Raw genomic sequence first — 56,847 nt, 5'->3', positions numbered from 1 at the left:
GTCAGCTTCATCGTGCAGTACCTGGTCGGGCTGATCGGCCTGGGCGTGGCGATCGACTACTCGCTGCTGGTGGTCATGCGCTGGCGCGAGGAGCGCGCCGCCGGCGCCGACGACCTGGTCGCGGTGCGCACCGCGATGACCACCGCCGGGCGGGCGGTCGTGTTCAGCGGGGTCACCGTCGCCATCTCGCTGCTGTCCCTGGTGGTGCTGCCGCTGCCCTTCCTGCGCACGGTCGGCTTCGGCGGGCTGTTCATCCCGCTGGTCAGCGTGCTCGTCGCGCTCACCCTGCTGCCGGTCGTGCTGGCCTCGGTCGGGCCCCGGCTGGAGTGGCCGCGGCGCCGGCTGCACGGCACGGAGAGCCGCGCCTGGCACCGGATCGGGACGACGGTGGTGCGGCACCGCTGGGTCGCAGCAGCGCTGGCCACCGCGCTCCTGCTGCTGCTCGCCTCGCCCGTCCTGGGCATCAAGCTGGGCACCCCGCAGGTCTCGGCCATCGCCACCGGGTCGTCCCCGGCGGCGACCGCCTTCCAGCAGCTCACCGGCGACGGCCTGCCGGAGGGGCTGGCCCGGCCCGTGGAGGTGCTCACCGAGGACCGCGCGGCGGCCGTCGAGCGGCTGTCCGAGGTCGCGGGCGTGGCCGGGGTGCTGGCGCCGGTGCGGGAGTCGTGGGAGCAGGGCGGGACGGGGCTGGTGGACGTCGTCCTCGCCGACGACCCGTCGTCCACGGCCGGCCGGGAGGCGCTCACCGCCGTCCGGGCCGCCGCCGACGAGCTCCCCGGCGCCCGGGTCGGGGGCACCGCGGCCGGCGACGCCGACTCGGTCGAGGCGATCTACGGCAACGCCTGGTGGGTGCTGCCGCTGGTCGTCGTCATCACCTTCGCGCTGCTCGCCCCGGCGCTGCGGTCGATCTGGCTGCCGGTCAAGGCGCTGCTGCTCAACGTCGTCTCGATCGCAGCCGCCTACGGGATGACCGTGTGGATCTGGCAGGAGGGGAACCTGACCGACCTGCTCTTCGGCGCCTCCGCGACCGGCACGCTCACCTTCTGGGTGCCGGTGGCCGCGTTCTCGTTTCTGTTCGGGCTGTCGATGGACTACGAGGTGTTCATCCTGTCCCGGATCCGCGAGGGCCGGGACGCGGGGATGAGCACCGACGAGGCGACCGTGCACGGCGTGGCGTACACCGGCCGGCTGGTCACCTCGGCGGCGCTGATCCTCTTCCTGGCCTTCATCGCGCTCTCCACGGTGCCGGTGGTCGACGTGAAGATCTTCGCGACCACGCTGGCGCTGGGCATCCTGCTCGACGCCACCGTCGTGCGCGGGGTGCTCACACCTGCGCTGGTCGCGCTGTTCGGCGACGTCAACTGGTGGTGGCCGTTCCGGTCCCGGCGGCGACCGGCGCATGCGAGCCCGCGGCACGCTCCCGCGCAGTCAACTCGCGCTTGAGCACCTTGCCGGCCGGCGACACCGGCAGGGCGTCGACGAAGACGACGTCCCGCAGTCGCTTGTACGGCGTCACCTGCTCGTTGACCACCGCCATCACCCCCTCCGCGGTCAGCGCCGCACCGGCGTCGTCGGCCCGGCGCACCACGTAGGCGACCGGCAGCTCGCCGGCCTCCGGGTCGGGCCGGCCGACCACCGCGGCGGCCGCCACCCCGGCGGTGCCGAAGAGGATCTCCTCCAGCTCGCGCGGGAAGACGTTGTAGCCCTTGTAGAGCAGCATGTCCTTGGTGCGGTCGACGATCGCCAGGTACCCGTCGGCGTCGAGCACCCCGACGTCGCCGGTGTGGAACCAGCCGTCGGGGTCGATCGACTCCGCCGTCGCATCCGGGCGCCCGGCGTACCCGCGCATCACCTGCGGGCCGCGGATGCACACCTCGCCGCGCTCCCCGGCCGGCAGCGGGTCGCCGCCCCCGAGCGGGCGGATGCTGATCTCGGTGTCCGGCAGCGGGACGCCGACCGTGCCGGCCTTGCGGATCCCCGAGGTGTGCGGCGGGTTGCCGGTCGCCATCATCGTCACCTCGGTCAGCCCGTAGCCCTCGGCGATCACCACCCCGGGCACCAGCGCCGCCATCCGCTCGATCAGCGGCACCGGCAGCGGCGCCGCACCGCTGGCGAAGTCGCGCACGCTGGACAGGTCGGCCTCGGCGATCCCGGGGACCTGCAGCAGCGCGACGAACACCGGCGGCGCCCCGCCGATGCTGGTCACCCGGTACCGGACGGCGTCGGCCAGGTAGTGCGCCGGGTCGAACCGGTCGTGGACCACCACGGTCGCACCGGTCAGCACCCGCCCGTTGAGGTAGCCGATCACCCCCATCGCGTGGAACCACGGCGTCAGGTTGATGATCGTGGCGGTGCCCAGCCGGGTGGGGTGCTCGGCCGGGCTGCCGAACTGGTCGAGCGTGACGTCGCCCTCGGCGTCCAGTGCCGGCACCGAGCCGGTGCTGAAGCAGGCCGACTGCAGCACGTTGGTGACCACGGCCCGGTGCGGCAGCTCCACGCCCTTGCTCACCCCGGTGGTGCCGCCGGTGTAGGCCAGGTGCGCCAGGTCGGTGACCGGGTCGAGGTCCGCGTCGCGGTGGGCGTCGGTCGGGTCGGCGGCCAGCAGGTCGCCGAGGGAGACGGCGTCCGGCAGGTCGGCGAGGTCGACGGCGGCGGACGGGTCGGCGACCTGCTGCGGGCCGGTGACCACCACGGTCTCCACCCCGGTGTCGGGCAGCGCCTGCCGGACGACGGGCAGCACCGGCTCCCAGGTGACCAGTGCCCGGGCGCCGGCGTCGGCCAGCTGGTGCGCCAGCCCGGCCGGCGGCAGCAGCGGGTTGGTGGGGGAGAAGGTCGCCCCGGCCAGCAGCACGCCGTAGTAGACGGCCGGGTACTGCAGGCAGTTCGGCAGGTGCACGGCCACCACGTCGCCCCGGCCGATGCCGCGGGCCGCGAGCCCGGCGGCCACCGCGTGCGCCCGGCGGCCCAGCTCGGTGAACGACAGCGCCACGTCGTGGTGGACGAAGGCCGTCCGGTCACCCCACCGGCGCACCGCGGCCCGCAGCACCGAGCCGACCGGGAGGAGCGGGTACTCCAGCGAGCAGGGCAGCCCTCGGGGCCAGGGAGAGCGCTCGGCAGACGGCTCGGTCGGTGTCGTGGTGGTGCCGTGGGCCTGCGTCGTCGTCATCCGTCGTCCTCCCGCGCAGCGTCGTTGCTGGGGCCTCAGGGTGGCTTACGTCACCCTCTGCGTCGAGACCGACCGCGTGCGTCAGGATGGCCCGATGAGCTCCCAGCGCACGGCCCTGGTCCTCGGTGGCGGCGGCATCACCGGCATCGCCTGGGAGATCGGGGTCGTCGCCGGGCTCGCCGAGGCCGGCGTCGACCTGACCTCGGCCGACCTCGTCGTCGGCACCTCGGCCGGCTCGGTGGTCGGGGCCCTGCTCACCACCGGCGCCGACGTCGAGTCGTTGCACGCGCGACAGCTGGAGCCGGTCGGCCCGGACGAGCGGGCATCCCGACTCGGTCGCGGCACGCTGGCCCGCTACGGGCTGGCGATGCTGCTGGCCCGCCGCGACGACGCGGCCTTCCGCCGCCGGATCGGGCAGCTGGCGCGCACCGCCGCCGACACCGGCCGGACGCCGTCGGAGGAGGAGCGCCGGACGGCGATCGAGGCCCGGCTGGCCGGGGCGCAGTGGCCCGACCGGCCGCTGGTGGTCACCGCCATCGACACGGCCGACGGTGAGTTCACCACCTTCACCCGGAAGTCCGGGGTCGACCTGGTCACCGCGGTGGGCGCCAGCTGCGCGGTCCCGGGCGTCTACCCGCCGGTGACCGTGGGCGACAAGCGGTACATGGACGGCGGGATGCGCTCCACGGCCAACGCCGACCTGGCCGCCGCCTACGACCGGATCGTGGTGATCGCGCCGCTGCCGCGCGGCACCGGCCCGATGGCCAGCGTCGACGCCCAGGTCACCGGCCTGGTCAGCCGGGTCGCCGTCGTCTCCCCGGACGCGGCGAGCCGGGCCGCCATCGGCAAGAACGTGCTCGACCCCGCCGCCCGCGCGCCCTCGGCCCGGGCCGGGCGCACCCAGGCGGCGAGCGTCGCCGCCCGGGTCGCCGACGTGTGGCAGGGCTGACCCGCACCCTCCAGCCGGACCCGACGAGAGGACAGGCCATGACCGCACCAGTGCTCACCGAGGTGATCGACGGGGTCGGGGTGCTGACCCTGAACCGGCCGGCGGCGAAGAACGCCGTCGACCTGGCGACGACCGAGGCGCTGGCGGCCGCGATCGACGAGTTCGAGGCCCGCGACGACGTCGCCGTCCTGGTGCTGACCGGCGCCGGCGGGACCTTCTGCGCGGGCATGGACCTCAAGGCCTTCGCCCGCGGCGAGCGCCCCCGGATCGAGGGCCGCGGGTTCGCCGGGCTCACCGAGGCGCCGCCGGCCAAGCCGCTGATCGCCGCGGTCGAGGGCTGGGCGCTGGCCGGCGGCTGCGAGCTGGCGCTCTCCGCCGACCTGGTGGTGGCCGCCCGGGACGCCCGGTTCGGCATCCCGGAGGTCAAGCGCGGGCTGTTCGCCGCCGGCGGTGGGGTGCTCCGGCTGGCCAAGGCGCTGCCCTACCAGCGCGCGATGGAGATGGCGCTGACCGGTGACCCGCTGCCCGCCGAGGAGGCGCACCGGTTCGGGCTGGTCAACGTCCTCACCGAGCCCGGCGGTGCGCTGGCCGGGGCGCGGGAGCTGGCCGCGCGGATCGTGGTCAACGGCCCGCTCGGGGTCCGGGCCAGCAAGCAGCTGATCGCCGGGTCGGTCGGCTGGACCGACAAGGCCGCGCTCGAGGCCCAGCGGGAGCTGGCCGACCGGGTGTTCAGCTCGGCCGACGCACTGGAGGGCGCTCGCGCCTTCGCCGAGAAGCGCGCCCCGGTGTGGCGCGGGGAGTGAGTCCTCGGGCGCGGCGGTGACCCGCTGACGCGACCCGCCGGGCGACTCGCCGTCGGAGGGGGTCGGCTTCACCCGTTGTTCGCCGGGCATTGCCTGTGCGGCGGCTGAGGACCCACTGTGCTGGGGAGGCGGGCCGCCGGCGAGGGTCGCCGTCCGAGCCCGTGGGGGTCCCGATGAGCCGTACGTCCCGGCTGTCCGCTGCTGCGCTGACAGCCCTGCTCGCCGTTCCGCTGTCCCTGGCCGTCGCCCCGGCGTCGTCCGCCTCCCCGGCGCACGGCTCCGACCACGGTGCCGACGAGGCCGAGGAGCTCCTGGTGATCGGCCACCGGGGAGCCTCCGGCTACCGGCCGGAGCACACGCTCGCCTCCTACGAGCTGGCCGCCCGGATGGGCGCGGACTACATCGAGTGCGACGTGGTCAGCACCGCCGACGCCGTGCTGGTCTGCCGGCACGAGAACGAGATCTCCGGCACCACCGACGTCGCCGACCGCCCGGAGTTCGCCGACCGGCAGACGACCAAGACGGTTGACGGCGTGGAGCTGACCGGCTGGTTCACCGAGGACTTCACGCTGGCGGAGCTGCAGACGCTGCGCGCGGTCGAGCGGCTGCCCGAGCTGCGGGAGGAGAACACCCTCTACGACGGCCTGTTCGAGGTCCCGACCCTGGACGAGTTCTTCGAGCTCCGCGCGGACCTCACCCGGGAGCTGGACCGGGAGATCGGGGCCTACATCGAGACCAAGCACCCGACCTACTTCGACTCGATCGGGCTCTCGCTGGAGGAGCCGCTGCTCGCCGACCTGCGTGAGGCGCACGTCGACCGCCGCCACTCCCCGGTGTTCCTGCAGTCGTTCGAGACGACGAACCTCCGTGAGCTGGACGCCGCCGGGGTGAAGGTGCCGCTGGTGCAGCTGCTGTCGGCCAGCGGCGCTCCGGCCGACCTGGTCGCCGCGGGTCTCCCGTTCACCTACGCCGACCTGTCCACCGCCGCCGGTCTGGCCGTGATCGCCCGGTACGCCGACGGGGTGGGCCCGTCGAAGGACCAGGTGATCCCGCTGCTGGAGGACGGCACGCTGGGTGAGCCGACGTCCTTCGTCGCCGACGCCCACGCGGTCGACCTGCTCGTGCACCCGTACACGTTCCGCAACGAGAACGCCTTCCTGCCGGCCGAGCTCGACGAGGGCACCGACCCGGCGGCGTACGGCCAGGCGATCGCCGAGCAGCTGGCGTTCTGGGAGGCCGGCGTGGACGGCATCTTCACCGACAACCCGGACACCGGCGTGCTCACCCGCGACCTGTTCCTGGACGCGGACGTCGAGCTGGCCCCGGCCGCCTGACCCAGCCGCGGGCGGGCCACCCGGCCCGCCCGCGGTCAGGGCGGCCCGCCCGCGGTCAGGGCGCGCCGAGTGACAGCCCAGCGGGCTTCCCCGGCCCGGGAAGCCCGCTGAGCTGTCACTCGCCGAGTGCGGCGGCGATCCTCGCGAGCAGGTCGGCGGGGGAGTAGAGGTCGGCGGCGGTGACGAACAGGACCCGCCAGCCTGCGGCCTGGAGGGCCTCGATCCGCCGGCGGTCCGCGGCGACGCGGGTGGTGTGCCACGCGCCCTCGTACTCCAGCGCGACGCGGCGCTCCGGCCAGGCGAAGTCGACCCGGGCGAGGAACACCCCGCCGTGCCGGACCACGTGCTGGGCCACCGGTGGTGGCAGCGAGGACCGGGAGAGCAGCAGCCGGAGCCGGGTCTCCGGGGGCGAGGCGGCCAGCCCGTCGGCGAGTGAGCACGCCGTCCGGGCCTGGCGGCACCCGCGGCCGGTCAGCTCGGCGGCCGTCAGTCGCAGGGTCGCCAGCGTGGTGGTCCGCGCCGCCACGAACCGGTCCAGCAGGACGACGCCGTCGTCGAGGGGGAGCCGTCCGGCGAGCTCCAGCGCGGTCGTCTCCGGCGCGGTCGCGCGGACCCCCTCGACGGGACGCACCCGCTCTCCGGGGAGGACCCGGCGGCGCACCGCCACCCCGGGAGCGGCGCCACGGGGCGTCCCCGGCGCGACGGTCACCTCCACGTCGTCCTCCGGCCGGGCGAGGTCGGTCAGCCCCCAGAGCACCGCGGCGCTGACCCCGGAGACGACGGCGTGCGGGAGCAGCAGCCGGCCCACCGCCTGGGCGCGGACGGCGTGCGTGACGTCGAGGGTGGCGTCGGCGTAGACGTCGGGGAACAGCCGCACCCAGGCACCGCTGCGCAGGTCGTCGCGGGTCAGCAGGCCGCCGCGGACGGCTGCCGTGCCGTGGAAGACGCGGCCGCGGAGTCGCTCGGGACGGCGGGTCGGGCGGGGCGCCGCCGCACCCTGCCGCAGCAGGGCAGGTCGCCGCTGCCGCCGTCCACAGCCGGTGAGTGACAGCCCAGCGGGCTTCCCCGGCCCGGGAAGCCCGCTGAGCTGTCACTCGGTGCAGGTGGCTACGCCTCGTCGTTCAGGTGGCGCAGCAGGGTCTCGCCGATGTCCTGCATCGCGGCTACCTGCTCCGGGCTGAGCTGGTCGAACAGGTGGCTGCGCACGCTCTCCACGTGCACCGGGGCCGCGCCCTCCAGGGCTGCGAACCCCTCGTCGGTGAGGACGGCGAGCTGCCCGCGCCCGTCCTCGGGGCAGACCTGCCGACGGACCCACCCGCGTTCCTCGAGCCGGGAGACCGCGTGGGACAGTCGGCTGCGGGAGGACAGGCAGCGTTCGGCGAGCTGGCTCATCCGCAGCTGCCGGCCCTCGGTCTCCGACAGCTGGACGAGGATCTCGTAGTACGCGTGCGAGATGCCCGTCTCGCGGGTCAACTCGCGGTCGAGCCGGTCGTCGAGCAACATCCAGCTGTACAGCCAGGCGCGCCAGGCGCGCTGTTCCTCGGCGTCCAGCCAGCGCGTCGCGGCGGGCGGGGCCGGGGCAGGCGCACCCGCTGCCCGCGCCGCGGGGGACACGTCACTCGTCATGGTGCGAGGGTACTGGCGGAATACTCAAGCATTCAACTACGCTACCGCCGGACGCAGACAGTCAAACGCTCAACCACTCGGAGGTCACCATGGCCAGCACCACCCAGATCCCCGGCTACGTCGTCGGCACGTGGGACATCGACGCCTCCCACTCCACGGTGGGCTTCTCGGTCCGCCACATGATGGTCAGCAAGGTCCGCGGCTACTTCCGCGAGTTCTCCGGCGAGATCGTCACCGCCGAGGACCCGTCGCAGTCCACGGTGCACGCCACGATCGACATGGACTCGATCGACACCCGCCAGGAGCAGCGCGACGCGCACATCAAGTCCGCGGACTTCTTCGACGTCGGCAACCACACGGTCATGGAGTTCCGCTCCACCGGCGTGCGCAACAAGGGCGAGGACTGGGTCGTCGAGGGCGACCTGACGATCAAGGGCATCACCAAGCCGGTCACCCTGGCCCTGGAGCTCAACGGCTTCGGCCCGGACGCCTACGGCGGCACGCGCGCCGGCTTCTCCGGCAAGACCTCCATCTCCCGCAAGGAGTTCGGCGTGGACATCGACATGCCGATGGACGGCGGCGGCGTCGTCGTCGGCGACAAGATCGAGGTCGAGCTCGAGATCGAGGGCGTGCTCCGCACCGCCTGAGGAAGGACCCCGTCCTCCTCACCCCTCGCGAGCTCGGGGTGAGCCTCGGGACGGGGCCGACGGCGGGCCCCTGCAGAGGGGCCGTGCAGCAGAGCTCCCACCCGGCCGGGTGGGAGCTCTGCTGCGTCTCAGGGGTGGGCGGGCAGGCGCTGGTGCCCGGTCTGCCGCCGGCCCTCGGTGAGCAGCGCACCCAGCCGCTCGCCGGTCACCGGCGCGCAGAGGTGGTGGCCCTGGGCGTAGGTGCACCCCACCCGGCGGGCCAGCTCCAGCTGCTCGGCGGTCTCCACCCCCTCGGCGAGCACCGCCATGTCCAGCGCCGCACCCAGGGCGGCGACCGCGCCGAGGAGCGCCTCGGGAGCCGTGGCGGCGGCCGGCAGGGGGCCGGCGACGAGCGCGCGGTCCACCTTGAGCACGTCCGCGGGCAGCGAGGCCACCGCCGCCAGGGAGCTGTACCCGGCTCCGAAGTCGTCGATGGCGATCCGGACGCCGTGGGCGCGCAGTGCACGGAACTGGGCCACCGCGTGCTCGGGATCGCGTGCCAGCGCCGTCTCGGTCAGCTCCAGCACGAGGCTCCCCGGGTCCAGGTCGCGCTCGGCCAGCGCCTCGAGGACGTCGTCGACCAGTGTCCCGGCGGAGAGGTGGACGGCGCTCACGTTGACCGCCACGGCCAGCTGGTGGCCCTGGGCCCGCCACACCTCGGCCTGGTCGATCGCCGTCCGCAGCAGCCAGCGGGTGATCGGCACGATCACCCCGGTCTCCTCGGCGATCGGGACGAACCCGGCGGGCTCGAGTCGGCCGCGGTGCGGGTGGTCCCATCGCAGGAGCGCCTCGCACCCGGTCACCTCGCCGCTGGACAGGTGCACCACCGGCTGCCAGCACACGGTCAGCTGGTCCAGCGCTGCCGCGTTCCGCAGGTGGCTGACCACCTGCCACCGGTCCTCCAGGCTCGCGCGCAGGGCCGGGGTGAAGTGCAGGTGCTGGTCCCGGCCGTCGGACTTCGCTGCGTACATCGCAGCGTCGGCGTCCCGGAGCAGGTCCTCGGGCCCGGTGTGCGCCGGGTCGGAGGTGGCCGTCCCGATGCTGGCGGTCAACGACAGCCGGGTCCCGGCCAGCTCGAAGGGGTCGTCGAAGACGGCGCGGAACCGCCGGGCCAGCAGCTCCCCGGCTCCGGCGTCGCAGTCGCGGGCGACGACGACGAACTCGTCGCCGCCGAGCCGGCCGACCACGTCCGTGGCGCGGGTCCGCCGGGACAGTCGCGCCGCCAGCTCCTGCAGCAGCAGGTCCCCGACCGAGTGCCCGAGCGAGTCGTTGACCTGCTTGAACCCGTCGACGTCCAGGTACAGGACGGTCACCGGGCCGCCGTCCTCGGCCAGCGCCCCGGCGATCGTCTCGTGCAGTGCGGCCCGGTTGGGCAGCTCGGTGAGGTGGTCGTGGCGGGCCTGCCAGGCGGCCTGCTGTTCGGCGCGCACCCGGTCGGTGATGTCGGTGTGGGTGACGACGAGGCCCGGTCCGCCGTCCACCGGGAAGGCCTGCAGGTGCCACCAGCTGCCGGGCGGTTCGGTGCCGGCGGCGTGCGGCGGGCAGTAGTCGAAGGAGAAGGACGGCGCCCGCCGCTCCAGCACCGACTCCAGGCCCTCGACGGCGATCCGGGCGTCGGGGTCGCCCGTGGCGGCCAGCGCCCGGCAGGCGGCCAGGTAGTCGTCGCCGGTCTGGCACGCGGCCGGCCGCCCCGCCGTCGTCGTCCCCAGGGCCCAGGCCGCGTTGGTGGTCAGGATCGTCCCGTCGCCGTCGAGGATGGCCGTGCGGGCCGGCAGTGCGTTGAGCACCGCCCGGACGAGCGAGGACTCCGCGGCGCGCTCCTCGTCCAGGGTGCGGCGTTCGTGCACGTCGCGGAAGAACAGGACCAGGTCGTCGAGGACGGGGTAGGTGCGCACCTCGAACCACCGGTCCAGCGGTTCGTAGAAGAACTCCAGCTGCTGGCTCTCACCCGTCGCCCGGGCCAGGCGGACCGACTCCTGCCATGCGGCGCCGGGCCGGTCCGGGAACTGGGTCCACAGCACCTGGCCGACGAGCTCGGCGGCCGTCCGCTCCAACAGCCGCTCGGCGGCGGCGTTGACCCAGGTGTAGCGGTACTCGGCGTCGAGGAAGCAGACCGCCTCGCTGATCGAGGTCAGCGCCTCCGTCGTCCGCGCGCGCCAGGACCCGTCGGCCACCCACGGTGGTGGCTCGGCGTGCTGGGCCATCGGCGACTCCTCGCACCGTCCGACTGACTCGGACGGCGAACCGTACCGCCCAGGACCACCGATCAGGCTGCGCTGCGCTCGGCCGCTCGCAGGGAAGGCGCAGGTCGACGACGGACCTCCGCTGCCGCGGACGCCGTCGCCCGGGACCGACCCCATCGGTCCGCGGACGCTGGGACACTGGGCGACATGTCGACCTCGACCCTCAGTCGCGTGCAGACCCGCTTCCCGTCGGCCGTCGCGGTGGCCGTCGGGCTGGCCGCCGGGTTCGGCGTGGCCCAGGGCACCGGCGTGCGGGCGCTCGGCGGCGTCGTGTTCGCCGCGGGGGGCCTGGCCGCCGGCTGGCTCTGGTACCGCCGTCGCGGGGCGGCGATCGCCGCCGCGCTGGCGGCCGGCTACGTGGCCGCCTTCGTCCTGGCGCACGTGCTGGCGATCGGCGTCGGCTGGCCGGCCTGGCTGGCGGTCGGGCTGGTCACGGTGGTCGCCGCCGCGGTGTCCTGGGTGGTGGCAGACCGCCCGTCGTCGTGAGGCCTCGGTCCAGAGGCTCGTCCCGAGCTTGCGAGGGATGAGGGGGACCAAGGTCCTTCGAGAGTGGTAGACCGGTCACAGCCGCTCGGCGGGGGGCCGTCGTCCCCTACCATGGGAAGGTCTCGGCCGCCCGTGCCGTTGCACTTGTCGCGCGCCGCTGCGCGCAGACCCCCACGCGATCCCCCGAGGTGCCTCTCCGCATGCCCACCCGCAACGACCTGCGCAACGTGGCGATCATCGCCCACGTCGACCACGGCAAGACCACCCTGGTCGACGCCCTGCTCCGGCAGGCCGGTGCCCTCGGGCGCTCGAAGGGCGAGGGGACGGACAACGACTCGACGCAGGACCGGGTCATGGACTCCGGCGAGCTCGAGCGCGAGCGCGGGATCACCATCCTCGCCAAGAACACCGCGATCCGCCTCGCCGACGAGGACGGCAACCCCGTCGTCGTGAACATCGTCGACACCCCGGGCCACGCCGACTTCGGTGGCGAGGTGGAGCGTGCGCTGTCGATGGTGGACGGTGTCGTGCTGCTCGTCGACGCCTCCGAGGGCCCGCTGCCGCAGACCCGGTTCGTGCTCCGCAAGGCGCTGGCGAAGGGGATGCCGGTCATCCTCGCGGTCAACAAGACCGACCGGCAGGACGCCCGCATCGAGGAGGTCGTCGACGAGACCTACGAGCTGTTCATGGAGCTGCTCGAGGACGCCGGCCTGCCCGCGGAGACCCTCGAGTTCCCGATCGTCTACTGCAACGGCCGTACCGGCCAGGCGTCGCTGAACAAGCCCGAGAACGGCACCGTCCCGGATAGTCCGGACCTCGGCCCGCTGGTCAAGACGCTGTTGGACACCGTGCCGGCGCCGGTCTACGACGCCGAGGAGCCGCTGCGCGCGCAGGTCACCAACCTCGACGCCTCGCCGTTCCTGGGCCGGCTGGCGCTGCTGCGCATCCACTCCGGTGAGATGAAGCGGGGCCAGCAGGTGGCCTGGTGCAAGGCCGACGGCACCATCACCCGCACCAAGATCACCGAGCTGCTGGTCACCGAGGGCCTCACCCGCACCCCGGCCGACAGCGCCGGCCCCGGCGACTTGATCGCCATCGCCGGCATCGAGGACATCATGATCGGCGACACCCTCGCCGACCCGAACGACCCGCGCCCGCTGCCGGCGATCACCGTCGACGAGCCGTCGATCTCGATCACCATCGGCATCAACACCAGCCCCATCTCGGGCAAGTCGGGCAAGAAGCTCACCGCCCGGCTGATCAAGAACCGGCTCGACCAGGAGCTCGTCGGCAACGTCTCGGTGCGGATGCTGCCCACCGAGCGCCCCGACACCTGGGAGATGCAGGGCCGCGGCGAGCTGGCGCTGGCGATCCTGGTCGAGCAGCTGCGCCGCGAGGAGTTCGAGCTCACCGTCGGCCGTCCGCAGGTGGTCACCAAGGAGATCGACGGCAAGCTGCACGAGCCGGTCGAGCGGGTCACCATCGACACCCCGGGTGAGTACGTCGGCACCCTGACCCAGGCCCTGGCCGTCCGGCGCGGGCGGCTGGAGAACCTCGTGCACCACGACACCGGCTGGGCGCGGATGGAGTACATCGTCCCCTCGCGTGGCCTGATCGGGTTCCGCACCGAGTTCCTCACCGAGACCCGCGGCACCGGCGTGCTGAACCACAACCTCGAGGGCTACGAGCCGTGGCTGGGCGACATGCGCGCGCGCCCGACCGGCTCGCTGGTGGCCGACCGCACCGGCGTGGCGACGACGTACTCGATGTTCTCGCTGCAGGAGCGCGGCCAGATGATGGTCGAGCCGGGCACGGCGGTCTACGAGGGCATGGTCATCGGTGAGAACTCGCGTCCGGACGACATGGACGTGAACATCACCAAGGAGAAGAAGCTCACCAACATGCGCAAGGCCACCTCCGAGGAGCTGGAGCGGCTCATCCCGCCGAGGCTGCTCAACCTGGAGCAGGCGCTGGAGTTCTGTGCCGAGGACGAGTGCGTGGAGGTCACGCCGGGCGCCGTCCGGGTGCGCAAGGTGGAGCTGGACCAGACGATCCGCGGTCGGTCCCGGAACCGGAAGCCCAAGCCCTGACGAAGGGCCCCCTCGCCCCCCACCGCTCGCAGGCTCGCGGCGGGGGCGAGGGGGTCGGGCGAGCTGACCGACGCCGTCGTCCCCCTCGGGGGGCGGCGACGTTCGTCGTCCCGGGGGCGGCGCGCCGACGAGGTCTGCTGAGACGGGTGGGGTCTCTGTGTCGAGAGTTGCCGCTCGATCACGGTTCGTGATGGCCCGCCGAGCGACGCGGCAGGGTTCGACGGCTCTCCTCGTGGCGCGCCGGGGTGTCGCGGCGGCAGTCGTACGTTCCGGTCCGGAGAGGTTGTGCGCGGCAGGGGGAGGCCGGGCGCACCTGGGGGAACGGTGTGAGAGGTGGTCGGGGAGCCGATGACGGTCCAGCGGGCAGCAGGTTTCCGGAACGGGATCGACGTGCGGGTGCGGCTGCGCCCGGCGACGGCAGCGACCGACGGGACGTTCGACGGCGCGTGGTGGCCACGCAGCCGGCTGCTCTCCGTCGAGCTGCCCGAGCTGGCGGCGGCGCTGCAGAGCCTGGGCGTGCGGATCGACCGCTTCACCTACGCCGTGGGCGCCTGGGACGAGCCGCCGGCCCGCAAGATGCTGATCGGCGACCGCACCGTGCGCACCGGCGGGTTCGCGAGCATGGACCACCAGCTGGTCTCCCTCACCGTCGACGGCGAGCGTCGGGTCGACCTGCTCGTGGTGCCGCCGGAGGCCGACGCGCTCACCGGCGTCCGGGCGCTCCGGCTGGCCGGCCTGCGCGAGGACACCGGCAACCCGCAGCGCGGGCTGCTCACCGCCCCGTCCCGGTCACAGGTCGTCCCGCTGACCGGCGTCCGCGCCGGCTGACGAGGTCGCGCCCGGCGCCCTGAGCCGGGTTGCCGACCGTCCGGCCGTGCCGCGACCCGGCTCCCCGGACGGTGCGGCGGCTCCACCCGGACCGGCAGTGCGCCGAGAGCGAACCGGCTGGACGGCGGCCGGACGGCTGCGCTGAGGTCGGGGCATGCGACTCCTCGTCCTCGGCGGCACGCACTTCCTCGGCCGGCACGTCGTCTCCGCGGCGCTGGACCGGGGTCACGAGGTGGCCACGTTCACCCGCGGCGTCTCCGGCGCCCCGCCGGCCGGCGCCCGGGCACTCACCGGTGACCGGGACGACCTCGCCGCCCTGCCGACGGCGCTGGACGGCTGGCGCCCCGAGCTGGTCGTCGACACCTCCTGCCAGACCCGCGCGGCGGCGGGACACGCAGCGGCCGCGCTCGCCGACGTCGCCGGCTACGCGTTCGTCAGCAGCCTGAACGCCTACCGGGACTGGCCGCCGGGGCCGATCGCCGGCGAGCAGGAGCCGACCTGGGGCTCCGACGAGGACACCTACGGGCCGGTGAAGGCGCACGCCGAGCGGGTGCTGGGCGCGGTGCTGGGGGAGCGGTTCCTGACCGCCAGGGCCGGGCTGATCGTCGGGCCGCACGATCCCCTCCACCGGCTGGGCTGGTGGCTGGACCGGATCGCCGCCGGTGGGCGGGTCGTCGTCCCGGCCGAGGGGCTGGACCAGCCGATCGCCCTGGTCGACGCCCGCGACCTGGCCGGATGGCTGGTCGAGCTGGCCGAGCGCGGGCAGGGCGGCCCGGTCAACGCCACCGGTCCGGCCGGGATGACGACGTTCGGCGGGCTGCTGGACACCTGTCGCGAGGTCACCGGCGGCGAGGCGGAGTGGGTGCCGGTGCCCGAGGCGGACCTGCTGTCGGCCGGCGTCCAGGAGTGGACGCACCTGCCGCTGTGGCTGGCCGCCGGCACCGCCCGCACCGCCTGGGACGTCGACACCACCCGGGCCCGGGAACTCGGCCTGCCCACCCGCCCGGTGCGCGACTCGGTCGCCGACACCTGGGCCTGGATGCAGGCCGGTGACCGCCCGCAGCCCCCGGCCGGCCGGGAGCTGCCGGGCCTGCCTCCCGACCTGGAGCAGCGGCTGCTGCTGGCGTCTGCGGGTTGACCCATCCCCAGGTGGCTCGACCCGTCGGCTCAGCTCCGGCGGCGGACCCGCACCACCTCGTCGGCGTGATGGTGGCCGTTCTCGCCGGCCGGCCGCGTCTGGGCGCCGGCCAGGACGACGTCCCACTCCTGCAGGTCCAGGTCGGCGAGGACGTCGGCGGCCGCGGCGAAGCGGTCCGCGCCCCACAGGGCGGCGCGCTCCTCGTCGTACCCGTGACCGACCCACAGCAGCGTGCCGCCCGGGGCGACGGCCGCAGCCAGCCGGGGCACCAGCACGCGGCGTACCGCGGCCTCCGGGTGCAGGAAGTGGGCGGTGACCAGGTCGAACGCCGCGGCGGCGGGCTCCCAGGTGGCGACGTCGCCCTGCACCCAGGTCGTCCGGTCGCCGAGCCCGGCGGCGGAGGCCTGGGCGGCGCCGCGGTCGAGGGCGGTCTGCGACCAGTCCAGGCCGGTCACCTGCCAGCCGCGGGAGGCCAGCCACAGGGTGTCGCCGCCCTCGCCGCAGCCGACGTCCAGGGCCCGCCCCGGGGGCAGGTCGGCCGCCTGGGCGGCGAGCGTGGGGTTGACCCGGCCGCTCCAGAGCGCCGCCGCAGCGGCGTAGCGCTCCTCCCACGAGGCGTGGTCGGATCCGGTGTTCGCCGGCTGCTGCTGGTGGTCGTGCACCGTTCCTCCTCAGATCCCGTGCCGGCGGTCGCCGAGCACCTGGTCGCACAGCTCCCGCTCGACGGCGGGGGAGAAGACCCGGCGTCCGGCCACGGCCCGGCGGGTGTCCTCCATGATCAGGTCGGCGTTGACCGCCGCCCCGGCGGTGAGCCCGGCCGCGGCCGAGCTGATCACCTGGGCCTTGATGTCGGTGACGTTCCCGGCCGCCCACACCCCGGGGACGGCGGTCGCACCGGTCCCGTCCACCGGCACCCCGCTGCCCATCACCAGCTCGCCCATCCGCTGCTCGACCGCCTCGAGCCCCAGCGACTCCAGGACGCCGGCCCGTGCGGTGAACCGCGGGGCCACCACCACCGCGTCGCGGGCGAAGACCGTGCCGTCGTCGAGCCGGACGCCGGTCAGCCGCCCGTCGGCGGACTCCAGGCCGGCGACCTCACCGACGACCACGCTGATGCCCCGCGCGGCCAGTTGCTCCCACTCCTCCTCGGTGGGCTGCGGGCCGGTGTGCAGGAAGAGGGTGACGTCGGCGCTCCACTGCCGCCACATCAGCGCCTGGTGCACGCCGGCTGAACTGGTGGCCAGCACGCCGATCGCCTGGTCGCGCACCTCCCAGCCGTGGCAGTACGGGCAGTGCAGGACGGCGCTGCCCCAGAGCTCGTGAACCCCCGGGACGTCGGGCAGCTCGTCGACCAGCCCGGTGGTCACCAGCAGCCGGCGGCTGCGCACCGACCGCCCGTCGGCCAGCCGCACCTCGAAGCCGCCGTCGACCGGGGCGGCGGAGGTGACCTCGCCGTCGGTGAACTCCCCGCCGTAGCCGGCCACCTCGCCGCGGCCGATCGCCAGCAGCTCGCGCGGCGGCGTGCCCTCGCGGCCCAGGTAGTTGTGTGCGTGCGCGGCGGGGGCGTTGCGGGGAGCCCCGCCGTCCACCACCAGCACCGATCGGCGGGCGCGGCTGAGCGCCAGCGCACCGCTGAGGCCGGCGGCTCCACCGCCGACCACCACCACGTCGTACTCCGTCTCCACCGTGCGCTCCTCTGCTCGGACGGCGGGTCACCGGGGTGGTGACCCGCCAGGTCCGACAGTGCGCCGGGGGAGACGAGAGCGGCAAGGATCCTTGCCGCTATGGCAAAGGGGTCAGCGGTGCGTGCGGCACACCGGGAGGTCGTCGGAGTCGACCGGCGCCACCTGGTTGGGGTGCGCCCGGCGCTCGGCCCGGGCCGCCCGCTCCTGCTCGGCCAGCTGCTCCGCCTCGGCGACCAGCGCCTCGGCCGCCTCCTGCGCACGCTCCCGGCGGTACTCGCGGAACGACCAGACCACCGCCGCCGCCCAGGTCACGTAGACGACCGCGAGCACCGCGTACCGGACTGGGTCGCTGGCGCCGACCCAGTCGCTGCTGAGCAGGCTCGTCGCGTTGGTGGAGACGATCATGCCCCCGACCCCGGCGCCCAGCAGGCGCGGCGGGACGAAGCGGACCAGCCAGGCGGCCAGCGGTGCGGCGACCAGGCCACCGGCCAGCAGGCCGAGCACCCAGTAGGGGTTGATGCCCTGGCTGCCGAGGGCGAAGAGGAAGCCCGCGCTCGCGGCGAGGGAGACCAGGAACTCCGAGGTGTCGATCGAGCCGATCGTCTTGCGCGGCTCCATCCGGCCACTGGCCAGGATGGCCGGGGTGCTGACCGGGCCCCAGCCGCCTCCGCCGGTGGCGTCGATGAAGCCGGCGGTCAGGCCGAGGGGGGCGAGGAACCGGGCGCGCATCGGCTTGCCCAGCTGGCGCTTGTCGATGCCGCGCAGGGTGAAGCGGGCCAGCAGGTAGAGGCCCAGGCCCAGCAGGATCAGCGACATCACCGGCGTGGCGACGGCGGTGGAGATGTTCGACAGCACGGTCGCACCGGCGAAGGCACCGATCGCGCCCGGGACGCCGATCTTGGCGACGACCTTCCAGTCGACGTTGCCGAACTTCCAGTGCGACAGACCCGAGGCGAGGTTGGTGCCGATCTCGGCGAGGTGCACCGTGGCCGAGGCGGTGGCCGGGTTGGTGCCGATGGCGAGCAGCAGCGTCGTCGAGGTGACGCCGTAGCCCATGCCCAGGCTGCCGTCGACGAGCTGGGCGCCGAGGCCCGCGAGGGCGAGCAGGATCAGGGTCTTCACGAGGGAGGTGCTCCGGGTTCCAGGGTGCGGGCGCGCCGGGTGAGGGCGCAGCGGACCGCGGTGGACGAGGGGCGCCGGGCGGCGCGGGAGGTCAGCGGGCCGGACAGGCGGCGGTGCTGACCCGGAGCAGGTCGACGTGCAGGCGGCTCACCAGGAAGGCGCCGGGGAGGGCGGACGGGAGGCGGGTGGGGAGCCCACCGGTGCTCGCCGTCGTCGTCACGGCGACATTCCTACCATGTTGGTAGAGATTGTGGGCAAGGGGACCGGGAGGCCCCCGTCACGTCCGCAGGACGTCGTTGCGCACGGTCGCCCAGGAGACCGCGGCGCCCAGCACCATCACCCCCGCACAGAGCCCCATGGCCAGCGAGTAGCCGGAGCTGAACGACGCGGCGTCGGTGTGGTCGTCGCCGGAGAGCCCGACCGCCACCGGCAGTGCCGCGATCGCGAGCAGGTTCGCCGCCCGGGCGACCGCGTTGTTCACCCCGCTGGCCACCCCGGCCAGGTGGTCGGGGGCGGCGCCGAGCACGGTCGCGGTCAGCGGGGCCACCACCAGCGACATGCCCAGCCCCAGGCCGAGCGAGCCGGGCAGCACGTCGACCCAGTAGGAGCTGCCGGGCCCGACCCGGGTGAGCCACAGCAGGCCACCGGCGGACACCAGCGGGCCGACGGTCATCTGCAGCCGCGGCCCGATCCGCTGGGCGAGCGCGCCGGCCCGGGCCGACAGCAGCGTGATCACCAGGATCGTGGGCAGCAACGCGGCGCCGGCCGCGGTGGCGTCGTAGCCGAGCACGGTCTGCAACTGCAGGACGAGGAAGAACATGACCCCGCCCAGTGCCCCGTACACCGCCAGGGTGCTCAGGTTGGCGCCGGTGAACTGGCGGTCGGCGAAGATCCCCAGCGGCAGCATCGGCTGGGCCGCCCGGCGCTCCCGGACGACGAACGCCGCCCCGGCCAGCACGCCGACCGCCGCGGCGACCACCACCTCCGGGCTCCCGGGGTCGCTGCCCGCCGCGATCAACGCGTCGGTGACCCCGGCCAGCGCCAGCGCGCCGAGGACGGCGCCGAGCACGTCGAAGCGCCCGGTGCGCGCGGGATCCCGGCTCTCCGGCAGGTGCCGGGCGGCCACCAGGACGACGACCACCGCGAACGGCACGTTGATCCCGAACACCCAGCGCCAGCCCACCGTGTCGACCAGGAAGCCGGCCAGGAACGGGCCGACCAGCCCGGCCAGCCCACCCAGCGCCGACCACAGGCCGATCGCCCGCGGCCGGTCCTGGTGCCGGAAGGAGGCCTGGATGATCGCCAGGCTCCCGGGGGTCAGCAGGGCGCCGCCGATGCCCTGCAGCACCCGCGCGGTGACGAGCTGGCCGGTGGTCTGCGCCAGCCCGCAGGCCAGCGAGGCGGCGGCGAACCAGACGACCCCGAGCACGAAGACCCGGCGGCGTCCGTACCGGTCGCCCAGGGAACCGCCGAGCAGGACGAGCGAGGCCAGCGCCAGCGTGTACCCGGTCACCGTCCACTGCAGGCCGGACAGGGACGAGCCGAGGTCCCGGCTGATCGAGGGGAGCGCGACGGTGACCGCGGTGGCGTCGAGCAGTGCCATGGCGGAGGCGAGCACGGTGGCCAGCAGCACCCAGCGGCCCGGGGCGGTGCCCAGCGCGACCGGCTGACCGGCGACCGGTGGTGGCGTCCCGGCCGCGGCGGGCGGGGTCGCGGTCACCGGGCCATCCTGGTGGACGGCGGCGGATGCGCGCCTCTGGTGTGGGCCGGCTCTCGTCCCCGGCCGCGCACGGCCGGGAACTGGACGGCGGGCCCGGACGACTGTGCAACCGTGCAGCAGCAGGAGCGGACCCGGCGAGCAGCCCACCGCCGTACCGGGGTGGGGGTGCGCCGGCTGTCCGGCGCCGTCCTGCTGCTGGGGGTGCTGCTCGGCGTGCTCGTCGACGTGGGCACCGCGCGGCCGGCGGCCGCGCACGCCACCGTGACGACGACGACGCCGGCCGACAGTGCCCGGCTGGACTTCGCGCCGGCCGAGGTGGTCATCGAGTTCGACGAGCCGGTCTCCCTGGGCGCCGGCTACGCGCGGGTGCTCGACGGCGACGGCGAGCGGGTCGACACCGGGGCCGCCGAGGTGCGCGGCAGCACCCTCACCGTGCCGCTGCGCGAGGGGCTGCCCGACGCCGGCTACGTGGTGACCTACCGGGTGGTCTCGGCGGACTCCCACCCCGTCTCCGGTGCGTTCTCCTTCGCAGTGGGGAACGGGGAGCTGGTGGCGGCGGGCTCCGTCGGCGAGGGGGACGGCGCGGACCCGGGCGTGGCCGTGGCGCTGCCGGTCGCCCGGTGGCTGAGCTACCTCGGCCTGACCCTCGGGCTCGGCGTGCCGCTGGTGCTGGCCACCTGCTGGCCGGGGGGCTGGGCGGTGTCGCGGCTGCGGCGGCTGGCCGGTGCCGGGCTGGCCGCGGTCGTGGTCGGCGGGGTGCTCTCGCTGCTGTTGCAGGGGCCCTACGCCGCCGGGAGCGGACTCGGGTCGCTGGTGGACCCGCAGCTGCTGGGCACCACGCTGGACTCGACCTTCGGCCGGACGCTGCTGCTGCGGGTGGTGCTCGCCGCGCTGCTGGCCGCCGTCCTGCTGCGGAGCTGGCGGCGGGGGAGTGCCCCGGGGACGGGCTGGCTGATCGCCGCCGGGGTGCTCGCCGCCGCGCTGGTCGTCGCGGTCGCCGCGGTGGGTCACCCGGTCGCCGGGCCGCTGCCGGTGCTGGCCGTGGCGGTGGCCGCCGTGCACGTCGCGGCGATGAGCGCCTGGCTGGGCGGCCTGGTCGCGCTGTTCGCCGGCGCCCTCCGCGGGCCGACGCCGGCAGGAGAGCTGGTCGCCGCGCTGCCCCGGTGGTCGTCGCTGGCGGCCGGCTGCATCGGCGCGCTGGTCGTCACCGGGGTGCTGCAGTCGGTCCGCGAGGTCGGGTCGGTGTCCGCGCTCTTCGCCACCACCTACGGCTGGGTGCTGGTGGCCAAGGTCGCACTGGTGCTGCTGGTGCTGGTCGCCGCGCTGGTGGGCCGGGACTGGGTGCAGCAGCGGGTGGGCACCCGCCGCCGTCCCTCGCGCCGGGTCGTCGCGCAGGCGTTCGCCGCCGGGGAGGCCCCCGCCACCGACGGCCCCGCCACCGACGGCCCTGTCACCGGAGACCCCGCCACCGAGGACCCTGCCGCCGAGCCGCCGGCGACGATCGGCGTGCTGCGCCGCGCGGTGCTGCTCGAGCTCGTCGGGGCGGCCGTCGTCCTCGCGTTGTCCGCGGTGCTGGTCGGCACGCCGCCGGCGAAGGCCGCCGTCGCCCAGCCGGTCGAGGTGACCCTGCCGCTCCAGTCGGCCGGTGGCACGACCGGCGCCGGCACGGTGCAGGTCCTCCTCGACCCGGCCACCCCCGGGCCGACCACGCTGCACGTCTACCTCTTCGACGCCGACGGGCGGCTGACCCAGCCGCAGCAGATCGGGGTCACCCTCACCGAGGTGGAGCAGGAGATCGGCCCGCTGGACGTCGACCTCGCCCCCGCCGGGCCGGGCCACTACGTCGGAGACCCGACGCTGCCCACCACCGGCACCTGGACCCTGACGGCGACCGTCCGGCTGGACGAGTTCACCGCGGCCACCGCCAGCACCGTCTTCCCGGTGCGCTGACACCCCCTGCACGACACCGATCCGAGGAGAACCGTTGTCCCTGTCCCTGCTCCGTCCCGCGCGCCGTCCGGCCGTCGTCCTGCTGACCGCGCTGCTCGCCTCGACGGGGCTGCTCGTCGCCGGCACCGGGGTCGCGTCCGCACACGTCACCGTCTCCTCCGGTGACGCCGCGCCGGGTGGCTACGGCAAGCTCACCTTCCGGGTGCCGAACGAGAGCGACACCGCCAGCACGGTCGGGCTGCGCGTCCAGGTGCCCACCGACACCCCGCTCACCTCCCTGCGGGCGCAGCCGGTGCCCGGCTGGACCGTCTCGATGACCGAGGCGCAGCTCCCCGAGCCGGTCGAGGTGCACGGCGAGCCGGTCGAGCAGGCCGTCTCGGTCGTGGAGTTCCGGGCCGAGGAGGGACAGGGCATCGCCCCGGGTGAGTTCCAGGAGTTCGCCCTCTCCGGCGGGCCGTTCCCGGAGACCGACGAGCTGACCTTCAACGCCGTGCAGACCTACAGCGACGGCACCGAGGCCGCCTGGATCGAGCCCACCGTCGACGGCCAGCCGGAGCCGCGGTACCCGTCACCGGTGCTGTCGCTGGCGGCGGAGGACGCCGACACCCCGACCGACACGGCGGCGACGGCCGACCCGGCAGCGGACGACGAGGGGAGCGACGGCACGGCGGTCACCGCGCTGGTGCTGGCGGTGCTCGGGCTGCTCGCCGGGCTGGGCGGTCTGTTCCTCGGTCTGTCCGCTCGCCGTCGTACCGTGTCCTCGTGAGCTCTGCTTCCCGTCCGACCCGTACCGGGCTGACCGCGCTGGCCCTCTCGACCGGTCTGCTGCTGGCCGGCTGTGGCGGGGACGCCGACGCCGACGCCGGTGCCGAGGCCGCCGGGCACGACCACGAGTCGACCGAGGCCCCGGCCACGCTGGAGGGCGGTGTGCGGGAGGGCGGCATGCAGCTGGTCGACCCGTACCAGAAGCCGGACTTCACGCTCACCGACACCAGCGGTGCGCCGTTCGACTTCGGCGAGCAGACCGCGGACGGCCCGACCCTGCTGTTCTTCGGCTTCACCCACTGCCCGGACATCTGCCCGACCACGATGGCCGACGTCATGCTGGCGCTGGGCGAGGTCGACCCGGCGGTGGCCGAGAAGACGTCGGTGGTGTTCGTGACCACCGACCCGGCGCGGGACACCCCCGAGGTGCTGGGGGAGTACCTGGACCGGTTCGACGCCGGGCTGCCGACCCAGTTCATCGGGCTCACCGGCGACCAGGGGCAGATCGACCAGGCGCAGCTGGCCGCCGGGGTGCCGCAGGCGCAGAACGGCGGCGAGAGCCACTCGGCGCTGCTGCTGCTCTACGGCACCGACGGGGAGGCCGACGTCGCGTTCGACTCGGCCAACACCGCCCGCGACATCGCCACCGAGCTGGCTGCCGTCGCCGGGTGAGTCCCGGCCGGCACGTCTGGACGACCGGCGTGGGCCGGGTCCTCGTCGTCCTGCTCGGGGTGCTGGCCGTCCTCGCCGTCGCGGCACCCGCGTCGGCGCACGTGGGCGGGGGAGCGGCGGGCAGCGACTTCGACGCCGCCGTCCGGACGGTGTCCCCGCAGCTGCCGGGCGTGAGCGTGCGGGTGCTGCAGTTCGGTGACGAGCTCGAGGTGGTCAACGAGACCGACACCGAGCTGACGGTGCCGGGGTACTCGGGCGAGCCCTACCTGCGGATCGGTCCGGACGGCGTCTGGCGCAACGCCGCGAGCCCGGCGACCTACCTGAACCTGGACCGGTACGGGCGCACGCCGATGCCGGACGGCGTCGACATCACCGCGGCGCCGCGCTGGGAGCAGGTCTCCACCCAGTCGCAGTACGTGTGGCACGACCACCGGACGCACTGGATGACCCAGGACCTGCTCCCCCCGGTGGTGGCCGCGGACTCGTCCCGGCCGCACACGGTCATCGAGTGGACCGTGCCGATGGCCCACGGCGGCACCGACGTCGTCGTCCAGGGGGTGCTCACCTGGAGCCCGCCGCCACCGGCCTGGCTGGTCTGGCCCGGCTACGTGCTGTTGCTGGCCGGCACGGTCGCGGCCGGCTGGCTCGCCCGCGGTCCCCGGCCGCTGGCCGCCGTGCTCGCCCTGGGTGCGCTGGCCGCGATCTACCACGCGCTGGCCACCCCCGAGCCGCCGAGCAGCGTCTCCTCGCACGTCGGGGCGATCGTGTCGGCCCTGCTCCCGGCGCTGCTGGTGCTACTGGCGGCGGCGATCGGTGTGCGGGCGGCCGGGCGTGGGCGCGGCGTGCTGACCGGCCTGATGGCGGTGGTGGTCGGCTGGCTGCTGCTGGTGCAGGGCCTGCCCGACGTCGACGTGCTGTGGACGGCGAACGCGCTGACCGCCGGGCCGCAGGTGCTGGCCCGGGTGGCGGTCGCGGTGCTCGTCGCCGGCGGGCTGGGGCTGGTCGTCGGCGGGGTCGGCGCGGTCCGGCGGTTCCGGGACGACGCCCGCGCCCTTGGGGACCCGGTCGGCGAGCCCGCCCTGCACTGACGCAGTCGACATGTCGACTGGTCGACGAGTCGGTTCCTGGGACCACTGTGACAGTGACTCCGCGTGTCCCCTCGAACACGCCGGGCAGCGAATTACAAGGCTGTCACTTGATGTTTGGATGTCTCGGACCGGGCCGGAGCCGTAGGGGGTTGCCGGAGGTCCCAGGAGAGGCAGGCGCATGGGTTCGAGGCACGCCGGCACCACGGTCCGCACCCGCGGACGTGAGGTCGCACCGTCCTCGGGTTCCCAGCCCTCGGTCTCGCCCTACTCCGGGGCCTCGTCGTCCGGGGCCTCGTCGTCCGGGTCCTCGTCATCCGGGTTCCCGTCGTTCGGGTCCCCGACATCCGGGTCCTGGCCGGTCGCGCTCCCGGCTGCCCCGCGGGCGGTCGCCCGCCGGCGTCCGGCCGCGCTGCTCGCGGCGCTGGTCGTGGGGGCGACGGTCGCCCTCGTCGGCACCCAGGCGCTGCCCGCCGCCGACGCCCGCGAGTCGGTCGCGGTGGAGGAGCTGCTCGGCTCGGACGCCGAGGGGCTGCTGGAGACCGAGCTGACCCCGCAGCTGGCGATCACCGAGGTCGAGGCGCGCGCCCGGCTGGAGGAGGTCGCTGCCTCCCGCCAGGCACGGGACGAACGGGTGGCGCAGGAGCAGGCCGAGGCCGCCGAGGCCGCCGAGGCGGCTGCGGAGGCGGCCCGGCCGAAGGCCTCACCGCCGGTCAAGGGCGCTCGGCTGACCAGCTGCTTCTGCCCGCGTTGGGGGACCATGCACTGGGGCATCGACCTGGCGGCGCCGATGCTGACCCCGGAGTACGCGGTCGAGGACGGCGTCGTCCTCCGGGCCGGTGCGGCCAGCGGCTACGGCCTGGTGGTCTACATCCTGGGCGTGAGCGGCGACGTGACCGTCTACGGGCACATGGAGAAGATCACGGTCTCGGCCGGTGACGTGGTGAGCGCCGGCGACCAGATCGCCCTGCTGGGCAGCCGAGGCCAGTCGACCGGGCCGCACCTGCACTTCGAGGTCCACTCCGGCGGCGTGGACGGCAAGCGCGTCGACCCGGTCGCCTGGCTCCGCGACCGCGGCGTCGAGCTGTAGGAGGACCCCGTCCCCTGACAGGGGACGGGGTCCTTTCCTCAGACCTGGCGGGACCAGGCGGTGACGAGGGTCGGCAACACGAGCCCGATGTGGAACGGCAGCAGGACCGCGCCCAGCAGCACCCCGCTGTCCGGGGTGGGCCAGTCGGCGGCCAGCCAGACGCCGACGGTGATGAGCTGCGCGGTCAGCAGGCCGAACCCGATCCGGTAGGCGCGTGCGTACGCCTCGCCGCGCAGCTGCCACTGGCGCTCGTCGAGCGCCTCCGCCGGCAGCTCCTCCACTCCTCGGGTGCTGCCCTTGAGGGCGCCGAGGCACAGGACGAACGCCACCAGCAGCGCCGACAGGCCGATGGCGAAGAGGACCGGCGCCTGTTCGGCGAGGAAGAACAGGCCCGCTTCGGCCACGAGCAGGCCGCACATGGCCACCACCAGCCGGCGGCGGACGCGCGGGGTGCGGAGGGACTCGAAGCGCGGGTCGTCGAGGCGGGCGGCGCGACGCTGGACACGGGTGGGGGTGCTCATGAGGGCTCCTTGGTGCCGTAGACCTGCTCGGACAGGGTGCGGAACGGGGTGAGGGAGAAGACCGCCTCCATCGGGAGGCCGAAGACCGCGGCCAGCCGCAGCGCGAGGGTGGCGCTGGGGCTGTACTCGCCGCGCTCGAGGTAGCCGATCGTCTGGTAGTGCACGCCGACGGCGTCGGCCAGCTCGTGGCGGGACATGCCGCGCTCGGTGCGCAGCAGGGTGAGCCGGTTGTACAGCTCTACCTCGTCGGACTGTTTGCGCGGTGCCATGTAGCAAAAGTACTACACGGAAGGGCATCTGCACTACTTCGCTAGCTCGCGCGGGCTGGCGGGTCCTTCAGGAAGCGGTAGCCCATGCCGGGCTCGGTGTGCAGGTAGCGGGGGTGGGCGGGGTCCGGTTCGAGCTTGCGGCGCAGCTGGGCCAGGTAGACCCGCAGGTAGTTGGTCTCCCGCTCGTAGGCCGGCCCCCACACCGCCTGCAGCAGCTCCCGCTGGCCGACCAGCCGGCCGGGGTTGCGTACCAGCTCCGACAGCAGCGCCCACTCCGTCGGGGTCAGCCGCACCGGGACGCCGTCCACCGTCACCTGCTTGGCCGCCAGGTCGACGGTGAAGTGGTCGGTGACCACCTGCGCCTGCCCCGGCTCGGCGGTGCCCCGGCGCAGGGCCGCGCGCAGCCGGGCCAGCAGCTCGGCCATGTCGAAGGGCTTGGTTACGTAGTCGTCGGCGCCGGCGTCCAGCGCGGCCACCTTGTCGTGGCTGTCGGCGCGGGCGGAGAGCACCAGCACCGGCCCGGTGAACCAGGGCCGCAGCCCGGCGAGCACCTCGGTGCCGTCCAGGTCGGGCAGTCCCAGGTCGAGGACGACGACGTCCGGGTGCGCCGCGGCGGCCTCGCGCAGCGCGGTCGTGCCGTCGGGCGCGGTGACCACGTCGTAGCCGGCCGCGCGCAGGCTGATCCGCAGCGCGCGCAGCAGGTGTGGATCGTCGTCCACGACCAGGACCCGGCTCACGGTGCCGACACCGCCTCTGGAGCGCAGGAGGGGACGGCGGCCACCGGCAGCGACACCACCATGGTGAGCCCTCCGCCGGGGGTGTCCTCCGCGGTCAGCGTGCCGCCCATCGCCTCGGTCAGCCCGCGGGCGACGGCCAGCCCCAGGCCGACCCCCTGCCCGGCGGGGGCGTCGCCGAGCCGCTGGAACGGGGCGAACACCCGTTCCCGGTCCGCCGGCCGGACACCGGGACCCCGGTCGACGACCCGCAGCTCCACCCGGCCGGCGGCGGCACCGGCGCGCAGGTCGACCGGCCCGGACGACGCGTGCCGGGTGGCGTTGTCGGCGAGGTTGGCCACCACCCGCTCCAGCAGGCCGGGGTCGGCGAGCACCGGCGGCAGGTCGGCGGGGGAGTGCACCACCACCCGGGCGCGCTGTGGCTCGTCCAGCCAGCTGAGCGCGGCGCCGAGCACCCCGGTCAGGTCGGCGGGGGCGACCACCGGGGTGAGCGCCCCGGACTGCAGCCGGCTCATGTCCAGCAGGTTGTCGACCAGCCCGGTCAGCCGGTCGGCGGACTCGTCCACGGTGGCGACCAGCTCGTCCCGGTCCTCGTCGGTGAGCGCCAGGTCGGTCGATCGCAGCGCGGACGAGGCGGCCTTGATCCCGGCCAGCGGGGTGCGCAGGTCGTGGCTGACCGCGGCCAGCAGGGCGGTGCGCATGCTGTTGCCGGCGGCGAGCCGGTCGGCCTCGGCGGCCTGGGCCGACAGCCGGCCCTGCTGCAGGGCGACCGCGGCCTGCTCGGCGAAGGAGAGCAGCACCCTGCGGTCGCCAGCCGGGAGGGCGCGGCCGCGCAGCCGGAGGGTGAGCGTGTCGGTGACCGCGACGTCGTCGATCTGCTCGTCGTCGGCGTGCTCCCCGCAGGCGCCCACGGTGTGCTCGCGGCCCCCTTCCCGCTCGACCATGGTCACCGCGCGGAGGCCGAACGCCTCCCGGATCTGCTCCAGCAGGCTGGGCAGCCCGCGGTCACCGGCGAGCACGGCACGGGACAGCGAGGCGAGCATCGCCGTCTCCGCGCGGGAGCGGGCGGCCGAGGTGGCGCGGCGCGCGGACCGGTCCACGACGGCGGCCACCGCCACCGCCACGACGACCCCGCCGAACAGTGAGACGACGTCGTCGACCTGGCTGACGGTGAGCCGTCCGGTGGGGGCGGTGAAGAACCAGTTGGCCACCAGCCCGCCGGCGATCGCGGCGGCCAGCGCCGGCCACAGCCCGCCGACGATCGCGACCGCCATCACCAGCAGGATGAAGAGCAGGAGCACGCTGGCCAGGGACAGCGCCGCCTGGGCCGCGACGCAGGTGACGGCGAGGACCGGGACGCCGACCACGGCCAGCAGCAGCCCCAGCCAGCGGCGCCGTGCGGTGAGCGCGCCCTGGCTGCGGGGCAGCCGCCACCCCTGGGAGCCGGCGGCGGAGTGGGTGACGATGTGCACGTCGATCTCGCCGGAGCCGGCGATCACCCGCCCGCCGATGCCACCGCGCAGCGCCCGGGCCCACCGGGTGCGTCGGCTGGTGCCGATCAGGAGCTGGGTGGCGTCGACCCCGCGGGCGAACTCCAGCAACGCCTCGGCGACGTCGTCCCCGACCACCTGGTGCCAGCTGCCGCCCAGGCTCTCCAACAGGGCGCGCTGCGTGCGCAGCGCCTCGGGGGAGGCGCCGGTCAGGCCGTCGGGGCTGAGCACGTGCACGGCCAGCAGCACACCGTTGCCGGTGCGGCGGGCGACCCGGGCCGCCCGGCGGATCAGCGTCTCGCCCTCGGGGCCACCGGTCAGCGCGACGACGACCCGCTCGCGGGCCTCCCAGACGTGGTCGATGGCGTGGTCGGAGCGGTAGCGGCGCAGCCCCTCGTCGACCCGGTCGGCCAGCCAGAGCAGGGCGAGCTCGCGCAGCGCGGTCAGGTTGCCGACCCGGAAGTAGTTCCCCATCGCCGCGTCGACCCGCTCGGCGGGGTAGACGTTGCCGTGCGCCATCCGGCGGCGCAGCGCCTCGGGCGACATGTCGACCAGCTCGACCTGGTCCGCCCGGCGCACCACCTCGTCGGGCACCGTCTCCTGCTGCTCGACGCCGGTGATCTGCTCGACGACGTCGGTGAGGCTCTCCAGGTGCTGCACGTTGACCGTGCTGAGCACGCTGATCCCGGCGGCGAGCAGCTCCTCGACGTCCTGCCAGCGCTTGGTGTTCCGGGAGCCGGGGGCGTTGGTGTGCGCCAGCTCGTCGACGACGACGACCTCCGGGCGGCGGGCGAGGACGCCGTCCAGGTCGAGCTCGGTGAGGGTGACCCCGCGGTGGGTGACCTCCGCGCGCGGCAGCACCTCCAGGCCGTCGAGGGCGGCGGCGGTGCGCGGCCGGCCGTGCGTCTCCACCAGCCCGACGACGACGTCGCAGCCCCGCTCGGCCCGGCGGCGCGCCTCGCCGAGGACGGCGAAGGTCTTCCCGACGCCGGGGGCGGCGCCCAGGTAGATGCGCAGCGTGCCGCGGGCCATGCCCCCATGATCGGCCCGCGCCGCCGCCGATCGCCGCCACCGGGCGTCAGGATCGCGTCAAGACCACCCGGAGTGGGTGCCATGATCGCGGTCGTGAGCCGGGCGAGCGAGGACTCGAACCGGCGGATGCTGCGCGCCCGGGACGCGATGGACCGTTCGTACGCCGAGCCGCTCGACGTCCCGACCCTGGCCCGGGTCGCCTGCGTCTCCGAGGCGCACTTCATTCGCACCTTCCGGGCCACCTTCGGGGAGACGCCGCACCGCTACCTGCAGCGGCGCCGGGTGGAGCGGGCGATGTGGCTGCTGCGCAGCACCGAGGAGACCGTCACCGACATCTGCATGGCCGTCGGCTTCTCCAGTCTCGGCACGTTCAGCCGGGTGTTCGCCGAGATCGTCGGGGAGCCGCCGAGCGTCTACCGCCGGCGCGGGCCGCTCGCGCCGGTGCCCAGCTGCTTCGGCATGCGCTGGCTGCGGCCGAGCACGGACAGCGCAGTTTCGGAGAAGCCCGGGGACGACGCCCGCCCCTAGCGTCCTGACCATGTTGAACACCATCACGATCAGCCAGGTCTTCGTCCCCGACCAGGACGCCGCGCTCGACTTCTACGTCGGCAAGCTCGGCTTCGAGGTGCAGACGGACATGCAGTTCGGTCCGATGCGCTTCCTCACCGTGGCGCTGCCCACCGACCCTGGGCACGCCGTCCTGCTGGAGCGGCCGGGCCCGCCCGGCTACAGCGAGGAGATCGCCGCCCAGGTGCGCGACCTCATCTCCAAGGGTGCCGCCGGCGGGCACCTGTTCTTCAGCACCGACGACGCGCACAAGACCCACGCCGAGCTCAAGGAGCGGGGCGTGGAGATCAACGAGGAGCCGGTCGTGCAGCCCTACGGCATCGACTTCGGCTTCCGCGACCCGTTCGGCAACCACGTCCGCGTCGCCCAGCTCACCCCACCGCCGTCCGCCTGACGGGCTCCCGGCCGGCCCGCTCCCTCAGGACCCCGTCACGGGGCGGGAGCGGGTCAGCCGGGCGCGCAGCAGCAGTCCGGCGAGCACGGCGAGGAGGACGAGGACCGGCGCCAGCCCGGCGTCGGTCGCCACCCGCTCGCCGAGTTCGCGGGCGAGCAGGACGACGGTGCACGCCCAGGCCGTGCCGCTGACCAGGAGCACCGGGGCGACCAGCCGCAGCGGCACGCCGGCGCCACCGGCCACCCGCGGCGTCAGGGTGCGGCTGACCGCGGCCCACTGGGCGACGGCGAGGACGACGGCGCTGCCGGCCGGCCCCTGGGTGGTCAGCCAGTCGCGGGCCCAGCGCACCACGGGGTCGACCCGTGCGCGCAGCCGGCCGGGCCGGGCACCGGTGCCGCGCCGCCGGTGTCCCTGCTGCCAACCGAACAGCGCGCCGCCAATGCTGGCCGTGGCGGCCACCGCGATCGGCAGCGCCGGGTGGGTGTCCGAGATCGCCGACCACAGCCCCAGCACGACGAGGGTGGTCGACCCGGGCAGCAGCACGCCGAGCACGACGCCGCTCTCCAGGACCAGCAGCAGAGCGGCGACGCTCAGCACGAGCACGGCCGGCCAGCTGCCGACCCGCTCCAGCGCCGCGCTCACCACCGCCGTCCACCGGCCGATCTCGTCGTCCCCACGCTGCTCCTGACCCTGCCCGCCGCCCAGACTGATCGGCCCCGCTGACAGTTCCTGGTGCGAGCCTGGCGGGGGCCGGGCGCCGGGACCATCGGGGAACCCCCTGACCCGACCCGGACACGTCGGCGTCAGCAGCGCGTCAAGGTCGGCGCCCCGCACCGTCAAGAGCCCGTCAAGACGGCCGACGGTGGCTCGTTCCGCTCCTAGCGTCCCCGCTCGGACGTGGACGACGACCGGTCGTCCGCCGGGATCGGGATGAAGGTGCTCACGACGTGACCGACGTGGTCTACGTGCTGCTCACGCTGGCGGTCTTCGCGCTGCTGGCCCTCGCGGTGCGGGGGGTGGAACGGCTGTGACCTGGGTTGCGCTCGCCGTCGCCGCCGGCCTGGTGCTCTACCTGCTGGGCAGCCTGCTGTTCCCGGAGCGGTTCTGATGAGCGCCGCTGCTGCCGGCTGGCTGCAGGCCGGGCTGCTGGTGCTCGCCCTGGCCCTGGTGCACCGCCCGCTGGGCGACTGGATGGCCCGCGCCTTCACCACCGACCCCGACGCGGGGCCAAGATCGCGACTTTGGCCCCGGCAGGGGCACTGGCAGGTGGAGCGGCTGGTCTACCGGGCGGTGGGGGTGGACGCCGACGTCGAGCAGCGTTGGCCGACGTACCTGCGCAGCGTGCTGGCGTTCTCGCTGGTGTCGGTGCTGTTCCTCTACGGCCTGCAGCGGCTGCAGTCGCTGTTGCCGCTGGACAACGGCATGGCGGCGGTGGAGCCGGGCTCGGCCTGGAACACCGCGGTCAGCTTCGTGACCAACACGAACTGGCAGGGCTACAGCGGCGAGTCGACGATGGGCCACCTGGTCCAGATGGCCGGGCTCGCGGTGCAGAACTTCGTGTCGGCCGCCGTCGGCATCGCGGTGGCGATCGCACTGGTGCGCGGCTTCGCCCGCAGCGGCACCGACCGGCTGGGCAACTTCTGGGTCGACGTGACCCGCGCGATCACCCGGGTGCTGCTGCCGCTGGCAACGGTCGCCGCCGTCGTCCTGGTGCTCGGTGGCGTGGTGCAGAACCTGTCGTCCGGCACCGAGGCGACGACGCTGGCCGGGGCGACCCAATTCCTGCCCGGCGGGCCGGTCGCCTCGCAGGAGGCGATCAAGGAGCTGGGCACCAACGGCGGTGGCTTCTACAACGCCAACTCCGCGCACCCGTTCGAGGGTCCGACCGCCTGGATCTCGCTGTTCCAGGTGTTCCTGCTGCTGGTCATCCCGTTCTCGCTGCCGCGCACCTTCGGCCGGATGGTCGGTGACCGCCGGCAGGGTCTGGCGATCGTGGGCGTGATGGCCGGCCTGGCCACCGCGTCGCTGGCGCTCACCAGCTGGGCGCAGGCCCGGGCCGGGGGAGCGGCGCTGCAGCTGGCGGGCGCGGCGACCGAGGGTCAGGAGGTCCGCTTCGGCGGGCCGCTGTCGGCCCTGTTCGGGACGGCGACGACGCTGACCTCGACCGGCGCCGTCAACTCGATGCACGACAGCTACACGCCCACCGGCGGGCTGCTGGTGATGGCGAACATGATGCTCGGCGAGGTCGCGCCCGGCGGGGTCGGTTCCGGGCTCTACGGAATGCTCGTGCTCGCCGTCGTCGCGGTGTTCGTCGCCGGGCTGATGGTCGGGCGCACCCCGGAGTACCTGGGCAAGAAGCTCGGCCGCCGGGAGATGACGCTGGCGTCGCTGTACGTGCTGGTCACCCCGGTGCTCGTGCTCACCGGGACGGCGGTCGCCGTCGCCACCGACACCGGGCTCGGCTCGCTGCTGAACAGCGGCTCGCACGGGCTGAGCGAGGTGCTCTACGCCTTCACGTCGGCGTCGAACAACAACGGCTCGGCGTTCGCCGGGCTGAGCGCGAACACGCCCTTCTACAACACCGCCCTGGGCCTGGCGATGGCCTTCGCCCGCTTCCTGCCCATCGTGCTGGTGGTCGCGCTCGCCGGCCGGCTCGCTGCACAAGGCAAGGCGCCGGTGACCGCTGGGACGCTGCCCACCCACCAGCCGCTGTTCGTCGGCCTGCTGGGCGCCGTGGTCCTGGTCGTCGTCGGCCTCACGTACTTCCCGGCGCTCGCACTGGGCCCCCTCGCCGAGGCCCTCGCATGACCCCCACCTCCCCGACAGAAATGGCCATTTCTGTCGTTCTCACGACTGAAGGACTGTCATGACAACGGCGCTCGATCGTCGTCCCGTCTCCAACCCCGAGCCCCGGCCCCAGCAGCGCGCGGCGATCGAGTGGGGCCCGGCGCTGGCCGGCGCCATCCGCAAGCTCGATCCGCGCGGCCTGGTGCGCCAGCCGGTGGTGTTCGTGGTGTGGGTCGGCTCGGTGTTCTCCACCGTGCTGGCGGTCACCGACCCGTCGGTGTTCGGCTGGCTGATCGCCGGCTGGCTGTGGCTGACCGTGCTGTTCGCCAACGCCGCCGAGGCCGTCGCCGAGGGCCGCGGCAAGGCGCAGGCCGACACCCTGCGCAGGGCCCGGCAGACCACCGTGGCGTACCTGCTCGACGGCACCGAGGTGCCCGCGGCCGACCTGCGGCCGGGCATGCGGGTGGTCGTCGTGGCCGGGCAGGTGATCCCGGGGGACGGCGACGCCGTCGAGGGGATCGCCAGCGTCGACGAGTCGGCGATCACCGGGGAGTCGGCACCGGTGATCCGCGAGTCCGGCGGTGACCGCTCGGCGGTGACCGGCGGGACGACGGTGCTCAGCGACCGGATCGTCGTGGAGATCACCAGCAAGCCGGGGGAGACGTTCGTCGACCGGATGATCGCGCTGGTCGAGGGCGCCTCTCGGCAGCGGACGCCGAACGAGATCGCGCTGAACATCCTGCTCAGCTCGCTGACCATCGTGTTCCTGGTCGTGGTCATCACGCTGCAGCCGTTGGCGGTCTACTCGGGTGCGGAGCAGTCGCTGACCACGCTGATCGCCCTGGTGGTCTGCTTGATCCCGACCACGATCGGCGCGCTGCTGTCGGCGATCGGCATCGCCGGGATGGACCGGCTGGTGCAGCGCAACGTGCTGGCGATGAGCGGCCGCGCGGTCGAGGCGGCCGGCGACGTGAACACCCTGCTGCTGGACAAGACCGGCACCATCACCCTCGGCAACCGGCAGGCGTCTTCCTTCGTGCCGGTCGGGGACGCGGCGGAGGCCGAGGTCGCCGACGCCGCACAGCTGGCCTCGCTGGCCGACGAGACGCCGGAGGGCCGCAGCATCGTCGTCCTGGCCAAGGAGCGCTACGGCCTGCGCGGCCGCGAGCTCGAGTCGGCGGTGTTCGTCCCCTTCACCGCGCAGACCCGGATGAGCGGGGTCGACCTGCCCGACGGCCGGCAGCTGCGCAAGGGCGCCGCGGGTGCGGTGCTGGCGTGGGTGCGGGCGCAGGACGGCCCGGTGCCGCCGGAGGTCGCGGACGTCGTCGACGGCATCTCCGCCGCTGGCGGGACGCCGCTGCTGCTGGCCTCGGCGTCGTCCGACGGCGCGCGGGTGCTCGGCGTCATCCACCTGAAGGACGTCGTCAAGGCGGGGATGGTCGAGCGGTTCGCGGAGCTGCGCCGGATGGGGATCCGTGCGGTGATGATCACCGGCGACAACGAGCGGACCGCCCGGGCGATCGCCACGGAGGCCGGGATCGACGACGTGCTGGCCGAGGCGACGCCGGAGGACAAGCTGGCGCTGATCGTCAGGGAGCAGGCCGGCGGCCGGCTGGTGGCGATGACCGGCGACGGGACCAACGACGCCCCGGCGCTGGCGCAGGCCGACGTCGGGGTGGCGATGAACACCGGGACGACCGCTGCCAAGGAGGCCGGGAACATGGTCGACCTGGACTCCGACCCGACGAAGCTGATCGAGATCGTGGAGATCGGCAAGCAGCTGCTGATCACCCGCGGGTCGCTGACCACCTTCTCCATCGCCAACGACCTGGCGAAGTACTTCGCGATCCTGCCGGCCATGTTCGCTGGCGTCTTCCCGGGGCTGTCCACCCTGAACGTCATGGGGTTGGCCTCCTCGGAGTCGGCCATCCTGTCGGCGGTCATCTTCAACGCGCTGATCATTGTGGCGCTGGTGCCGCTGGCGCTGCGCGGCGTGAAGTACCGGCCGGCGTCCGCGTCGGCGATGTTGCGCCGCAACTTGGCTGTCTACGGCGTCGGCGGCGTGGTGCTGCCGTTCGTCGGGATCAAGCTCATCGACCTGCTGGTCTCTCTCATCCCCGGGATCGCGTGATGTCCGCTCTGCGTTCGGGCCGCCAGCTGGTGGCCGCCGTCCGTGCCCTGCTCGTCGCCACCGTGGTGCTCGGGCTGGCCTACCCACTGGTGATCACGGGCGTCGCCCAGCTGATCGCACCGGCTCGCGCCGACGGGTCGCTGGTGTCGGTGGACGGGTCGTCGCTGATCGGCCAGTCGTTCACCGACGAGGACGGCGACCCGCTGCCGGAGTACTTCCAGACTCGGCCCTCGGTGTCGGACTACGACGGCGCGGCGTCGGGCGGGTCGAACCTGGGGCCGAACTCCGAGGAGCTGGTCGCCGCGGTGGGGGAGCGGCGCGAGTCTGTCGCCGACTTCAACGGGGCGTCTGAGTCCGAGGTGCCGGCCGACGCGGTGACGGCGTCGGGATCCGGGCTCGACCCGGACATCTCGCCGGAGTACGCGGCTCTGCAGGTGGCCCGCGTCGCCGAGGCGCGCGGTGTGCCGGTGGACGACGTCGAGGCGCTGGTGGAGGAGCACACGGCCGGGCGGGACCTCGGCTTCATCGGGGCGCCGCACGTGCGGGTGCTGGAGCTCAACCTGGCGCTCGACCACCGCTTCGGCGCAGGGGCTGACGACACGATGCCCGGCGGGGACCCCTCCGCCGGGCATCGTTCACCCTGATGTAGTCTTCTCCACGGCTCGGACACACCAGACCGGGTCGGCAAGGGGCTGTGGCGCAGCTGGTAGCGCACCACACTGGCAGTGTGGGGGTCAGGGGTTCGAGTCCCCTCAGCTCCACCCCAATGACCAGGCCGTTCTCCTTCTGGAGAGCGGCCTGAGTCGTCTCTGGTTGCAGTTCTGGTTGCAGTTTGCCCACCCTTACCTGGCAGCAGCAGGGTGTCCATCCGGTCGGCGGCTTCGCGGGCCAGGGCCGGCATGACGTGGCTGTAGATGTCCATCGTGGTGCGCATCTGGCTGTGGCCGAGCAGCTCCATGACCACCCGCGGGTGCACGTTCTCGCTGAGGAGCAAGGTGGCGGCGGTGTGCCGGCCGTCGTGCAGCCGCACGTGCCGGACGCCGGCGGACTGAAGCAGACGGGTCCAGTCGTCGTAGTCGGACTTCTTGTCGATCGGCCGCCCGTTGGGCTGGGCGAAGACCAGGTCCTCGTCGTGCCACTCCGAGCCGGCCAACATCCGCTCGCCGAGCTGCGCGGCCTTGTGCCGGTGCAGCTCGGCGACCAGCGGTAACGGAAGCGCCAGGGTGCGCTGGCTGCGCTTGCTTTTGGGCTCCTCGTAGATCAGCCCACCGCCGCGGATGCGGTGGATGCTGCGCCGGACCGTGAGCGTGTTGCTGAGAAGGTCGACGTCCTTCCACTGCAGCGCGAGGGCCTCGGACTGGCGCAGGCCGAGGGCCAGGGCGACGGTCCAGCGGGCGGAGTTGCGGACGCCGGCCGCGGCGTGCAGCACGGCGCGGGCCTCGCCGAGGTCGAGGGCGGTGGCGATATCGCTCGGGCGCTGGGCGGGTGGGTCGACGAGGGCGGCGACGTTGCGGGGCACGTGTCCGCGCTGGACGGCGACGGTGAGCGCCCGCGACAGGATGCGGTGATGGCGCAGCACGGTGGCGGGGGAGTAGCCGGCGTCGAGGAGCGCGGTAGAGCTGGTCGAGGTGCTCCGGCCGCAGCCGGTCGAGGCGGTGCCGGCCGATGCCAGGGATCAGGTGCTTGCGGACGGCGGACTCGTAGCTCTCCAGCGTCCGCTGGCGCACGCGGCGCGGGGCGATGGAGGTCAGCCAGTGCTCGAGCCACTCGGCGACGGTCGGCGTCGACGTCTCGGTGATCGTCCCGGAGTCGCGCTTGCGCTCGAGCTCACGGACCTTCGCGACCACGACACCGCGGCTCTTGCTGCTGACGTGCCGGCGGTCGAGCTTGCCGTCGAGCGCGAACCCGACCGAGACGTAGCCATGCCATCGCCCGTCGGCGCCCTTGTAGATCGTCGACTCGCCGTTCGAAGCCCGTCCCGCCATCCGCTACTCCTTGGCGCGCTTCAGGAGGATCAGTCTCGCGGAGCCCTCGGGGGAGAGGCAGGCGGGCTTTGGATTCACGCGGCGTCCGGTGAAGGATGTGGACGAGTCGGGGAAGCCTCGAGCCGGCGGACGTAGCGGTCGAGCTCTGCCTGAGAAATCCGGCGGCTGCGGCCGATGTGTACGGCACGCAGATCCCCGCACTTCATGAGCGCGTACACCGTCGTACGGCCGATGCGGAGGACCCGCGCGGCCTCTTCGGGCGTGAGGAGGAGACGGTCGGCGGCCATGAGGTCCAGAAGCGGCTGCGGATCATCCATATCGACCTCTCCCGGATCAGTCGCGTGCCAAGTGGCGGCTTGAGCACGACGGTGCGGGAGCGGCCTGCCGAACATCTCCAGTGCCTCATCAGTCAGACCATCTCGATGGTGACCGTCACCCACTCGGAGACCGGAGCCGCTGCTTCCTACTACTGCAGAAGTACTGGAGCTCGGGCTCAGTACAGATCGGGAGCGCCGGTGAAGTGCGCACGTCGCCGGTAGTTCTCCAGTACGGGGTGCAGGTCCCGCCCCAGAGCGGGCAAGTCGCCCTCGTAGACCCGCCCGTCGTTCAGCTGGCCTGCGAGGTCGCCGAGCAGTCTGGGCCAGTCCCGGCGGGTGGGGCACAAGAGGCACCTGGACCTCGACGAGGCCCTCGACGAGCTCGACCGCGGACAGTCCCGAGGCAGCCGCCCTGGCCTGCTCCCAGGCGCGGTGCCGGCAGGCTGCCGAACACCACTTCGGGATCGGCCCGCGGCTTCCCGGAGTGATCGGCCCACCGGACAACCCGCAGGCCGTGGCCGCGGTCTAATGCTCGAGACCCGGCACGTCGACTGCGGCCGCGCCGTGCGGGCGCGTGGATTAGTGGTCACAGCATGATTCGGTGCTCGGTGAAAGGACGCCGGACCTCGTGCGTCGCGAGGGACCCATTCACGACCGATCCATCTGCCGAACCAGGCTGAGAAGCCGGACCGGTGGACGCCCCGCCTCCACGATCCGCCAACCCCGCAGGTCCGGACGGCGGCCGTAAAGGATGTAGACCACCCCGTCCCGGTCACCTGCCGGCACGAGGCCGCCTCCCTCCGTCCGTTCACCTCGCGCCGCGCCGGGCAATAGCGCGGCCGATGGCGCGCGGAGAGTGGTGGCTCCAGACGCCGCCCGCGCCTGCCGAGCGAGCTCCTGACAGGTCGGATACGTCTCCTCGCCGCCCGACAAGCCTTCGCCCGCCAATCGCAATGCGCCGGCCAGTTCGCCGTCGTCTATCTCGAACGCCCAGAGGCTGCGAGCCACTCCAGCAAGGTCCTCCGGCTCCGTGATTTCTTCATGCCGCAGGAACTCCGCCCACGCTCCATCGGGGGTATCGGCGACGTACTGGGCGGGCCCTTCGCCGGACCCGTGCCACCGGGCGGCTGGTTGAGCATCGGTTTCCCACAGCGGCGGAAAGCGTGAGTCGGCGTTGCGGAAGACCGTCGTCATGCGGCGCGCAGGCTCTCGGCCAGCCGCCGGATTCGCTCGCCGTCTGGGCCGTCAGGATCGAAGTCCTTGCCCATAAAGTCCGCCGGCGACCGTCCGTCGAGCGCTGATCGTGGGCGGGTGAACCAGCGCCGCATCCCGTAATCGTTGTAGGAGCCGGCGAGCTCGGCGAGGACGAGGGCTATGAAGTGCAGGCGTTCCGCGACCGCTTGGGGGGTTTCCCGACCACCAGCGCTGTAGCGGCGGATCGACGACAGCGAGGCGCCCACCAGCCGGGCAACGAGATCCTCGTCCAACGTTGACAGCACTGGCTGCCATTCTCCGGCAGGCCGAGGGGAGCCCTCGGCTTCCTGGAGCAAGCGTTCGAGCAGCTTTCGCACGTCGGTGATCTGCTCGGCACTCTCGCGGCTCCAAGACCGCGTGCTTGCTTCTTTGACCTGAATGCCCATCAGCGTGGTCTTCCCTGAACCGAGCGAGTCGCTCACTGCCAGAAGGGCGTCCCAACCCAGGACTAGGTGTGCTCGATCAGGAGCAGCCCCAACGAACGCTGCGGTGTAGAGCGCACGAAGAGCAGCTTGCGCCAGGTCAGGATGGGAGCGAAACGGCTCCTCAACAGACTCGAATTGGAGCGCGGTCATGCTCCAGTCATACTCCGAGCGGCGTCCGAAGGCAACTGCATTGCCGGCCTGCTGCGGCGCCCTGGCGCCCCGTAGGACCACGCAGGCATGTCTTCGTCTCGATGCTGGGCCTGCCGCGGCTGCCCGATGCGGCGTCCAGCATGTCGTCGAGGGCGCGGGCGATTGCGGCGTCGCGGTCGCCCGCGTCGTGTTAGTGCAGAACGGCCGCCACGGGCGAGGAGTGCCCGAGCCAGTGGACGGCCGGAAGGCGCCAGTCACTGGCCGACCCGGGCGTCGGGCAGCAAGACGTAGAGCCCTCCCGACGGTGGCGCGGGCCCCTGCGCTGCCGGGCCGGGGTCTCCTCACCTGAAATGCAAGACGTGTGACGCTCGTGATCCTGGAAGCTCCAGTAGAGCCATGTCGCCTGGCGCGCTGCCGCGGGCGATACGGCACGGTTCGAAGCCGTTGCTGCTTGGACCGTGGCTTTGGGCGCTGCCAGGCGCGGGGCAATGCAACATATGACTCGTGGGGACGGTGCGGGACGTCAGCTGGGCGATGGGCGAGCTTGAGCACTTCATCGAGTTGGTGCGACGGCGGTCGGCCGCGTCAGCAGTACCGGCCGACACCGCTGCCCGGCACCTGGCTGACGTAATGATCCCTGAGGACCGCATCGTCAACCAGGTGCCAGTCGTGGAACGCATCCTCGACCGGGTCACGCCCGACTGGCGAACAACCCTGTCGAGCGACCTGCGGGATAGGTGGGCTCAGCCCAAAGAGGCGGCTCAGCGGGCCTACACCCTTCTGGCGAGAGAGGTCGAAATCCGCGACCGGCTCGGCGAGGGCGCTCCCACCATCGACGCCGATCGGTTACACCGATGGGCGTGGCAGGGTGCCTCCTCCATGTGGGCCAGCCGCCACTTCCGACAGTCCGTCGTTGATGCGCTGAAGAGAGTCAACGCCGAAACTCAGAACAAGACTGGGCGGCACGACCTGTCCGAGACCGACCTGTTCAAGCAACTCTTCTCGACCGATCCCCCCAAGGCGGGCGTGCCTCGCTTGCGGCTCAGGCATGACGACGGCAGCGATACCTTCCGAAGCATGCACCGCGGCGCGGCCGCGCTGGCCGAGGGGCTATTCGCCGGCATCCGCAACGTGGTGTCTCATACGGTGGCAGAGACCGAAATCGACGAGCAACTCGCCCTCGAGCAGCTTGCCGCAGTGAGCGTGCTCGCGCGCTGGGTCGACGAGGCGAGCGTTTCGGGCGTGTCGTAGAGGTGCTCACGCTGTGCGGCCGGTGGCCTGACCGTTCGAGGTCTGCCTACCGGATCCTCATCGTGTGCGGTCGTCCCTAGCCGGTGGCCTCCGGCTACTCGTCACCACGGGTTGGCGAACCGCAGCTGCAAGGACGTCTGATGGCTCGCGATCTGGAATGCTCCAGTACAGCCGGAGGAGGTGCTGGTCGGTCAGATGCGGGGCCTTCTCGGCTAACCGAGCGCACTTCAGGATGTCGGATACTGCGGAGGTTGCTTGGGGTGAGCGCTAACGCCGTTGGTCGTAGGGGCCGGGGGCCACGCCAGTGTGCTGAGCGGGTAGGCCGGAGGGGTGACGCGCGGTTCGGGCTCGGTTCCATGCGCCGGTTCTTGGGACCCAACGCCCGCTTCCTACCGCCCGCGGGCCACGCACCGCCGCCGACGGTCGACGAGGCTCAGGGTCGTGTCGGTGGTCGCCCATACCGTCGGGCGGAAGTATTCCGTCGGTCGTGTCAGGAGATGACGATGCTTGACGCTCCACTTCCCCGCGCTGCGGCGTGGGCGCCCTTCCTCGAGGGTGAACGCAGCTGGCTGGTCAGGCGAGACGCCACCGCGGCCACGTGGTTGGTTCAGCGGGCCGCCTCTGAGGGCAGTCGGCTGGTGATTCAGGGGGTGTCTCATGCCCACAGCTATCGCCATGGCGACGGACCACTAGCGGCACTGGCCAGACGTGGCGACGTTGCTACGTACAAGTCGCCAGCTGGGCCAGGCGCCACTTTCGTGCATAACGCGGACATACGGCTGCTGGCGACGGGGATGAGCACCGCTGGCGGATTCAGCCTCGTGGCCACGGAGACCAAGACCTTGCCCCTCCATGGCTGGGCCATGGCCACGGGTGCGGTCGACCTAACGACTAACGAGGTCACGGAAGACGAGCGTTCGACGGAGCAGATAGAGATGCTGGAGGGTTTGGTGAATCAGCTCTACAACGGCTGGTCCCACAAGCAGGTCGGGCGCCGGGCGTCGGCCTACTACATGCCCAGGCTGGCGGATTCCGGGATGAGTTACGCGGTGTTCGTGGGCTCGCTCATCGCCTTGGCTCCCAGGCGCCTGGACTCGAACTCGGACATAGAGGAGATGCGGAAGGCGCTGCCACCAGCCTGGGCTTCAGAGCGAGAGACGCTGTCTAGGAGTTGGCGCTAGGTGCTCGTCTCCCTTGCTGGAGGCACGAACCGTCGCCAGTTTCTAGGTGTCAGCTCACCGTGACGTCGAGCGAGTCAGGTCGCCAATCAGGGTCGGAAGGAAGTCGTCCAGCCCTTCCGGTCGCGTCGGTGCGGAGGGCAACGCGATTGGTTCCGTAATGCCGGCGTACCGCAGGGTCACTCGGCCGTACTGCGGAAAACTCCAGTCGCCTCCTGCGGCCCCCTCCTGCCACACGTCTCCCCCATTCACCCACGGCTCCTCGTCGGGCTCGAGGCTGACCTGCTGCAGCGCGGAACGAGGTAGGACCGTGATCGATACCTTGGCGTCGCGGTGTCCGTCGTCGAACCGGTGGTGAGCCGAGGTCTTCACGTCCTGGAGAACAGCCAGCAACAGGAGACTGTCTGTCCAGACCCGCACATGACCGCTGAGGCGCATCCGCTCGCCGAAGGCGAGGTTCACGTCAACGTGTCGCGGCTCAGCGGGGTACAGCAGTGTCGTCATGCGTGCCAGGACGTGGACTGGCAGGCGAATGCCACCGTCTGTACGGGACGCGATCTGGCCCCCAAGGGCCTGAGACCACTGCAGGCGCGGGTCCTGCTCGCCCTCAACGCTCACAGTCGGGCCCTCCAGACAGTCGAGAATCAAGACGGGGGAGTATCTCAACCTCCTCGGCTGGTGAGGCTGGCGGTGACGTCCCGATGACCTTCGTGACCGCTGTTGGCCCGTGACTCCGCGGTCACCCCCGTTCGCCGGCGTTCCTGATCCACGGAAGCCGGCACCTCAATTCTGGCGGCCCGGCGACATTGATGGCGACAACGGCGGAGCCTATGACGCGATTCGGCACATGGCGCTAACCGACGGGGACGGTAGAATGGGACCATGCCAGAGAAGCCTTACGACCTAGCCGTGTCTTTTGCGGGAGAGCAGCGAGATTACGTATCTGTCACTGTGGAGGAATGCAAGGCGCTAGGTCTCAAGGTCTTCTACGACAGAGATAAGAACAATGAATGGTGGGGAACGAGCTTTATCCGCGAACAGCGGAACGTATATAGCTCTCAAGCTCAATTTTTTGTGCCGTTCATTTCGGCGGAGTACTTGAACAAGCCGATCCCGATGGACGAGTTCTCGGCGGCGATGATGACAGCCGTCAAGCAAGGCGACGGGTACATCTTGCCCGTCTTGATGGACAACGCCCGTGTGCCGGCTGACCTGCTGCATCCGCACATTCACTACCTACGCGCGAGCGACTACACCCCGCGGCAGCTGGCTCACGAGTTCGCCGCCAAGGTCGGCAAGTCCCGTGGCGCCGGCACTCCTCCAGCTGAGATCGGCTCGGTAGTCGAGCATGCCCTGATGCTGCGACTGCCGCGTGTTGCCCATTCGGACTGGAGCAAGTACGAGGAACTCGACCGGATCTTTGACTACCTCGCCGAGCAGTTCACTGCTGGCGTGCCTCAACTGCGTCCGAAAGGCCTCGTATGCACGACCAAGCGACAGGGGGACCGCTTCACCGTCCGCGTCGAACGCGCCGGCGAGACCGTCTTCGCGCTCGACGTCTCCAAGGGCGGTGGTGGGCTCGGTGACGATCAGCTGACATGGAGCGTCGGGCAACGCTCCCACTCGCTCGGCGGCATCAACGGCTGGGCGCGGCCGGAGTGGGATCGCCAGCGTGACGCAGCGGTCGTCAAGGTAAACGACTTGTCCGCTTATGTGCAGCGCGACTTGAACCTCGGTAGCGGTCTAACTGCCAGAGAGTTCTTCATGTATATGTGGGACAAGATGATCGATCAGATTGAGCGGACCTCGAGATGACTTGCGCCGCCAGTGATGTTTCCATCGGCACGGAACTCTTTAGGAGAACTGGCCGTGTCTGACGACGAGCAGTCGTCGGGTGATGGACTGATCACCGACGCGGAGGGCAGGATCGCAGCCTTTGACCAACTAACCTTTGCGATTGCCGCTCATGCCGCAGCAGATCCGGCCACAGCGCTCGAAATGATCGGCGGCGTGAGTCTCGACTTTCGTAGCAAAGATTGACTCACCCGATGCGCCACTGGTGCTCCTCAACATGACAAGCGTGCTCATCAATCTCGCGGGTGAGCTGAGTGACGAGGAGGCTCTGGGCTACGCCATCCAGCTTCTTGACGAGTTGATCGATTCTGCCCCAGTGTCCAGCAGTTGGATCAGTCATGCTCGGTACAACCGCGCGAACGCCAAGGAGAATCTACTGGAATCAGTTGGCAGGCGGGTATGGGAGGAGGCTGAGGAAGATGAGCGCCGAGCCGAGTATTACAAATTCAGAGCGCTCAGGCGGCTTGATCTGCGGGCAGCCAGGCGAGACTTCCTGGCGGCGGCCCAGGATGTCGATCCTGTTCATCGAACTCAGGCACGGACCAATCTCGGCAATATACTGTCAACGTCGGGACGTTGGCTCGAGGCCTTCGAGCAGTATGTCGAGGCGGTGGCACTCGATCCAACAAATGGGAATGCCGCCGGAAATGCGGCACTTAGCTTGTACCGCGTGCTGCAGTCCGACCTCGGACCAGCAGGTCACCTCGCAGCCGTCTATTCGAAGTATCGGGCCATCGCGCACGCAAATCGGGCGAGGACCGTGGAGCTGGCGGGTGAAGAAGCGGCAGCTAAGTGGGATGCGCTGCCGGAAATCGAATCACATGGACACCTGGCGCACGCGCACTCGGATGACCCTTACCTCCAGTGGGTCGCTCGGGAGCGGCTGGCGCTCACGCCCGTCATGGATGGACTAGGGAGCGACAATCCGCGCTTCGATGATGTCTCCATCCATTCAGTGTTCAGCCGGCGCGATGAGGAGGGCATGCCGCAGGTGTTCGCCGCGGCCAATGTCCTCAAAAGCGACTACCTGGCTGCTCGCCGGACGGTCTACCAGGGCCTTGCCACGCTCGATGAAGGGGGTGGGGGCTGGGCACTGCACCCGAGAGACACGGGGACCTACGCCGACACACTCGACTACGCCGTCTACGGCGAGCCTATTTCCTTCCTGACGTTGGGTGCGCGCGCTGCTCTCGACGTACTCGACAAGATCGCGGTCGCGACCAACGAGTACCTCGGGACTTCGGACAACCCGGGGAGCGTGAACTTCCGCAAGTACTGGTTCGACAAGAAGACCAGAGACGTGGATTGGCCAGGCTTGCACTGCAAGTTGACTGATCAGAATCTGGATATGTCGCGGATCTTAGCGCTGGCCGAACTTGCAGATGACCTCGAAGATGGAGGGCTATACGAGGACGCGCAGGCAATGCGCAATCGAAGTACCCACCGCCTCGTCCGAGGCAAGCTCTTCGATGCGGAGGGGATCACCAATACGGCGCTAACAACGCTGGATATTGAGAACCTGAAGGGTGCTAGCGTTGAGTCTTTGCGGGTTGCCCGCGCTGGAATATTGTACTTCCATGCCCTAGTGAGCGTCAGGGAACTGCGCAATGGAAGTCAGAGTGACGGTTTCATGCTGCCCGTGTTCGACTTGGACTAGCACAGCCGCTGGCAACAGCGCTGGGGTCGAAACGGATGCAGCGGCGGCGGTTCCGGCCCCGCTCCGACCCGCTGGCGAACCCCGACCGTGCCGGGGGAAGAGCGCAAGTGCGTGTGCGACGTCGGGGTCGAAGAAGAACGTGCTGCTCTTCATGTCTTGGAGCGTCATCTGCAGCGCTATAGGTGAGGCGGCCTCGACACTGGTCTGATGGCTCGACGTCCAGATCGACGACAGACCAGCGTTCTGGTGTCCGAACGTGCCCGCGGCATGCTGCTATGGATCGCCAAGGAGCGTGGGGTATCCCGCGAGCAGGCATTGCGTGACCTGCTCGATGCCCACGTGGCTGAGCAGTCCGGATGCGCGGAGGGGGACCGGCTCAGTCACATCTCGACCGTGCTGCACTACCCGCCGAGGCCACCCGGTCGTCAGTCTGACGGCCGGGTTCGCCTGAGTCTGCGATTGGACGAGGGCGTGGCCGAGCTTGCGAGCTCCATGTCGCTGCGTCTACCGGGTCAGGCCCTGCGGCGGGCCTTCGAGGACTACGCATCCCGGCCGCTAACCGACGCCGTGGTGACGGCTATCGCGCGGGCACGCCCGTTCGTCGACGAGGGCTTGGAGGGCCTTCCACCGTTGCTGAGGCAACGGGAGACACAAGGGCTGTGGCGACTCACGGTCGCAGCAACACTGACGCTCGCGGAGCAGCAGGTTGTGCTCAGTCGCCCAACGGATCCGACCACTGCCGTGCTGCGCGGCCAGGACGTGGCCTGGCACGACCCCTGGCGGTTCGCAGTCGCGCTACATCTCGCCCGACGACTCTTGATCGGGCCACAGTCGGCTGCCAGCCGGCACATGCTGTGGGAGCAGGGCGATGAGTTCGAGCTGCTCCGGTTCGACTTCGAACGCACGGAGGACTTCGACCACCCACTGTTGCGTGGGCTGAGCTGGCCACACCGAGACCTGCAAGGCCGCGGCGGTGCAGCGGTGTGGAGAGCAGAACGGTCCTTGGCCCTGGAGAGATTCGCGACGTGGATGACAGGGCCCACCGGTACCTCGACCACAGTGGATCCTCCGGAGTGGGAGGTGACGGTGCCCGAGGGCTGGCACGGTCGACCGCCTGTTGCTGAGAAGGGTCAGCTGTCAAGCCAGGAGCAGGCCGACGTCGACGCCGGCCGGCTCGTGCACATCGAGGTCGGGGACCAGAGCGTGCTCTGGCCCTATGGGGAGTCCGGATCGCCGGTCCGTGGCATCGACGCCGTCGGTGCCGGTGCGGGAAGCATCGCACCGGCAGAGCTGGTCGAGCTGATCCTGATCAGGACCGAGGATGTCGGTCGTCGTCTCCGTGTTCCAGCTGCCACCGCGTGCGAGCTGGGATTCATCCCGCCTGCGGAACGGGACGCCCTTGTGGTTGCCGCCGAGGTGGAGACCCATGCGGAAATCGCACGGGTACTCACTGAGGCGTCCGAGCCGGAGCTGTGGGCGTTGAGGGCAGCTGCCCACGCCCCTGAACGCTTCGCCAGGATCGCCAGACGGGCAGGCATGCAGTGCTTCATCGTGCGGCCGACCTGGACCTGGTACGTGGACTCCGTCCCGGAAGTTCTGGCCGCCGGTGCCAGTCGGGAGCAGCTCCTGTGGCTGGGCGGGGGCATGCGGCGACTTCAGCGGATGGCTCTTGAGGACAGCATGCGCAGCGCCGCCCTTCGGGCGTACTGGCTGGGTCAGCCCGACATCCCCGACGACATGTGACATCCACAGATAGGCGAGGCTTTTCTACGAGCCTGAGCCTGGTGTTCGACAGTCCGTCGACCCAAGGAGCAGCACATGTCCGAGCCCAACCCCAGCCCCGCCAGCGGCTCCGAGCCGCAGCCCACCGCACCCCGGTTCGAGCGCATGAAGCAGGCCGTGACGGCCGCCGGGCCCGCGATCATGCGGGTCACGGCCGGCCAGATGATCACACTGCTGATTCGGCAGTGGCTGGGCGACTGAGCACCTCAGTCCGCGTAGGACACCGGTGCGGCACGCCCCGGCCACCCAGCCGGGGCGTCCGCCCGTCCGCTGCCAGGAGTACCAGCCCTGCCCGCTCGCCCGGGCGCACCGGCGCCTTCGGATCAGCGCACATCCGCAACACGACGGGCGGGCAGCCGAATCGTGTCGGATCTGCCGACCACACTGAGGTCGGACATGGCCAGCGCTCAGCAGAGGTGACGATCGTGCGCGACGTCTTCGACGACCCGTTCCAGTTCGACAGGCCCGCCGTACCCGAAGACCCCGGCCTCGTTGCGCCCAAGGTCGACTGGCCGGACGTACCTACGCCTCGGCCTCCTTCTCCATCAACCAGCCTCACTCGCGCGACGTCGGCCAGCCCGCGCGCTTCGTCTACAAGGTGTTCGACGTCGAAGACGCAACCGAGCTGATCAGGAACGGGGAAGAGTGGGTCGTCTCCCAGACGACGGGCGGGCGCGTCCAGGTGAAGCTCCTGGTGGCCCGCGAGGCCGGCGCGGTCAAGGAGCTATGGATCCAGAAGGTCCCGGCCCCAGGCGCGCTCGGCAAGGTCAAGGACGTCCTCAACCTCAAGCGCGCCGACGCCGAAGTCGTCCTCGAGCTGCTGAGGAACCTGGACCTCATCCTGGTCCAGGGAGACACCTCGGTCCGGGTCGACGACGCCCTGGTCCGGGACCTCTTCGCGAACCCGGCCTCCCTGATCGAGGTCTACAGGCGCGACCCGGACCGCTTCCGGGAACTCATCACCGACGATGAGGCCGCCCAGGACGTCGTGGCCATCGCCCACCGGCGACAGCAGGTCGACCGCTTCCGCAAGCTGCTCAACGACGCGGCGTACTTCAGATCCGAACAGGAGGCACTGCCCGGGCGCGGAACCGAGCACGTGTGGCAGAACTTCTTCGAGCAGAACCCCTGGATCCTTGGTGTGACCTTGTCGGGCCAGCTGTTCACGTCCTGGGACCCCGACCGACTTCGGCAGGCAGTCACCGGCCGGTCGATCAGCGGAGTCGGCAAGGAGGCCGACGCCCTGCTCCGCACCGCCGGCCGGGTGCGAGCCATGGTCTTCGCCGAGTTCAAGAATCACGACGTCGACCTCCTGAACAAGGAGTAGCGCAGCGGCTGCTGGTCCCCGTCCGAGCACCTGGCCGGGGGAGTGTCCCAGGTGCAGGGCACAGTCCACCGGGCGACCCAGGAGATCGGCGACCGCCTCGCCGAGCTGGCTGAGGACGGCAGCGAGTTGCCCGGACGCTTCACCTACCTCATCCGGCCACGCGCCTACCTGGTCATCGGTCGCCTCGACGAGCTGGTTGGCGCCGCGGGTGGAGACCATCAGGACAAGATCCGCTCCTTCGAGCCTTACCGTCGGCACCTCGACGAGCCCGAAGTCATCACCTACGACGAGCTGCTGGCCCGGGCGGAGTGGTTCGTCGATTCAGCAGGCGAGACGCCAGTTGACTGATAAGTCCAACGCCGCCTGGTGCGAACACCCGCAGTCTTAGTTGAGGTCGTTACGCCATGCTCGTTGTCCGGGGCAAGAGCCGGGAGGTGACGTCGTCAACACGCCCTGAGACGCCGGGTCTTCGTCCCTGCTGCAGAGCTGTCCGACGCGGTGGCCAGGCGATCCGCGACGCTCGTTGAGCGTCTGAAGACTACTGAACCCGGCTAATGAGTGGTGCTAGAGACCGGTGTCCGTGGTTGCAGTTGTGGTTGCAGTCGGACCGATTGCAGCGTCGTTCGGGCGGGTTCGCCAAGATCCGCAGAATTGTAAAGTGCCTGTTCAGAAGCTCGTCGCGCACGGTGGCGCACCCCTGTGAACGTGGTCATGGCGGCCTGGCAGTGTGGGGGTCAGGGGTTCGAGTCCCCTCAGCTCCACTCCGATGACCAGGCCGTTCCCCTTTGGGGGGAACGGCCTGTGTCGTCTCTGGTTGCAGTTGGCCGACCCTCACCCGGCAACAGCGGCGCGCCCATCCGGTCCGCGGCCTCCGGCGCGAGAGCCCGCATCACGTCGCTGTAGATGTCCATCATGGTGCGCATCTGCGTTCGCGCTGCAAGAAGCGGTGCTCGTTCGTGCGGCCGCCCGACGAGTCGATACCGCGCAGCGCAGCACGGCCGCGCCACGCGGCCGAAAAGGAGGTGAGCCAGTCGTAGTCGTTGGTCTGATTCACTAACAGGGTGACCGCACCCCTTCCCTTAGGCTTAAGGTATCCCAAACGTGCAGAGCGACTGGTGCAGCGACAGTATGAGGACTACCGAGTCTTTACAGAGTTTTGGGATGCCCTCTTGGCTGACATGGGCGAAGCGGTGCGCACATTGGTTGCTAATGACTCCGTCCACATCATCGCAATCCATGGGCCGCAGGGTGCGGGCAAGACGCTTTTCGCCAGACAATTGCAGCAAGATTTCGCAGCGGTAGCCTCAGCGTCCCAACCCCTTAGGGGCCATGAGCTCAAAGGCAACACGTGGGCTCAAATTGCTGGTGGCCGCACCCTTTCGTGGGGACGCGTGGAGGAAATCTCCAACGAGATTCGCATGCATGAATTGAACGGGGAGTCGGACTGGCCCGAAAAAGTTGCTGGTTTTGCGCGAGCTGGGATTGGATCAGTCGTCTTTTATGACAACGCGGAGCGCGCGCACTTTCTCCGCGGTCTAGGATACTCGGGTCCGACTGCCAAGCGCGCCGAATACCTACTGGAAGCCGCGCAGACACTTGTGGATCAGACTCGAACGAAGTTCTCTAAGACCTTGCTGGTTCTTTTGAGTAATGACCTGTCCTATCTCGAGGCACTCAAGGGCGCTGTTGACAGCCAAGAACGTGACCTCATGTCGATCGTGGAAATCGGCCTTCCCTCCGCCGAGGAGAAGGAGCGAGCAGTCCGCACAAACATTAATCGTTTGAATCCGGTCAGCTATTGGGCCTGCATTGATAAGTCGCCAGATAATCACCGAGAGAAGGTTCGTGACTGCCTTATTGATAAGGCCACCTTCCCGGACGCGTTCGAAGCGGTAGATAAGGCCTTCGAGGCTTCTGCGACACGCACAGGCAGGCCAGGGAAGAAGAACCAACTGGTGTTGGTGACTCTTGTTCCGGAAGAGGATGTGACTGACATGGTGGGGATGTTCTCGACTGGGGCGACGGTTGAGGCATCTCACAGCTGGATCCTTAGCGAGTACAACTCCTCAGGCTGGGCCGACTGCCTGAAGGACTCGCGCAGATCTAGTCTTCTTGAGTCAGAATGGGGATTCAGGTCGGTGTTTCTTGGCGCGCCGTTCGTGGGCGCCCTCTTGGCGGCCGACGTGGCGACTGAAGAACTCTCCGTCTGCGAGAAGTTAGTGGCAATGATCGCTCGACCGGGTGGTCACACCTGGCCCAAGGACTCCCGTCAGGCTTATGCGCGGGAGCTCGCTGAACAGGCTGACAACTGGCCATCGCGCAGCGAAGAAGACCTGACTCGCGTCAGTCAGTTTTGGGCTGCAGGAGATTCGCGAGCGGGAAGTTACGAGAGCATTTTCAGCGCCCTGCTGCTCGGCTACAACACTACGACCGCAAGCGAGGGCATGGCCCGACCAGACTGGGTTAAAGCTCCGTACGAGCCGTGTTCTATCGTTGATGGCGCCGCATCGGGGAACGCGGGAATGAAGCGAACGGCCAACATTCTGGAGTTCACTACTACCAAGAACGCAACGAAACAATATTTGAACCGTTATCTAGCTACGAAGCTTCCCAACTATGCCGGAATGTTGGAGAATGACTAACCGTCTGGTCGACCTCAATAGCTGACCGCTTCACATCTTCGAGTACGCGGCTGCGCTCGAAAATTGAGTCCTTCAAGCCCCGCCGAGATGGGGACCCGCTCCGCATTAATCTCCGCCCCAACCAGGATTGGCAGGCACGGTACGGAGTCTGACCGTCTTGCGGACTGTATGCGCACTTGCGCGGTCGTGGTCAGCCGAAATTCGAGTTGCACGTGCGGTGGAGGCCGCATGACCGGGGATTGCCTAGCGTCGGTAAGAACTTGTAGGAGCGGTCGTATTCTGTGACGGTGGCGAGCTGGGCGGCCTGCTGGCGACGCAGCTTGCGGGGTGGCCGCTAGGCCTGTCCGCCGGCTGGTTGCCCGCACGCAGGTGACGACACCGCAGTCGCCAAGCGCTGCGGAACCGGCACCCCGGACTACGATGACCGGCAGGAGACTAATACCGGCGCGCTGTTGGCAGCCCACGGCGAGATTTGTCGCCCGAGTCTTCGGCAGTGTCGGTCAGTGGCCGCCGTCCACCGGCTGGCCAATCTGGGGCGGCCAAAAACCTAGGCCAGACGGACTTTCGGCATTAATCTTGTCGAGCCAGTCTGCAGCGGCTCGTAGCCGGTCGGCGTCTTCGCCAAAGCTTCCAACGCCGGCGTTGCAGGGCGAGCAGAGCAGCGCGCGCACCTGGCCGCCGCGGTGGCAGTGATCCACGACCAGGCCGCGCTTGGCCGCCGGGGTGCCGTCCAGGCGGGGGCGTCCACCCACATACTGCATGACCTCGTTCTCGTGGCGGCCGCAGATCGCGCAGCGACCGCCCTGGGTTACATAGAGGGCCTCTACCTCCTCCGGGGTGATCCGGTACATACGCCAGAGGTTGGCCCGCCGGTTGACCTCCACCGATAGCCCAGAGTTCCGGCGGCGCCGCCGTTGATACTCCCGCATCCACGTCCTGGCGCACTCGCACGTCCGCAGGCTCCCGGTGCCGTCGCAGGTGTGCACCAGCGGGTCCATCTTGACCGTGAGCGGAACCGGGAGCGGCTTGTCCACCAGAGTGGTGACGTTCTCCCTGTTTCGGCGGCGCTCCTCCGTGCGCTCCCGTCGTCGCTCCCGGACACGTTGCCGGGCGCGGGCCTTCGTGCAGTCGCAGGTGGACAGGTTGGTGCCGTCGCACGTGTGGTCTACCGGGACGGGACGGCGGTGTTCGGTGGTCAGCTTGGCCGGAGCCGTCGGGACAGGCGCCCTCTCCAACTCGAACAGGGGCAGGGTGTCGGGCTGGATGCGGCGGGTGGCGTTGGGCACGTCTACTCCTCGTGTCGGCCACGCCCTGGCCAGCTCGGTCGGGCGCCGGTTCATGCTGGGTGACGGTAGGCCCCACCACCGACATGTTCCGGCCCGCTGCACCACCGACACAGGTCATGGGCGGCGCTGACCATGCGAGGGGTTCGCGCGCCCTTGGGACAGCGGGCCCGAAATTGGGCCGCTTGGACGGCACAACCGGTCGGCAAGATCGGTGAGCCAATGCGGCTGAGCCGCGCTGCCGCGACAGCGAGGCTCCGTTCTGCCAGATTGCTTTCCCACGAGGATAAGGAGAAGGAAGCTGGCAGCACCCAAAGCCATCTTCGGTCCGGCTACTCGTGACATGGATGCCGCGACGGTCCGTACGCTGCGCTGGCTGAGTAGCTAGCGCAACTACCTCGTCCATGACGACGCGCGGGCCCGCGAGCGGCTAGGTGCCAGCGGCATCCACGCTGGCAACGAGGCGGCCCATATGACTGCGGGCATGGCAGAGGCGGTCATCGCACGGATGGGCGACGCCTTTAGTGATGTCGGCGCGTGCATCGGCTGGCGGACGCTGGCCGGCCTCAAGTCGGCGTACCTCTGGCGGTCGCACGATGAGCGGTAGACGACCCAGTCGGCAAGTTCGTTCGGCCTAGTGCACGCCGTGTCGCCCCCCCCCGGTGGGGTAACCCTGAACCCGCGACTGGCAACCTCCCGCCCGTGAGTCGCCATCGTGGTGCGGTGCACCGAATGACGACAGCAGAGGGCGCGGCCCGTCCGCGGCTGCTGCTCGACACCAACGTCTGGTCGATGCTCGGCCGGATCGACGGTGGGCCGGCCTTCTATGCCGCCATGGCAGAGGCTGGCGTTGAGGTGGTGCTGGCGCCCAGCGTCCTCCTTGAACTGGCCCGGTCGGGAAATGTCGTCGCATCAGGTCGGGACGTTCGCGCCATGCTGGCCGGTCCCCGCCGGACGCTTCCGACCGAGGCGGAGCTGGCCTGTCAGGACGTCATCACGCAGGTGCGGCGACTGCATCCGGGCTGGCTTCGGGCGGACCCCGATGTCGCGCGGTGGAAGCAACTGCATCGCTACTGGACGGTCCAGTTCTGGCAAGAGGCGCGACAGAATTGGCCGGCTGTGGTGAAGCAGGTGCGGGCGTTGCCGACGGCGGACGCTGACGCCGTCTATGCGGTACAGCGCGAGAATCACCAAGTGGCCCGAGACGCCGGTGAGACGTCCGCCGACTGGTACTCACCTGCCCCGACCAGCCCTGGTTGGTTGCGGGAGCTGTGGCCGCCGGAGCCCGGGCTAGCAGCCTGGCGGTCCGAGGGCCACGGGATCTTCAGCTTGGCCCTCGCGGAAGCGGCGCAGGGCGAGCTTGCGAGCGGGACCTACCGCACGCTCGCCGACTGGCTGGTCACCTACCTTGATCCGTCGCGCATCACCGACCGCGCCTGGGCTCGGTTCTGGATAAGTGAGATCAAGGCCGCCGACGTGCCGCACCACTGGCTCACCAACACCGCGCAGCGGCAACAGGTGCTCGCCAAGGTCACCAGCAGCAGCCCCCGTGATGCTCAGCACGCAAGCTACCTGGTGCAGTGTGACCTGTTCCTGACGAGCGATAAGCGGTTCGCAGCCTGTCTCCAGGACATGGCAGTTTCGGCGCCCTTTGAGTTCGCAGAGGTGGCGCAAGCTCCTGGCGACGCCTCGGACCTCATCGCCGAGCTGAAAGCATGCGTTGGCGACGCGTCGGCGAATCGATCTTCGCGGTCGGCATAGCCCTGCCATACCCATCCCTGGCGCGGCTGTGGCCGCTGTGGAGTGCGCCGCACAAGCCTGTCGCGACCCGATCCTCGGGTGCAGGCGAAGGTCGACTCGGTCTTGGCGGTCAGGGCGAGTAGCGCACCGGACGGGCACTGGTGCGCGAGAGTCCGCCATCAACTTTTCGCCGCTCGAGGTGCACGAAAGTGGGCCCTTGAATTGCTCGGCGGGGGGGCAGGGGAGAACGCTCTGCGCCGTGTAAACGAAGGGGCTGGTCGACATCAATGGTTGCAGTCCTGGTTGCAGTCCTGGTTGCAGTCCTGGTTGCAGTCCTGGTGTCCGCTGATCACCCGGCTTACGGAAATGTGGCGCACCGCCATGAACGCGATCATGACGGCCTGGCAGTGAGAGGGTCACCTCAGCTTTTACCTCTCGGACCGGGCTCTTCGTTCGAAGACCTGGTCTGAACTTGTTCTGGCCACGTCTGTCGCCCACCTAGGACTGTGAGCAGCCCTTCTGTCCCCGGCGATGTCCGATGATCGGTCCGTTTCCAGTGGCCGCGAACCGCACGGTGCGGGTGGCCGGGTCTGCGGTCACGAGCCGGACGCTGACCCGCGCGCCCGGGGTCAACCGACCATCACAGCGGGCCTGCACGGCTAGGTCGCTGAGCACCACGGTGGACCGTTTCTCGTCCGCGTCGAGCACGACGGCGTCGAACACCTCACCGACCCGGCCGGCCAGCACCGTGGCCTCGACGAGGTCGATGACGGCGCGCTCGACCTCGCGCGTACGCCGGTCCGAGGCGGCCATCAGCCCGGGCAGCTCCGGCAGTGCGGCGCGCAGCTCGGCGGAGGGCTGCTCACCAGCAGCCAGCGCCAGGCAGACCTCGGTGCCGAACCGGTCGACCAGCCGGCGCAGCGGCGCGGTCACGTGCGCGTAGGGCGCGCCGACGCCACCGTGTCCGGGCTGGGCGGGCGGCGGACCGTCGAACGCGGTGTAGGCCGCGCCGCGCAGCAGTGAGGCAGCGGCGTCCAGGAAGGCCGCGTGCCGAGGTCGCGACGGGTCCAGGCCGGCGATGACGTCACCGGGACCGGCGCCGTCCGGCCAGTCGACGCCGAGCCCGGGAGCGAGCCGGCGGAGCGTGTCGACCGCGCCCGGGTCGGCCGGCGGCAGCGTGCGCAGCACCCCCACCCCGCCGTCCAGCATCAGCCGGGCCGCACACCGTCCGGTGAGCAGCGAGATCTGCGCGTTCCACCCCTCGACGTCGGACTGGCCGCGGAAGGCGATCGTCCAGCCGCCGTCGGGTCCGGGCTCCACCTCCTGGGACGGCGTGCCCAGCTCGATCGCACCCCGGTCGCGGGCACGGGCCTGCAGCAGCCGGCCGATCTCGGGCAGCAGTTCCAGTTCCGCGGGCACCTGCGCGCCCACCGACTCGTAGTCCAGCTGGGCCCGGCTGCGCACCCGGGCGCGGCGCAGGTCCACGGCGGTGACCTCGCCGTCGGCGTCCAGGTCGATGGTCCACAGCGCAGCCGGCCGGAGCTGGCCGGGCAGCAGGCTGGCCGCTCGCTCGGACAGCTGCGGCGGGTGCAGCGGCGTCCGGCCGTCGGGGGAGTAGACGGTCTGCCCGCGGCGCCGGGCCTCGACGTCGATGGCGCTGCCGAGCGGCACGAAGGCGCCGACGTCGGCGATCGCGTAGGACACCCGGTAGCCGCTCGCGGTGCGGGCCAGGTGCACGGCCTGGTCCAGGTCGCGGGCGCCGGCCGGGTCGATGGTCACCAGCGGCAGGTCAGTGGCGTCGTGGTCGGGCAGCGGTAGGTCGGCGGCGACCCGGTCCGCTTCGGCCAGCACGTCGGCCGGGAACTCGTCGGGCACCCCGGCCTCCGCCCGGATCGCGGCGAAGTCGAGCGGTCCGGACACCCTCAGCACGCGAGCCACGCCGCCACCCTGGCACGAGGGGTCGGGTACTGCGATCTACGTACACAGAGCCTGCCTCTGCACGACGACGGGACCCCCGCCTGGACGAAACGCTGCACGGGACAACCACCACGACAACTGGGGTGTACCGACATGGCAGGTCTGCTTGATCGTCTTGGGCGTTTCGCCTTCCGCCGGCGGTGGTCGGTCGCTGTGGTCTGGCTGCTGGTCCTGGCTGGGGCGGTGGCGGCTGCCGTGACGTCCGAGGGTCCGGTGAACACCCGGGCGACGATTCCGGGCATCGAGTCGCAGGAGGCGTTCGACCTCCTCGCGGAGCGTTTCCCGGACACGCCTTCGGACAGCGCGTCGGCGACGCTTGTCTTCGTCGCTCCTGACGGTGGGTCGCTGGAGGAGCCGGCGAACCAGGCGGCGGTCGAGGCGGCGCTGGCCACTGCCGCCGAGAGCCCGCAGGTGTCTCGGGTGGTGCCTCCCTCGGCGGGTTCGAGCATCAGCGCCGACGGGACGACCGGCTTCGCGTCGGTGAGCTATGAGGTGCCTTCGGCGGAGGTGACCGACGAGTCGCGCGCCCTGCTGGAGGAGGCGGTGGAGCAGGCGCGGGACGACGGGCTGACCGCGGAGATGCGTGGCTCGGCGCTGAAGAGCCCCACCAGCATGAGCGCCACCGAGCTGGTCGGGGTCGCGATCGCGGCCCTGGTCCTGCT

General features: G+C 71.4%; 50 protein-coding genes, 1 tRNA gene and 4 pseudogenes (1 of these 55 only partly in view). 33 read left to right on the top strand and 22 right to left on the bottom strand.

Features of this window, described 5'->3' with window-relative positions; all coding sequences use genetic code 11:
* Positions 1-1,443 carry the 3' portion of an MMPL family transporter gene (locus O2W53_RS19825; protein ID WP_269164787.1) on the top strand. Its footprint begins 696 nt before the window's first position, so 1,443 of the gene's 2,139 nt are visible here — the last part of the coding sequence; its start codon lies off the left edge, out of view; it ends in the stop codon at positions 1,441-1,443.
* On the opposite strand, the gene O2W53_RS19820 is transcribed toward O2W53_RS19825, so the two are convergent.
* Positions 1,358-3,166 (bottom strand): class I adenylate-forming enzyme family protein, encoded by a 1,809-nt coding sequence (locus tag O2W53_RS19820; protein WP_269164786.1) that lies wholly within the window; start codon positions 3,164-3,166, stop codon positions 1,358-1,360. The genes O2W53_RS19825 and O2W53_RS19820 overlap by 86 nt on opposite strands.
* Positions 3,167-3,260: 94 nt before the next feature.
* Here O2W53_RS19820 and O2W53_RS19815 point away from each other — a divergent pair, with 94 nt between their 5' ends.
* The 3 genes from O2W53_RS19815 to O2W53_RS19805 all read left to right on the top strand — a co-directional run bounded on the left by O2W53_RS19815 (position 3,261) and on the right by O2W53_RS19805 (position 6,252).
* Positions 3,261-4,115 (top strand): patatin-like phospholipase family protein, encoded by an 855-nt coding sequence (locus O2W53_RS19815; protein WP_269164785.1) that lies wholly within the window; start codon positions 3,261-3,263, stop codon positions 4,113-4,115.
* 38 nt (positions 4,116-4,153) lie between these two features.
* On the top strand, positions 4,154-4,918 hold the full coding sequence (locus O2W53_RS19810; protein WP_269164784.1) for a crotonase/enoyl-CoA hydratase family protein: 765 nt from the start codon (positions 4,154-4,156) through the stop codon (positions 4,916-4,918).
* A 173-nt stretch (positions 4,919-5,091) separates the two neighbouring features.
* Entirely contained in the window at positions 5,092-6,252 is a 1,161-nt protein-coding gene (locus O2W53_RS19805) for a glycerophosphodiester phosphodiesterase (RefSeq protein ID WP_269164783.1), read from the top strand.
* A gap of 115 nt (positions 6,253-6,367) precedes the next feature.
* Here the strand turns inward: O2W53_RS19805 and O2W53_RS19800 are convergent, their stop codons facing one another.
* Positions 6,368-7,129 (bottom strand): type IV toxin-antitoxin system AbiEi family antitoxin, encoded by a 762-nt coding sequence (locus O2W53_RS19800; protein ID WP_269164782.1) that lies wholly within the window; start codon positions 7,127-7,129, stop codon positions 6,368-6,370.
* A gap of 230 nt (positions 7,130-7,359) precedes the next feature.
* Positions 7,360-7,878 carry a MarR family winged helix-turn-helix transcriptional regulator gene (locus O2W53_RS19795; protein WP_269164781.1) on the bottom strand — a complete coding sequence of 173 codons (519 nt, stop codon included), beginning with the start codon at positions 7,876-7,878 and terminating at the stop codon, positions 7,360-7,362.
* Positions 7,879-7,967: 89 nt separating this feature from the next.
* Between O2W53_RS19795 and O2W53_RS19790 the strand changes: the two genes are divergently transcribed.
* Entirely contained in the window at positions 7,968-8,525 is a 558-nt protein-coding gene (locus O2W53_RS19790; RefSeq protein ID WP_269164780.1) for a YceI family protein, read from the top strand.
* A 128-nt stretch (positions 8,526-8,653) separates the two neighbouring features.
* Here the strand turns inward: O2W53_RS19790 and O2W53_RS19785 are convergent, their stop codons facing one another.
* Entirely contained in the window at positions 8,654-10,768 is a 2,115-nt protein-coding gene (locus O2W53_RS19785) for a putative bifunctional diguanylate cyclase/phosphodiesterase (protein WP_269164779.1), read from the bottom strand.
* A 186-nt stretch (positions 10,769-10,954) separates the two neighbouring features.
* Between O2W53_RS19785 and O2W53_RS19780 the strand changes: the two genes are divergently transcribed.
* From O2W53_RS19780 to O2W53_RS19765, 4 genes are all read left to right on the top strand, one after another.
* A complete protein-coding gene (locus O2W53_RS19780; protein ID WP_269164778.1) occupies positions 10,955-11,293 on the top strand; it encodes a hypothetical protein in 339 nt (112 codons plus the stop codon).
* Positions 11,294-11,493: 200 nt separating this feature from the next.
* Complete coding sequence (typA, locus tag O2W53_RS19775) at positions 11,494-13,383, top strand: translational GTPase TypA (protein ID WP_269164777.1); 1,890 nt, start codon at positions 11,494-11,496, stop codon at positions 13,381-13,383.
* Between the two features lie 348 nt (positions 13,384-13,731).
* On the top strand, positions 13,732-14,211 hold the full coding sequence (locus O2W53_RS19770) for a DUF5994 family protein (RefSeq protein ID WP_269164776.1): 480 nt from the start codon (positions 13,732-13,734) through the stop codon (positions 14,209-14,211).
* A 154-nt stretch (positions 14,212-14,365) separates the two neighbouring features.
* Entirely contained in the window at positions 14,366-15,349 is a 984-nt protein-coding gene (locus tag O2W53_RS19765; RefSeq protein WP_269164775.1) for an NAD-dependent epimerase/dehydratase family protein, read from the top strand.
* 29 nt (positions 15,350-15,378) lie between these two features.
* Here O2W53_RS19765 and O2W53_RS19760 read toward each other — a convergent pair whose 3' ends face one another.
* The 5 genes from O2W53_RS19760 to O2W53_RS19740 form a co-directional block, all read right to left on the bottom strand.
* Positions 15,379-16,011, bottom strand: coding sequence for a class I SAM-dependent methyltransferase (locus tag O2W53_RS19760; RefSeq protein ID WP_269164774.1), 633 nt, complete (start codon positions 16,009-16,011; stop codon positions 15,379-15,381).
* Between the two features lie 9 nt (positions 16,012-16,020).
* Positions 16,021-17,034, bottom strand: coding sequence for an NAD(P)/FAD-dependent oxidoreductase (locus tag O2W53_RS19755; protein ID WP_269164773.1), 1,014 nt, complete (start codon positions 17,032-17,034; stop codon positions 16,021-16,023).
* Between the two features lie 111 nt (positions 17,035-17,145).
* Complete coding sequence (locus tag O2W53_RS19750) at positions 17,146-18,156, bottom strand: sulfite exporter TauE/SafE family protein (RefSeq protein ID WP_269164772.1); 1,011 nt, start codon at positions 18,154-18,156, stop codon at positions 17,146-17,148.
* 91 nt (positions 18,157-18,247) lie between these two features.
* Positions 18,248-18,376, bottom strand: coding sequence for a putative leader peptide (locus tag O2W53_RS19745; RefSeq protein ID WP_269164771.1), 129 nt, complete (start codon positions 18,374-18,376; stop codon positions 18,248-18,250).
* 57 nt (positions 18,377-18,433) lie between these two features.
* Entirely contained in the window at positions 18,434-19,876 is a 1,443-nt protein-coding gene (locus O2W53_RS19740; RefSeq protein ID WP_269164770.1) for an MFS transporter, read from the bottom strand.
* 111 nt (positions 19,877-19,987) lie between these two features.
* Between O2W53_RS19740 and O2W53_RS19735 the strand changes: the two genes are divergently transcribed.
* From O2W53_RS19735 to O2W53_RS19715, 5 genes are all read left to right on the top strand, one after another.
* The gene (locus O2W53_RS19735) at positions 19,988-21,826 is read left to right on the top strand and encodes a copper resistance CopC/CopD family protein (protein ID WP_269164769.1); all 1,839 of its coding nucleotides are present in this window, start codon (positions 19,988-19,990) and stop codon (positions 21,824-21,826) included.
* 34 nt (positions 21,827-21,860) lie between these two features.
* Positions 21,861-22,592, top strand: coding sequence for a YcnI family copper-binding membrane protein (locus O2W53_RS19730; protein ID WP_269164768.1), 732 nt, complete (start codon positions 21,861-21,863; stop codon positions 22,590-22,592).
* Positions 22,589-23,263: an SCO family protein gene (locus tag O2W53_RS19725; protein ID WP_269164767.1), complete on the top strand. Its 675-nt coding sequence runs from the start codon at positions 22,589-22,591 to the stop codon at positions 23,261-23,263. Before O2W53_RS19730 ends, O2W53_RS19725 begins: the two co-directional genes overlap by 4 nt.
* Positions 23,260-24,351, top strand: coding sequence for a hypothetical protein (locus O2W53_RS19720; RefSeq protein WP_269164766.1), 1,092 nt, complete (start codon positions 23,260-23,262; stop codon positions 24,349-24,351). Before O2W53_RS19725 ends, O2W53_RS19720 begins: the two co-directional genes overlap by 4 nt.
* A 178-nt stretch (positions 24,352-24,529) precedes the next feature.
* A complete protein-coding gene (locus tag O2W53_RS19715) occupies positions 24,530-25,438 on the top strand; it encodes a M23 family metallopeptidase (protein ID WP_269164765.1) in 909 nt (302 codons plus the stop codon).
* Positions 25,439-25,476: 38 nt separating this feature from the next.
* On the opposite strand, the gene O2W53_RS19710 is transcribed toward O2W53_RS19715, so the two are convergent.
* Genes O2W53_RS19710 through O2W53_RS19695 form a run of 4 tightly spaced genes read right to left on the bottom strand, consistent with a single transcriptional unit; the run spans position 25,477 to position 29,484 of the window.
* Positions 25,477-25,959: a hypothetical protein gene (locus tag O2W53_RS19710; protein WP_269164764.1), complete on the bottom strand. Its 483-nt coding sequence runs from the start codon at positions 25,957-25,959 to the stop codon at positions 25,477-25,479.
* On the bottom strand, positions 25,956-26,228 hold the full coding sequence (locus O2W53_RS19705) for a helix-turn-helix transcriptional regulator (protein ID WP_269164763.1): 273 nt from the start codon (positions 26,226-26,228) through the stop codon (positions 25,956-25,958). Before O2W53_RS19705 ends, O2W53_RS19710 begins: the two co-directional genes overlap by 4 nt.
* A gap of 41 nt (positions 26,229-26,269) precedes the next feature.
* Positions 26,270-26,965 (bottom strand): response regulator, encoded by a 696-nt coding sequence (locus tag O2W53_RS19700; RefSeq protein ID WP_269164762.1) that lies wholly within the window; start codon positions 26,963-26,965, stop codon positions 26,270-26,272.
* Positions 26,962-29,484 (bottom strand): sensor histidine kinase, encoded by a 2,523-nt coding sequence (locus O2W53_RS19695; RefSeq protein ID WP_269164761.1) that lies wholly within the window; start codon positions 29,482-29,484, stop codon positions 26,962-26,964. Before O2W53_RS19695 ends, O2W53_RS19700 begins: the two co-directional genes overlap by 4 nt.
* An 81-nt stretch (positions 29,485-29,565) precedes the next feature.
* Between O2W53_RS19695 and O2W53_RS19690 the strand changes: the two genes are divergently transcribed.
* Both O2W53_RS19690 and O2W53_RS19685 read left to right on the top strand, forming a co-directional pair.
* Positions 29,566-30,012, top strand: coding sequence for a helix-turn-helix domain-containing protein (locus O2W53_RS19690; RefSeq protein WP_269164760.1), 447 nt, complete (start codon positions 29,566-29,568; stop codon positions 30,010-30,012).
* 10 nt (positions 30,013-30,022) lie between these two features.
* Positions 30,023-30,445 (top strand): VOC family protein, encoded by a 423-nt coding sequence (locus O2W53_RS19685; RefSeq protein WP_269164759.1) that lies wholly within the window; start codon positions 30,023-30,025, stop codon positions 30,443-30,445.
* 24 nt (positions 30,446-30,469) lie between these two features.
* Here O2W53_RS19685 and O2W53_RS19680 read toward each other — a convergent pair whose 3' ends face one another.
* Positions 30,470-31,087: a DedA family protein gene (locus tag O2W53_RS19680; protein ID WP_269164758.1), complete on the bottom strand. Its 618-nt coding sequence runs from the start codon at positions 31,085-31,087 to the stop codon at positions 30,470-30,472.
* A 385-nt stretch (positions 31,088-31,472) separates the two neighbouring features.
* Between O2W53_RS19680 and kdpF the strand changes: the two genes are divergently transcribed.
* From kdpF to O2W53_RS19660, 5 genes are all read left to right on the top strand, one after another.
* Complete coding sequence (gene kdpF, locus O2W53_RS23990; protein WP_366139772.1) at positions 31,473-31,553, top strand: K(+)-transporting ATPase subunit F; 81 nt, start codon at positions 31,473-31,475, stop codon at positions 31,551-31,553.
* The gene (gene kdpA, locus O2W53_RS19675; RefSeq protein WP_269164757.1) at positions 31,553-33,253 is read left to right on the top strand and encodes a potassium-transporting ATPase subunit KdpA; all 1,701 of its coding nucleotides are present in this window, start codon (positions 31,553-31,555) and stop codon (positions 33,251-33,253) included. Before kdpF ends, kdpA begins: the two co-directional genes overlap by 1 nt.
* 58 nt (positions 33,254-33,311) lie before the next feature.
* Positions 33,312-35,363 (top strand): potassium-transporting ATPase subunit KdpB, encoded by a 2,052-nt coding sequence (gene kdpB, locus O2W53_RS19670; protein ID WP_269164756.1) that lies wholly within the window; start codon positions 33,312-33,314, stop codon positions 35,361-35,363.
* Positions 35,363-36,007, top strand: a complete 645-nt coding sequence (gene kdpC, locus O2W53_RS19665) for a potassium-transporting ATPase subunit KdpC (RefSeq protein ID WP_269164755.1) — start codon at positions 35,363-35,365, stop codon at positions 36,005-36,007. The genes kdpB and kdpC overlap by 1 nt, the downstream gene beginning before the upstream one ends.
* Before the next feature lie 44 nt (positions 36,008-36,051).
* Positions 36,052-36,124, top strand: a tRNA-Ala gene (locus tag O2W53_RS19660).
* 152 nt (positions 36,125-36,276) lie between these two features.
* Here O2W53_RS19660 and O2W53_RS23985 read toward each other — a convergent pair.
* From O2W53_RS23985 to O2W53_RS19645, 5 genes and pseudogenes are all read right to left on the bottom strand, one after another.
* Positions 36,277-36,792 (bottom strand): annotated as a pseudogene (locus O2W53_RS23985) (site-specific integrase); the annotation flags it as partial.
* 196 nt (positions 36,793-36,988) lie between these two features.
* Positions 36,989-37,348 (bottom strand): annotated as a pseudogene (locus O2W53_RS23980) (hypothetical protein); the annotation flags it as partial.
* 74 nt (positions 37,349-37,422) lie between these two features.
* Positions 37,423-37,665, bottom strand: coding sequence for a helix-turn-helix domain-containing protein (locus tag O2W53_RS19655; protein ID WP_269164754.1), 243 nt, complete (start codon positions 37,663-37,665; stop codon positions 37,423-37,425).
* A 648-nt stretch (positions 37,666-38,313) separates the two neighbouring features.
* The gene (locus tag O2W53_RS19650; RefSeq protein ID WP_269164753.1) at positions 38,314-38,859 is read right to left on the bottom strand and encodes an RES domain-containing protein; all 546 of its coding nucleotides are present in this window, start codon (positions 38,857-38,859) and stop codon (positions 38,314-38,316) included.
* Positions 38,856-39,494 carry an antitoxin Xre/MbcA/ParS toxin-binding domain-containing protein gene (locus tag O2W53_RS19645; protein ID WP_269164752.1) on the bottom strand — a complete coding sequence of 213 codons (639 nt, stop codon included), beginning with the start codon at positions 39,492-39,494 and terminating at the stop codon, positions 38,856-38,858. Before O2W53_RS19645 ends, O2W53_RS19650 begins: the two co-directional genes overlap by 4 nt.
* Positions 39,495-39,998: 504 nt before the next feature.
* On the opposite strand from O2W53_RS19645, the gene O2W53_RS19640 reads away from it, so the two are divergent.
* On the top strand, positions 39,999-40,745 hold the full coding sequence (locus O2W53_RS19640) for a TIGR02391 family protein (RefSeq protein ID WP_269164751.1): 747 nt from the start codon (positions 39,999-40,001) through the stop codon (positions 40,743-40,745).
* Positions 40,746-41,566: 821 nt separating this feature from the next.
* A complete protein-coding gene (locus O2W53_RS19635; protein ID WP_269164750.1) occupies positions 41,567-41,926 on the top strand; it encodes a hypothetical protein in 360 nt (119 codons plus the stop codon).
* A gap of 54 nt (positions 41,927-41,980) precedes the next feature.
* Here O2W53_RS19635 and O2W53_RS19630 read toward each other — a convergent pair whose 3' ends face one another.
* Entirely contained in the window at positions 41,981-42,427 is a 447-nt protein-coding gene (locus O2W53_RS19630) for a hypothetical protein (protein ID WP_269164749.1), read from the bottom strand.
* 378 nt (positions 42,428-42,805) lie between these two features.
* Here O2W53_RS19630 and O2W53_RS19625 point away from each other — a divergent pair, with 378 nt between their 5' ends.
* The 8 genes and pseudogenes from O2W53_RS19625 (at position 42,806) to O2W53_RS19590 (ending at position 51,185) form a co-directional block, all read left to right on the top strand.
* Complete coding sequence (locus tag O2W53_RS19625) at positions 42,806-43,738, top strand: toll/interleukin-1 receptor domain-containing protein (protein WP_269164748.1); 933 nt, start codon at positions 42,806-42,808, stop codon at positions 43,736-43,738.
* A 54-nt stretch (positions 43,739-43,792) separates the two neighbouring features.
* On the top strand, positions 43,793-43,963 hold the full coding sequence (locus tag O2W53_RS19620; protein ID WP_269164747.1) for a hypothetical protein: 171 nt from the start codon (positions 43,793-43,795) through the stop codon (positions 43,961-43,963).
* A gap of 40 nt (positions 43,964-44,003) precedes the next feature.
* On the top strand, positions 44,004-45,434 hold the full coding sequence (locus tag O2W53_RS19615; RefSeq protein ID WP_269164746.1) for an LA2681 family HEPN domain-containing protein: 1,431 nt from the start codon (positions 44,004-44,006) through the stop codon (positions 45,432-45,434).
* Between the two features lie 267 nt (positions 45,435-45,701).
* Positions 45,702-47,177 carry a hypothetical protein gene (locus tag O2W53_RS19610; protein WP_269164745.1) on the top strand — a complete coding sequence of 492 codons (1,476 nt, stop codon included), beginning with the start codon at positions 45,702-45,704 and terminating at the stop codon, positions 47,175-47,177.
* A 75-nt stretch (positions 47,178-47,252) separates the two neighbouring features.
* Positions 47,253-47,417 carry a hypothetical protein gene (locus O2W53_RS19605; RefSeq protein WP_269164744.1) on the top strand — a complete coding sequence of 55 codons (165 nt, stop codon included), beginning with the start codon at positions 47,253-47,255 and terminating at the stop codon, positions 47,415-47,417.
* 397 nt (positions 47,418-47,814) lie between these two features.
* Positions 47,815-48,891, top strand: a pseudogene (locus tag O2W53_RS23835) (Shedu immune nuclease family protein).
* A gap of 321 nt (positions 48,892-49,212) precedes the next feature.
* A pseudogene (locus tag O2W53_RS19595) lies at positions 49,213-49,304 on the top strand.
* A gap of 300 nt (positions 49,305-49,604) precedes the next feature.
* Positions 49,605-51,185 carry an ATP-binding protein gene (locus tag O2W53_RS19590; protein ID WP_269164743.1) on the top strand — a complete coding sequence of 527 codons (1,581 nt, stop codon included), beginning with the start codon at positions 49,605-49,607 and terminating at the stop codon, positions 51,183-51,185.
* Positions 51,186-51,685: 500 nt separating this feature from the next.
* Here the strand turns inward: O2W53_RS19590 and O2W53_RS19585 are convergent, their stop codons facing one another.
* Positions 51,686-52,471 (bottom strand): endonuclease VII domain-containing protein, encoded by a 786-nt coding sequence (locus O2W53_RS19585; RefSeq protein WP_269164742.1) that lies wholly within the window; start codon positions 52,469-52,471, stop codon positions 51,686-51,688.
* A 729-nt stretch (positions 52,472-53,200) separates the two neighbouring features.
* On the opposite strand from O2W53_RS19585, the gene O2W53_RS19580 reads away from it, so the two are divergent.
* Entirely contained in the window at positions 53,201-54,229 is a 1,029-nt protein-coding gene (locus O2W53_RS19580) for a hypothetical protein (RefSeq protein WP_269164741.1), read from the top strand.
* 477 nt (positions 54,230-54,706) lie between these two features.
* Here O2W53_RS19580 and O2W53_RS19575 read toward each other — a convergent pair whose 3' ends face one another.
* Positions 54,707-56,128: an RNB domain-containing ribonuclease gene (locus O2W53_RS19575; RefSeq protein ID WP_269164740.1), complete on the bottom strand. Its 1,422-nt coding sequence runs from the start codon at positions 56,126-56,128 to the stop codon at positions 54,707-54,709.
* A 252-nt stretch (positions 56,129-56,380) separates the two neighbouring features.
* Here O2W53_RS19575 and O2W53_RS19570 point away from each other — a divergent pair.
* Positions 56,381-56,847 (top strand): MMPL family transporter (locus O2W53_RS19570; protein WP_269164739.1); only part of this gene is annotated, 467 nt, incomplete at its 3' end.

This window comes from Modestobacter sp. VKM Ac-2978, from assembly GCF_026968025.1.
Lineage (GTDB): Bacteria > Actinomycetota > Actinomycetes > Mycobacteriales > Geodermatophilaceae > Modestobacter.
Note: the sequence above shows the minus strand (reverse complement) of the source record. Positions and strands in the feature narration are given on the sequence as shown.

Excerpts from the sequence above, each read along its gene's own strand:
- O2W53_RS19820 (WP_269164786.1), bottom strand. The coding sequence starts at position 3,166 with ATGACGACGACGCAGGCCCACGGCACCACCACGACACCGACCGAGCCG.
- O2W53_RS19815 (WP_269164785.1), top strand. The coding sequence starts at position 3,261 with ATGAGCTCCCAGCGCACGGCCCTGGTCCTCGGTGGCGGCGGCATCACC.
- O2W53_RS19810 (WP_269164784.1), top strand. The coding sequence starts at position 4,154 with ATGACCGCACCAGTGCTCACCGAGGTGATCGACGGGGTCGGGGTGCTG.
- O2W53_RS19805 (WP_269164783.1), top strand. The coding sequence starts at position 5,092 with ATGAGCCGTACGTCCCGGCTGTCCGCTGCTGCGCTGACAGCCCTGCTC.
- O2W53_RS19795 (WP_269164781.1), bottom strand. The coding sequence starts at position 7,878 with ATGACGAGTGACGTGTCCCCCGCGGCGCGGGCAGCGGGTGCGCCTGCC.
- O2W53_RS19790 (WP_269164780.1), top strand. The coding sequence starts at position 7,968 with ATGGCCAGCACCACCCAGATCCCCGGCTACGTCGTCGGCACGTGGGAC.
- O2W53_RS19785 (WP_269164779.1), bottom strand. The coding sequence starts at position 10,768 with ATGGCCCAGCACGCCGAGCCACCACCGTGGGTGGCCGACGGGTCCTGG.
- O2W53_RS19780 (WP_269164778.1), top strand. The coding sequence starts at position 10,955 with ATGTCGACCTCGACCCTCAGTCGCGTGCAGACCCGCTTCCCGTCGGCC.
- typA (WP_269164777.1), top strand. The coding sequence starts at position 11,494 with ATGCCCACCCGCAACGACCTGCGCAACGTGGCGATCATCGCCCACGTC.
- O2W53_RS19770 (WP_269164776.1), top strand. The coding sequence starts at position 13,732 with ATGACGGTCCAGCGGGCAGCAGGTTTCCGGAACGGGATCGACGTGCGG.
- O2W53_RS19765 (WP_269164775.1), top strand. The coding sequence starts at position 14,366 with ATGCGACTCCTCGTCCTCGGCGGCACGCACTTCCTCGGCCGGCACGTC.
- O2W53_RS19715 (WP_269164765.1), top strand. The coding sequence starts at position 24,530 with ATGGGTTCGAGGCACGCCGGCACCACGGTCCGCACCCGCGGACGTGAG.
- O2W53_RS19710 (WP_269164764.1), bottom strand. The coding sequence starts at position 25,959 with ATGAGCACCCCCACCCGTGTCCAGCGTCGCGCCGCCCGCCTCGACGAC.
- O2W53_RS19705 (WP_269164763.1), bottom strand. The coding sequence starts at position 26,228 with ATGGCACCGCGCAAACAGTCCGACGAGGTAGAGCTGTACAACCGGCTC.
- O2W53_RS19695 (WP_269164761.1), bottom strand. The coding sequence starts at position 29,484 with ATGGCCCGCGGCACGCTGCGCATCTACCTGGGCGCCGCCCCCGGCGTC.
- O2W53_RS19690 (WP_269164760.1), top strand. The coding sequence starts at position 29,566 with ATGATCGCGGTCGTGAGCCGGGCGAGCGAGGACTCGAACCGGCGGATG.
- O2W53_RS19685 (WP_269164759.1), top strand. The coding sequence starts at position 30,023 with ATGTTGAACACCATCACGATCAGCCAGGTCTTCGTCCCCGACCAGGAC.
- kdpA (WP_269164757.1), top strand. The coding sequence starts at position 31,553 with ATGAGCGCCGCTGCTGCCGGCTGGCTGCAGGCCGGGCTGCTGGTGCTC.
- kdpB (WP_269164756.1), top strand. The coding sequence starts at position 33,312 with ATGACAACGGCGCTCGATCGTCGTCCCGTCTCCAACCCCGAGCCCCGG.
- kdpC (WP_269164755.1), top strand. The coding sequence starts at position 35,363 with ATGTCCGCTCTGCGTTCGGGCCGCCAGCTGGTGGCCGCCGTCCGTGCC.
- O2W53_RS19655 (WP_269164754.1), bottom strand. The coding sequence starts at position 37,665 with ATGGATGATCCGCAGCCGCTTCTGGACCTCATGGCCGCCGACCGTCTC.
- O2W53_RS19650 (WP_269164753.1), bottom strand. The coding sequence starts at position 38,859 with ATGACGACGGTCTTCCGCAACGCCGACTCACGCTTTCCGCCGCTGTGG.
- O2W53_RS19645 (WP_269164752.1), bottom strand. The coding sequence starts at position 39,494 with ATGACCGCGCTCCAATTCGAGTCTGTTGAGGAGCCGTTTCGCTCCCAT.
- O2W53_RS19630 (WP_269164749.1), bottom strand. The coding sequence starts at position 42,427 with ATGACGACACTGCTGTACCCCGCTGAGCCGCGACACGTTGACGTGAAC.
- O2W53_RS19625 (WP_269164748.1), top strand. The coding sequence starts at position 42,806 with ATGCCAGAGAAGCCTTACGACCTAGCCGTGTCTTTTGCGGGAGAGCAG.
- O2W53_RS19610 (WP_269164745.1), top strand. The coding sequence starts at position 45,702 with ATGCTGCTATGGATCGCCAAGGAGCGTGGGGTATCCCGCGAGCAGGCA.
- O2W53_RS19605 (WP_269164744.1), top strand. The coding sequence starts at position 47,253 with ATGTCCGAGCCCAACCCCAGCCCCGCCAGCGGCTCCGAGCCGCAGCCC.
- O2W53_RS19580 (WP_269164741.1), top strand. The coding sequence starts at position 53,201 with ATGACGACAGCAGAGGGCGCGGCCCGTCCGCGGCTGCTGCTCGACACC.